Below are 57,671 nucleotides of genomic sequence, written 5' to 3' on the forward strand. Positions count from 1 at the left end.
AGCCGTGGGACGAGGTCCTCGACTGGTCCAACCCGCCGTTCGCGAAGTGGTTCATCGGCGGCGAGCTGAACGTGGCCTACAACTGCGTCGACCGGCACGTCGAGGCCGGTCACGGTGACAAGGTCGCGATCCACTGGGAGGGCGAGCCCGGCGACACCCGCACCATCACGTACGCCGATCTGCTCAAGTCGGTCAGCCAGGCCGCCAACACGCTCACCGAGCTGGGCGTCGGCGCGGGTGACCGGGTCGCGATCTACCTGCCGATGATCCCGGAGGCCGCGGTCGCGATGCTGGCCTGCGCCCGGATCGGCGCCACGCACAGCGTCGTCTTCGGCGGGTTCTCGGTCGACGCGCTCTCCACCCGCATCCAGGACGCCGACGCCAAGCTGGTCATCACGGCCGACGGTGGTTACCGGCGGGGCAAGCCGTCGGCACTCAAGCCGACCGTCGACGAGGCCGTCGCCCAGTGCCCCAGCATCGAGAACGTGCTGGTCGTCCGCCGCACCGGCGAGGACGTGGCCTGGACCGACAAGGACAAGTGGTGGCACGAGACGGTCGAGCAGGCCAGCACCGAGCACAAGGCGCAGCCGTTCGACAGCGAGCACCCGCTGTTCATCCTCTACACGTCGGGCACGACCGGTAAGCCGAAGGGCATTCTGCACACGACGGGCGGCTATCTGGCCCAGACGTCGTACACGCACAACGCCGTCTTCGACCTCAAGCCGGACAGCGACGTCTACTGGTGCACGGCCGACATCGGCTGGGTCACCGGTCACTCGTACATCGTTTACGGTCCGCTCGCCAACGGCGCCACCCAGGTGATGTACGAGGGCACGCCGGACACCCCCGGCCGCGACCGGTTCTGGCAGCTCGTCGACAAGTACAAGGTGTCGATCCTCTACACCGCGCCCACCCTCATCCGCACGATGATGAAGTGGGGCGACGACATCCCGGCCGGTTACGACCTGTCGTCGCTGCGCATCCTCGGCAGCGTCGGCGAGCCGATCAACCCGGAGGCCTGGATCTGGTACCGGAAGAACATCGGCCACGACCGCACCCCGGTGGTGGACACCTGGTGGCAGACCGAGACCGGGGCCGTGATGATCTCGCCGCTTCCGGGCGTGACCGCGGCCAAGCCGGGTTCGGCGATGACCGCGCTGCCCGGCATCTCGGCCGACGTCGTCGACGACACTGCCGAGTCCGTACCCAATGGCGGTGGGGGTTTCCTGGTTCTGCGCGACCCGTGGCCGTCGATGTTGCGCACCATCTGGGGCGACGACAAGCGGTTCATCGACACCTACTGGTCCCGGTTCGGCGCGGGTGCCGGCCAGGGCGATGAGTGGATCTACTTCGCCGGGGACGGCGCCAAGCGCGACGAGGACGGCTCGATCTGGCTGCTCGGCCGGGTCGACGACGTCATGCTCATCTCGGGTCACAACATCTCGACCACCGAGGTCGAGTCGGCGCTGGTGTCGCACCCGTCGGTGGCCGAGTCGGCGGTGGTCGGCGCGACCGACCCGACGACCGGTCAGGCGATCGTCGCGTTCGTGATCCCCCGCGGCAATGTGGACGTTTCCGACGAGAAGGGCGAGGAGCTCACTGCCGAGCTTCGCAACCACGTGGCCAAGAAGCTCGGCCCGATCGCCAAGCCGCGGCAGATCATGCTCGTGGCGGAACTGCCGAAGACCCGCTCCGGCAAGATCATGCGCCGGCTTCTGAAGGACGTCGCCGAGCGCCGTTCACTCGGTGATGTGACCACGCTGCAGGACTCCGCGGTGATGGAACTGATCTCCGCGGGGATGAAGGCGACGAAGAGCGACGACTGACTCACTCTCCACTAAAAAGGGCAAAGGGTCACCGACTCTTTGCCCTTTTTGTCGATCCCCGAAGTATGCCTGGGTCATAACACATAACTGATCTCTATCGATTCTGGTCGCGCTCTTCATACATCGTTGCGTTTGCATACGTTTACCTCTAGCCCCGAACCACGGGGCCGTTTTGAATGCCGGGCAGCACCCCCGCGCCCGGCGATATGACGGAGGTATGCGCGTGGTGCGCAAGGTGGTCTCTGGACTGCTCGGCGCCGCGATCGTCACCAGCGTCGGAGTTCTGCTCCCCGCGGTGGCCCAGGCGGCACCACCAGCTGACACGATCCCGGCGACGAGCTCCGGTGAGAAGTCGGCCCCCATCGACGATCTGCCCAACCCGTTGGAGGAGAAGCGCCGCGCTCTGCGTGAGCAGGCGGTCTCCAGTGTGGTCAGCGGCAAGGCCAAGCCGGTCAGCAAGAACGGCAGCAAGGTCCTCAAGGTCGGTCACACCAAGGGTGGCCCCGGCCGGCACGGCAAGGACCAGTACGTCGAGCTCGACAACGAGCGCACCGACAAGATCTTCACGATCCTGGTCGAGTTCGGCAACGATCGGCACCCCAACTTCCCGGACGTCGACTCGGACCCGAAGACAGCCGGTCCGACCACCTTCGAAGGACCGCTGCACAACTCGATCCCGCAGCCGGACCGCAGCAAGGACAACTCGACGATCTGGCAGGCCGACTACTCGGCCGACTTCTACCGGAACCTGTACTTCGGCACCGGCGCGAGCACCGAGTCGGTCAAGAAGTACTTCGAGTCGCAGTCGTCCGGCCGGTACAGCGTCGACGGCGAGGTCACCGACTGGGTCAAGGTCAAATACAACGAGGCACGGTACGGCCGTGACGTCTGCGGCGGCCACGTCTGCAACAACGTCTGGTCGCTGGTGCAGGACGCCGCCAACAACTGGGTCGCCGACCAGTACGCGAAGGGTCGCACCAAGGCGCAGGTGACCGCCGACCTCAAGCAGTTCGACCAGTACGACAGGTACGACTTCGACGGCGACGGCAACTTCAACGAGCCGGACGGCTACATCGACCACTTCCAGATCGTCCACGCCGGCGGCGACCAGGCCGACGGCGACCCGCAGCAGGGTGAGGACGCCATCTGGAGCCACCGGTGGTACGCCTTCTCGACGCTGCAGGGCACGGCCGGCCCGACCGGCAACCCGCTGGGCGGCACCCAGGTCGGCGACAGCGGTGTCTGGATCGGTGACTACACCATCCAGCCCGAGAACGGTGGCCTCAGCGTCTTCGTGCATGAGTACACCCACGACCTCGGCCTGCCGGACGACTACGACACCAGCGGCCTGGGCGACAACAACAACGAGTACTGGACGCTGATGGCGCAGAGCCGCCTCGGCGCGGCCGGCGACCAGGGCATCGGCACCCACCCGGGTGACCTCGGTGCCTGGAACAAGCTGCAGCTCGGCTGGCTCAACTACACCTCGGTGGACGCGGGCAAGAAGAAGGTCGTCAACCTCGGCCCCGAGGAGTACAACACCAAGAAGACGCAGGCCGTCGTCGTGAACCTGCCGCCCAAGACGGTCACGACCGACCTGGGTGCGCCGTTCGCCGGAAGCAAGCAGTACTTCTCCGGCAACGCCGACAACCTGAACACCACCGCGACCAAGGACGTCGACCTGACCGGTAAGACCACCGGCAGCGTCAGCCTCAAGGGCCGCTACAACATCGAGAAGGACTACGACTACCTGTACTTCGAGGTGTCGGCCGACAAGGGTACGACCTGGACCCCGCTGAACGGCACGGTCGACGGTGTCGCACTGCCGAAGGACGCGAGCGAGGTGCCGGCGCTGACCGGTTCCTCCGCCGGGGCGTGGAAGACCATCAACATCCCGCTGGACGCGTACGCCGGCAAGGCGGTCAAGTTCCGCCTGCACTACATCACCGACGGCGGCGCCTCCACGGGCGGCTTCTTCGGTGACGAGCTCACCGTCACGGCGAACGGCGCGGTCGTCTCGACCGACGGCGCGGAGAGCACCCCGACCTGGGCCCTCGCCGGCTTCACGGTCGTCGGCTCGAGCGTGGCCAACGACTACGACCACTTCTACATCGCGGGCAACCGCAGCTACACCTCGTACGACAAGTACCTGGCGACCGGCCCGTACAACTTCGGCTGGACGTCCACGCGGCCGGACTGGGTGGAGCACTACAACTACCAGACCGGTCTGCTGGTCTCCTACTGGGACACCTCGCAGGCCGACAACAACACCAACGAGCACCCGGGTGAGGGTCGCAACCTCTACGTCGACGCGCACCCGAAGCCGTTCAACAACGTCAACGGCGTCCCGTTCCGGTCGCGGATCCAGGTGTACGACGCTCCGTTCAGCCTGTACCCGACCGACGGCATGCTGCTGCACGTGGACGGCAAGCCCTCGGTGGTCTGGCCGCAGCTCGGCCAGCCGGTCTTCAACGACAAGGCCAAGTACTACTACGACGAGCTGCCGAACCAGGGCGTCAAGCTGCCCAAGGTCGGCGTGAAGATCGGTGTCCTCAGCCAGAGCGGCACCTCGATGACGATCGCGGTTTCCTGATCCAGCGATCACCGCGTCACGGCGCCCGGGGAGATCACTCCCCGGGCGCTGCCCATTTCCGGGAACCGGAGTGTGGGGTTGAACGTCTGACCGGGACGCTTCAGGAGGTAACCATGAACGGCAAACTGGTGGTCGCGGTGACAGTGGCGGTCGTGCTGGGCGGGTGTGCGGGCCCGGACGTACCGCAGAGCGCGGCGTCCGCCGCCGGCCCGACGTCCGCGACGTCCGCGGCGCCGCCGCCGAGCCTGCCGGTCGCTCCGCTGACCAGCGCCCCGCCGAACGGACCGACCGACCAGATCAAGAAGACCGACTGGGTGGTGGGCACGGTGACGGGCGACAGTTCCGGTCCCTGCTACGGCCTGGAGACCGATGACGGTACGCAATATGCCTTGCACAGCACCGCCGGCACCAAACTCGTCAAGGGCCGGCGCATGCGGATAAAGACCGCGCCGATGCTGGTCCGGATGTACTGCGGGCCCGGTACGCACCGAGAAATGGTCGCCGCGGAGCGCCTGTGAATCGCCGGTGGCCCGACGGGACGGGTCCGGCTCGACCCGAACGCCTAGTCTTGCTACATGGTTGACGAGTCGTGTGTCCTGGTGGAGGGTCCCTGGACGCACCGTTTCGTCGGCGCCAACGGCAGCCGTTTCCACGTCGTCGAGGCCGGCACCGGCCCGCTCGTGCTGTTCCTGCACGGATTCCCCGAGTTCTGGTGGGCGTGGCACGACATCATGACGAGGGTCGCCGACGCCGGTTTCCGGGCCGTCGCGATCGACCTGCGCGGCTACGGCGCCAGCGACAAGCCCCCACGCGGCTACGACGGCTACACCATGGCCGCCGACGTGACCGGCCTGATCCGCGCGCTCGGCGAACGCTCCGCGATGATCGTCGGCGCCGGCGCGGGCGGCATGATCGGCTGGGCCGCCGCCGCGTTCCACCCCAAGCTGGTCAGCCGCCTGGTCGTCCTCGGCGCCGCCCACCCGCTGCGCCTGCGCGCGGCCCTCTTCGCCGACCCGCGCGGCCAGCTGTCGGCGTCGACGTCGGTCTTCCGCTTCCAGATCCCCCGCTACGAACACGTGCTCACCCGGGACGACGCGGCCCTGGTCGGCGAGCTGATGACCCACTGGACCAGCCCCACCTGGCGGCAGACCGAGGAATTCGCCGATTACGTGGCGAGGTGCCGGGAAGCGATGCAGATCCCCCAGGCGGCGTTCTGCGCACTGGAGGCGTACCGCTGGGTTGCCCGCAGTGCTCTACGCCTGCAGGGCTACCGCTTCGTGAAGCTGATGCAGCACCCGCTGATCACCCCGACACTGCAACTGCACGGCGCCCTCGACACCGCCACGCTCCCCCGCACCGCCCAGGGTTCCGGCCGTTACGTGATCGCCCCGTACGAGTGGCGGCTCATCCCCGACGCCGGCCACTTCCTCCACCAGGAGGCCCCCGACGTGATCACCGGCGAGATCCTGCGCTGGCTGAAGGCTTCCTAGATGCGCTGCTCATGCAGGTCGGAGACCTCATGGGCGGGAGCCCACGTCTGGTAGACGCCGTAATCGAACTCCTCGAGACCCAGCTGGCGGGCCACCGGGGCGCGACCACCGGTGTATTCCACGCGCAGCCAGTCGTCGGCCTCACCGAGCACGAGGAACGGGGCGCCCCGCCACACACAGGTGGTGCGCACGTAGACCAGCTCGTCGTACTCCTCGGGGGTCAGCACCCGCACGTAACGGCCCGGCTTGATCTCCTCGAAGCCGTCCGCCGGCTGGGTGGTGTAGATGCGCACGTCGTCGCCGTCGGGAACGGCGTCGAACTCGTGGCCCTGCCAGCTCACCACGTAACCGTCGCGAATCACTGCTCACCCACCCGGCGCCACTGCGGACCGTCGTTGTCGAAGATCGCGATCATGTGCTCCGAGCCGTCCGCGTCGATGCGCCACAACTGGGCACCGTGCGGCAGCCGGACACTGTCCACCTTGAACTCGGCGATCACGTCGCGGCCCTCACCGGGCGCGAAACCGTTGCCGCGGAACGGCGGACGCTCGATCACCCAGCCGTCCATGGCCTTCAGCGCCTGCTCGTTCTGCCCGCCGTAGGGGATCCGGTAGAGGCTCGGGCGATAAGCCGGCCACCGCAGGACGTACGCCTCCTTGGCGTCCGGTTGGTACGGCGAACCGTCGTAGGTGAGACCCAGCGCGCCGAACAGTTCGTTCGGCGTGCGCAGGTGCTCGACCTCGGTGGCCCGGTGCACGAAACCGGCAACCCGGTCGTAGCCCCGGTCGAGGTAGTAGTCGACCTGCTCGGCCGGCACCGTCTTCTGCATGACGGTGGCGTGCTGGGCGTCGTCGTTGACCGGCGGGGGCGCGGGAATCGGCTCGCCGTGCTCGTCGTGGTCGGCCGGTTCGGACCCGAGACCGGCCTCGGCGGCCCAACTGGCGAGCGCGATCACCTGCGGGCCGGGATAGCGGGCGCCGACCGGCGTACGCGGATTGACCGCGAACGACCACGACGGATCCGGCCAGTTGCGGATCAGCTCGTAGAACCGGACGCTCACCGTGCGGGTCGGCTCGGCGAAGTGCTCGGCCAACCGGTCCTTGCTGGTGAAGACGACCAGGAACTGCTCGCCCTCGATGTCCTCGGTGCGGAACGCGAATCCCGACTCACCGGGCGCGCTGCCCGGCCGCGAGTGGTTCGCAACCGGCACCAGCACCGTGGCCAGCAGCAGCGTGGACAGGAACCGGTCGGTGCTGCCCGCCTCGGCGGCGTCGTACAGGTCCCGCTCCACGTCGTTGGCCGGCATGAACGGCTCGGCCGACGGCTCGTGGGCGGGCATCGCGCCGGACATGACCGGACGGCCCACCGGCTGCACCGGCGTGGCGCCGCGCACCTCCAGCGGCGGCTGGTCACCACTCCCGAAACGCGCCGGACGATCACTGCCCGGCGATCCCGGGATCACCGGCGGGTTCATCCCCGGCCGCCCCGGTGCAGTCGGAGCGGTGGCGGGTGGCGCCGGCGTGGCCGCCCGCTCGGCGGACGTCTTGAACGCCGGGAACGAAGTCATCGGAGCCGGCTCGGCCGGACCGCCCGCCTGCCGACGCGGCAGGGGCGTGCCGAACCCGGGTGCGGGCTGGTCCGCCACTCCCGGCCGTTGTGCGGCCGCCGCCTGCGGCGAGGCCGGACCTTGCGGGAACCCACCGGCGCCCTGGTCCGCGGGCGGTTGCCGCCGCGGAAGCTCCGGAAGCGCCGGCGCGGGCACAGCGGCACCGGCCCACCGCGGGTCGACGGGCGGCTCCTCCTGCGGACGCGTGGAAATGTGCTCAGGCACCGGCGGCGTGTTCGCCATCGGCGTGCGCACCGGCAGCCCGTTGAGACCCGGCGAGCCCTGCCCACTCCGCAGGTCCTGCCCACCGCGCAGGTCCTGCCCACCGCGCAGGTCTTGCCCACCGCGCAGGTCTTGCCCACCGCGCAGGTCTTGCCCACCGCCGCGAGGGTCCTGGTAATCGCGCGAGTCCGGCATCGCGCCCCGGCCGTCCTGGTAGCCGCCGCGCGAGTCCGGCATCGCGCCGCGAGCATCCTGGTAACCGCCGCGAGCATCCTGCATCGCGCCGCCGGCGTCCTGGTAACCGCCGCGCGCGTCCTGGTAACCGCCGCGCTGGTCCTGCCTCGCGCCGCGCGGGTCCTGCTGACCGCGCGGGTCCTGGCCGCGTGCGTCCTGCTGGCCGCGGCTGGCTTCGCCGAGGCGAGAACCGGGCCAGTTGGCGGAGACGTTGGGCCGCTCGGACGGGATGGACGGCGGTCGGTAAGCCGACGGGACCGCGGACACCGGACCGGCCGACACCGGAGCCGCGGAAACCGGGCTCGACGGCGGCGTGCGCGACGGAAGTCCGCTCGGCATCACGCCACCAGGCGTGCGTACCGGCAGACCGCCCGGTCCGATCTGCGGCTTTTCTGCCTGAGCAGGCGATTGCGACGCGGCTGCCTGTGCGCCATAACCAGCGCCCCCGGCCGGCTGCGAGCCGAACCCGCCCGCGCCCGGCGCCGGCGAGTCGAACCCATCCGCCCCGGACGGCCGTGAGCCGAACCCACCGGCGGCCCCGGACGGTCGTGGCCCGAACCCGGTTGCCCCGGCCGGCTGCGAGTCGAACCCGGCCGCACCGGACGGCTGCGAGCCGAAATCGCCGGCGGGCGGCTGGGCGCCGAAGCCACCAGCAGCGGGCGACTGCGGGCCGAACCCGCCGGCCGAGGAAGGCTGTGGGTTTGACCCGGCGGACCCGGCCGGAGATGCCGTGGGCTGGGCGAAGCGTGAGGCCAGCGAGGTCGACGCGGCCCCGAACTGCGGTGCCGGGGACAGCTCGGCCGGACCGGGCTGCGCTGCCGGTGAGGTCGCGGACGACGACGGCTGCGGGTTGCTACCCGGCAGTGGCGGGGGCTGCTCGTCGGCGGCCGGGAAGTAAGGCATCTGGTTGGCCGCGGCCGCCTGCGCATAGCCGGGCGGGCCGCCGAGCGAAGGGCCGGCCGAGCCGCTGCCGGCCACTGGGGCGGCAACGACCGGCGGGGCGCTGATCGGCTGCGGGTAACCCGACGACTGGGCGCCGGCGGACCGCGAATAACCGGCCGGAGCCGCATTGCCGGCCTGCGAGTAGCCGGCCGCCAAACCGTCGCCGGGCTGCGGATGGCCACTGGGCGGAGCGCTGCCGGGCTGCGGGTAACCGGCGGTCGAACCGCTGCCGGGCTGGGGGTAACCAGGGGCCGAGCTGCTGCCGAGCTGCGGGTAGCCAGGGGCCGAGCTGCTGCCGGGCTGGGGGTAACCGGGGGCCGAACCGCCGAGGGGCTGCGGGTAACCGGCCGCCGAACCGCCGTTGGGCTGCGGATAACCGGCCGCCGAGGCGTCGCCGGGGTGGGGGTAACCGCTGGGCGGGGCGCTGGTCGGCTGGCGGTAGCCCACGGGGGCGGGGCTGCCGGCCGGGGGCGCGCTGTGCGGGGCCGGGGTGTTGGCCGAGGAGACGCCGGACGCGCCGGCGGTGCGCACCGGCAGGCCGGCCGGGCTCGGCGGGACAGCTCCCGGGGCGTGCGCCGCGGCGGCGACCGGCTCGTGGGTGGGGCCGCCGGGCGAGTTCTGCTGGGCGGCCTCGTTGGCGGCCATCGCGGCCGAGTGCAGATCTTGGATGTGCGGGGACGCGGGCGCCTTACCGGGGCCGCGGGTCGGCAGTCTCAGGTCGCCGCGGGACAGCTGGGCGACGAACCAGGCCGGGAGGTAGCCCTCGATCGGCAGGCCGGGGTTGACGGCCAGCCACCACTCGAGGTTGGGCCAGGTGTTGGCCAACTCCGAGTAGGGCACGCGGCGCGCCGAACCGGTGTAGTCGGCGAGGCACGCCTGCAGCGCCTCCGACGAGGTGAAGGCGAGCACATGCGTGCGGCCACCAGTGCTCCAGGTGCCCCAACCCAGCGGCGCGAGCCCGGCGAGGGCATCGGCTGACACGGGCAGCAAGAGGTCAACGCTGGAAAGAATTCGAAAGTACGACTCCTGGTCGTCGGTGCGCAACGCATCCCGCATCGCGACCTCGGCGTCCGTAGCCGGTTCCCACTCGGACACGTCCACCTCTCCCCACCGCGCGACGAGGCCAACTCAACGCGTACAACCTACAAGGTCAGGCGGCGATCACAATGGGCGGCGGTACGCAGACCGATAAGTATTGTTGAACAGCGCCCTTACGTGCATGGGCGGGACCCAAACAGTCGCTTGACGCGATCACTTAGACACCGATCGTAGCCCTAACGTCTGAGTTGGCCAGTACGCGATAGAGGGACACCAAACACGTAAGAACGGACTAAACGGAAAACGGCCGGCGCAGCCGCGAAGCTGGTCCGACCGTTTCGCCGTGGCGCGGGCCGACCGGGCTCACTGGAAGCGCTGGGTCGCCTGCTTCTCGGTGTTGACGTAATCCTCGGCCGACTCGTCGACGGCCTTCTTGATGTTCGTCAGGATCTGCTGCAGGTCCCGCGAGGCGTTCTGCCACTTGGTCTGCCGAGCGTGGTAAGCCTGCTGGGCGTCGCCGCCCCAGGTCGAGGTCAGCCGGGCACCGTCGCGCTCGAGCTGGCTGAGCGAGTTCTGAAGCTTGCTGATCGCCTTCGAGATGTCGCCGCTCGCGTTGTGCAGGGCGGCGAAGTTGACGAGCAGAGTGCCGTCACCGGCCATGGTCTTCTTCCCTTCCGGTCCAGGCGTCAGAGCGGCAGGCTGAAGCTGCCGCCGCTGTTGGTCAGCTTGCTGGCGGCGCTCGTGTCGGTCGAGTCGTAGCCGCGGCCCGAGGCACGGATCGACTCCGCCGTCTCGGCGAGCGCCTGGTTGAGCTGCCGCAGGTCAGCCTCGTATTGCAGCTTGACCCGGTGGAACGCCTGGGCGCCCATGCCCTTCCAGGCGTGGCTGAGCCCTTCCAGCTCGCGCATGAGCTGACTCAGCGTGGTCTGGAGGTCTTGGTTGACCCGTTCGAAGTTCTGCGCGCCCCGCGCCATCTCATGGGCTTGGGCTTCCGTCTGTCCGGCCACCCGGACTTCACCCGCTTCCTGGCTCGTTCGTCGAAGCCCCCGGCATCGACGTGGACCACCACGTTAGCCCTTTGGTCCAAAGTGAAGGGGGCAGGCCGTGGCGGGCCAACTGCTCTCTTTTCCTCAGCACGTCGACGGTAGCGATCCGGTTCAGTTCGCGGCACCCCGGAATCGGAGCCTGTGGATAACTCCGCACCCCCTGCCGCAGCCCGGGAAGCCATACGATGACCGCGCAGGAAGTGGTGGGACACGGGGAAGGGCGGCGTGCGGTGACGGTGGGAGTGGCCGGCGGCCGGGACTACCGCGACCTCACCGGTCCGGCCAAGGCTCCGGTGGGCGCCCGGCCGGTCCGAGGTGGACGGTTGTTCGGCGTGCGCGCGAGCCAGCTGGTCGGCACCCAGGTGGCGGTGGTGGCTCTGTTGGTCGGCGCGGTCAACGGCCCGATCGGGATCGCCGCCGGCGTCGTGGTCGCGCTCGGCGTTCTCACCCTGACCTGGCTGCGCATGCGCGGGCGCTGGGTGTTCCAGTGGATCGGCGTGGCGATGCGCTTCAGCGGCCGGCGGCATGCGGCGGCGACCGGCGCCGCACCGACCGCGCTGCTCGAGTTCGTCGCACCCGGGTCCAGAGTGGATCAGGTGGAGATGGCCGGCGACCCGGCCGCCGTGATCACCGACGGTTCCGGCCTGACCGCCGTGCTCGAGCTGGGCGATCCGGCCGGCCTGCTGGCCGAGGACGCCGCCGAGCTGCCCAACCCCGCCTCGCTGTTGCCGTCGGCCGGCCCCGACCATCCGCCGGTCGTCATCCAACTGCTGCTCAGCGGCGCACCCGCGCCGGCGGTCCGGGCCGGTTCGGGCACCCCGGCCAACTCCTACCGCCAACTCACCGAGGGCCGCCTGCTCGGGCACAGCCGCGCGCTGCTGGCCGTGCGGGTGATGCGCGCCGAGGGCTGGGCCGACGAGGAATTGCTGCGGGCGCTGTCCGGCCTGGTCCGCAAGCTGACCCGGCGCCTGTCGGCGGTGCCGGCCCGGCCGCTCGGCGAGACCGCGGCGCTGCGGGTGATGGCCGAGTTGGCGCACGACAACGGTTCCGGTACGGCCCAGGAGGCGTGGCCGGGGCTGCAGCTCGGCGGGCTCGCGCAGGCCACCTTCCGACTGACCCGCTGGCCCGACCTGAGCGTCGAGACCTCGCGCCGGCTGGTCACCCGCATGCTCACGATGCCGGCGTCGGCCACCACCGTTTCATTGACCGCGGGTCCTCGGCAGTCCGGCGGGCAGACCCCGATCGACCTGACCGTCCGGGTGGCCGCCCCCGAGCCGGGCTCGCTGGGCGTCGCCATGCAGGCGCTGCGCCAGCTGGTCTCAGCCGAGCGCGCCCACGTCCGCAAGCTCGACGGCGAGCACCTGGCCGGCCTGGCCGCCACCCTTCCGCTCGGCGCCGGCGAGCCGGCGACGGTGCCCGGTCTGCCACCCGACGGAGTGCATCCGGCGGAGAGGTACGACGGACTCCACCTCCCGGTCGGCGCGTCCGGCCTGATGCTCGGCCGCAACCGGCACGGCAACCCGGTGGTGGTGCGGCTGTTCCGCCCCGAGCAGACCCGCGCGCTGTTGATCGGCGGCGTCCGCTGCGCTCAGCTGGTCGCGCTGCGGGCGATGGCGGTCGGCGCCCGGGTGGTCGTGCAGACCGCCCGCCCACAGGCCTGGGAGCCGTTCGTGCGGGGCGCCGCGGTGCCCGGCGAGTCGATCGTCGTGGTGCCGCCCGGCCGGCAGATCGAGCTGACCCCCGGTTCGGCCCTGCACCCCCTTCTCCTGGTGGTCGACGTCGGCCCGGTCGGCGCCGACACCGGGCTCGGCCGCGGCTGGCAGGCCACCCTCGTGGTGCGCGACGAGTTCGGGACGGCCGACGTCGACATCGCTTCCCGGGCCGACGTGGTCATGGTCCAGCCGTTGCGGCCGGACGAGGCGACCCAGCTGGCGAGCACGCTCGGTCTCGGCGAGGTCGGCCAGTGGCTGACCCGCATCCGGCCCGACATGGTCGGGGTGGTCAACCGGCGTGCGGTCCGCTGGGCGGCGCTGGCCCAGACCTCGATCGAGAGCCAACTCATCGGCCCCGCCGCGAGATAAAAGCGGGGAAAGATCGCGTGGTGCCATATCGGCACTGGCATGATCGTGGCACCATCGCTGGCCATGGGAATTCTCATCCGGCTGGTGATCACGGCCGTCTCGCTGTGGATCTCGACCCTGGTGATCAGCGGGATCGAGCTGAACACCGACTCGCTCTCCAAGAAGATCATCACGCTGCTGGTCGTCGCGGCGATCTTCGGCATCGTCAACGCGGTGCTCCGCCCGATCATCAAGGTGGTCGGCTGCGGGCTCTACGTGCTGACCCTCGGCCTCATCGCCCTCATCGTCAACGGTCTGCTGTTCATGCTGACCAGCTGGATCGCCGGCAAGCTCGACCTGCCGTTCCACGTGGACGGCTTCTGGCCGAGCGCGGTGCTGGGGGCCCTGCTCGTCGGCGTGGTGAGCTGGCTGCTCAACATGGTGGTGCCGGACGGTTCGGACGACTGAGGCGGACAGCCGCGCCGTTCCGTGAGCTGAGCCATACGCAAGGACCGATTCCCCGGAACGGCCTTACCGTGAGGGCATGAGCGAGGAGCGGCGCGGATATCTCTACGGCCTGCTGGCGTACGTCATGTGGGGTTTCTTCCCGATCTACTTCAAGTTGCTGCGCCCGGCTTCCCCGCTGGAGATCCTCGCGCACCGGGTGATCTGGTCGGCCCTCTTCGTCGCGCTGCTGCTCACCGCGATGCGCAACTGGCGTTTCCTGGCCCGGGTGGTGCGCTCGCCCCGGCTGTTCGGGGGCATCGCCCTGGCCGCGGTGCTGATCGCGATCAACTGGGGCACCTACATCTACGGCGTCAACTCGTCACGGGTCGTCGAGACGGCGCTCGGCTACTTCATCACCCCGCTCGTGCTTGTGCTGCTGGCCGTGACCGTGCAGCGGGAGCGGCTACGCCGCTGGCAGTGGGCGGCGGTGGCGGTGGGCGGCGTCGCGGTCGCGGTGCTGACCATCGACTACGGCCGGTTGCCGTACATCGCCCTGCTGCTGGCCGCCAGTTTCGGCACGTACAGCCTGGTCAAGAAGCGGATGTCGCTGCCGCCCGCGGAGGGTCTGTTCGTCGAGTCGGCGGTGCTGGCACTTCCGGCACTGATCTACGTGGGCTGGCTGACCACCACCGGCGACGCCAAGTTCGGCCACGTGTCGGCACTGCACACGGTGCTGATGATCGTGTCCGGCATCGCCACCGCCGTACCCCTGCTGCTGTTCGCGGCGGCCGCCAACCGGATCTCGATGATCGGCATCGGCATCCTGCAGTACGTGGCGCCGATCCTTCAGCTGGCGTGCGGCCTGCTGATCTTCCACGAGCCGATGCCGCCGGCTCGGCTCGCCGGTTTCGGCCTGGTCTGGGTGGCGCTGATCCTGTTCACCTGGGACGCGCTGCGGCACCAGCGGAAACGAACGACGATCGGCACGACGGCCGCCACCGCCGAACCGATCGCCGCACTTCCACCCCGCTGACCTGGGATCAGAAGGTCAGGGGACGTCGTAGGCAAGCAGCGGCTTGCCGTTGGACTGCACCACCTCGAGGCGGGCGAGATTGCCGGCGGCGAAGTGGGTGGCCCCGTCCATCCGGAACTCGGCGCCCGGCGCACCCGTCCACGAACCGACCTGCTCCTGCTCGTCGTCGCGGCCGTAGGCGACCAGACGCAGGGTGGCCGGCTGGAGGCCCCGGTAGACACACTGCAACTCGACCTTGGTGCCGCCGGTGTTGCCGGCCATCCGCAGCGTGGCGGTGACCGGCGAGCTGCCGTCGACGCGGGTCATCGCGACCGCCGGGCCGGACAGCTGATCGGTGGTGGCGCCACCGCCTTTGGTGAACGCGAGCACGCCGATGCCGATCAGACCGACCAGGATCACGGCTGCCACGGTGCTCAATACCCGTACGCCGAAAGCCTTTCGCCGTTTGCCTCGAGCCGTCGCCGGCGCGGCCAGGTCGCGCAGCGAGGCACCGGGATGGTCGCCGGTCGTCAGGGTCGGGTCGAGCAGCTTCGCGAACTCCTGCGCGTCGAGGCGGGAGAGAAGATCGGGCAGCGCCGAGATGTCGGCAACCGCTTCCCGGCAGAACGAACAGGTCGCCAAGTGACGCTCGTAAGCGGCTCGCTCGGCCGGTGACAGCGCACCTAACACATACGCCCCGTCATCATGCTCATGCTCACAGTGCACCCCGTCACCACCCTCCGCTGAGCTCCCCCTTGCAACCGGTACTACGGGCGGCGGCTACGGGAGGTTCAACGGAGACTTAAACGAGCATGTCAGGCCGTCACGGACTCGCCCGCGGAGAGCGCTTCCGCGACATTACGGGCAGCCGCCGTCAGCTTGGCCCGCACGACCCGGGCCGAGGTGAGCATCTCCGCCGCCGGCAGCGAGCAGGCGAGCACCAGTCGCCGCTCGATGTCACGATCAGCGACCACGAGCACCGCCGCGCACGCGAGGCCCTGCCGGAACTGACCCATCTCGATCTGCATGCCGCGCCGCTCGCCGGCCGCCAGATCGGCCTCGAGCGCCTCGGGCGTGACGAGGGTGGCCGGCGTGAACTGCCGCATGCCGTAATCGCGCAAGTACCGGGCCCGCTGATCGGGGGTGAGCGTGGCCAGCAGCGCCTTGCCGAGAGCGGTGGCATGGCCGCCCTCGTCGAAGCCGGGGGCCATGTCGTCGACGAACGGCGAACGGGCGCCCTCGGCCGACGCGGTCACCGCGATCCGGCCGCCGACAAAACGACCCAGGTAATGGGTGTAGCCGGTGTCCAGGGCGGCACGACGCAACGCCTCGCCGACCGCGGGCGGACCGCGGAACGCCGAGACGAGCTCACGGTACCGATCGGCGATCTCCAAACCGACGATGTACGTGCCGTCCTCTCGACGGATCACGTAACCCTCGTAGGCCAGGGTGCGCACGAGGTGGTACGTCGTCGCGACGGTCAACTCGCACCGTCGCGCGATCTGCTTCACGGTGAGTCCGCGCGGGGCCCGGCCGACCGACTCGAGGACGCGCAACGCGCGTGACACGCTCCGAATCAGATCGGACGGCTCCGCCAGGGGGTCGCGCACAGCTACCTCCGACGCCAGGGACTTACACCATATGAATAATCTTCCGTCGGGGGAATGCCAAAAGCGTGTGGATCTCGATCGATTTACACAAGGTGTGTGGTCATTGGCACTCAACGCGCTCGGATGCATTCTGCCGGCTTAGTCTGCGAGAGATGGCCGCCAGCAAGATCGAATTTGAGCACAACGCATCGACCAGCGTGAACGTCGTCAGACCGCTACGCGCAGCGACCGGTGCCCTCACCACGACGATCGCGGTGTCGGTTCCGGTGTTCCTGGTCGGCGGTCTCGCCGTGCAACTCGGCGACGATCTCAACTTCTCCCCCGCCGGGCTCGGACTGGCCGTCTCCGCCTACTTCGGCGTCAGCGCGCTCGCCTCGATCCCGGCGGGCGCCCTCGTCGAACGCTACGGCGCCGTGCGGATCTCCCGGCTCGGCATCGGACTCGCGGCCGCCTCGATGCTCGGTATCGCACTGTTCGCGAGTGCACTGTGGAGTCTGATCGCGATCCTGGCCCTCGGCGCCGGCGCGAACGCGATGGGACAGCTCGCCAGCAACACCAGTCTGTCCCGGCACGTTCCGCCCGGCCGACAGGGGTTGTCGTTCGGCGTGAAACAGGCCGCGATCCCGGTGAGCACGCTGCTGGCGGGAGCGGCGGTGCCGACTGTCGCTCTGACCCTCGGCTGGCGGTGGGCGTTCGCTCTCGTCGCTTTCCTGGCGCTGATGGCCGTCTTCCTGGTGCCCGGGTCACGGGATTCACCTACCGTTCCCGACAAATCGGAAAAGAGGGCTACCGGCGCGCTCGTAGTCGTCGGTCTCGCCGCCACCCTCGCCGCCGCCTCAGCCAACGCACTCGGCACCTTCCTCGTCGACTCCGCCGTCGCCCGCGGCATCTCCCCCGGCTCGGCCGGCCTGGCGCTCACGCTCGGTAGCGCTGTCTGTGTCACTGCCCGCATCCTCGGCGGCTGGCAGGCCGACCGCCGCCCCGGCCGTCAAGTCGGCGTCATCTCCGGACTGCTCGCCTGCGGAGCCGCCGGGCTGCTCCTGCTCGCGGTGCCCGGACAGGTCGCCCTGGTGGCGGGGGTCGTGCTCGGCTTCGGCTTCGGGTGGGCCTGGCCCGGCCTGATGAACTTCGCCGTGGTCCGGCTGCATCCCCAAGCTCCGGCGGCGGCCACCTCCATCACCCAGACCGGGGTGTACGCCGGAGGTTGCATCGGCCCGCTCGGACTGGGCACGCTCGCCACCGTTGTCGGCTATCCGGCGATGTGGTTGACCGCAGCCGGGGCGATGGTCGGTGCCGCTGCCCTGATGTTGGTGGGCAGCCGCCTCCTCAAGCGGTAGGTGTCGGGTGCTTCAACGGCTGACTGAGATGGTGGCGGGTTCGCGTCGATCTTGGGCTCTTGGCGGGTCCCTTTTCCCTTGCCAACGGGGCCTCGGGACACTCGGAGGGCCCTTTTTCCTTGACGAACGGCACACCCTGACTGGCTGGTCTGACATTCAGTGCGAAACGGTCTGGTGAGTGATGCTCGCGCCGAAGCTCGGGATCGCGCCCGCCGGTCCGTCGCGGTCGCTCGGCGGCTCGCAGTTCCCCGGCGGGACCAGCCGGGCGAAGATCAGCACAAATTCCGTGAAAGGGGTCTCCAGCGGACTCCGAGGCCCCACATTCACGGAAGAAGGGTCCAGATCTTGCGAACGCCGGAGTGATTTGCCGCTTTTGCGAAAAATCGGCCCCAGGGTCGACGATCCAAGGCCAGCGCTGCGGAGCCCGCCCCTCTCGCGGGGACGGGCAGCGGGGGGTGGCTAGCTCAGCTGGTGCGGTCTGCGATGTAGTCGCAGAGCGCCTCCATGGCCCGCTTCGCCTCGCCGGCCGGAAGGGGCGCCAGCTGGGAGCGTGCTTCCTCGGCATAATTGCGGACGGTCTCGCGCGCGCGCTTCATGGCGGCGGACTCGCGCAGCAGCGTCAAAGCTTCGGCGTGCAGGGCGTCGTCGGTGATCGGGCCGGTGGCGAGGATCTCGCGCAGGCGCACCGCCGAGGCGTCGGTGTTGTCGTCGTCGGCCAGCGCGTAGAGCACCGGCAGGGTCGGCACACCCTCACGCAGGTCGGTGCCGGGAGTCTTGCCCGACTGCACCGACTCGGACGAGATGTCGAGCAGGTCGTCGGAAAGCTGGAACGCGATGCCGATCGTCTCGCCATAACCCGCGAGGGCCTCGACCATGACGGGTGCCGCGCCGGAGAACAGGCCGCCGAACCGCGCCGACGTCGCGATCAGCGAGGCCGTCTTTTCCGTGATGACGTGCAGATAGTGCTCGATCGGATCTTTGCCCCGGGCACCCACGGTTTCGGCGATCTGACCGTGCACGAGCCGCGAGAACGTGCGCGCCTGCAGTCGGACGGCCTCAGGGCCGAGCGAGGCGGCGATGTCCGAGGCGCAGGCGAACAGGTAGTCGCCGACCAGGATGGCGACCGAATTGCCCCACCGCGAGTTGGCGCTGGGCGCACCCCGGCGAACGGGCGCCTCGTCCATGACGTCGTCGTGATAAAGCGTCGCAAGGTGGGTCAACTCGACCACGTTTGCCGCGGCGACGATCTCGGGCGCCTCCGGATTGCCGAACTGCGCGCCCAACGCCACGAGCAGCGGGCGGAACCGCTTTCCGCCGGCATCGGCGAGATGCCGCGCGGCCTCGGCCACCAGCGGATCCGCGCTGGCCACGTTGGCCCGAAGCGCCACCTCCACAGCGGCCAGCGTCGCTGTGACCGAGGCATCGACGGCGGGGTCGATGTCAAGGCCAAGCGCCGAAAGCGTCATGTCACCGGTGCTCACCACGCTTTCACGATGCCACATGGGTCCGACAGTTCCGGGGCCAGGGGGCACAAGATCAAAATCTTTATCAAGTACGACCTGCACCAGTTCCGCCGATGCGCACAAGCCGTGTGCTGGGTCACCCGCCGCGTGCGACCCCGGGTGGGCCCGCGACCTACGCTCCAGCCCCTGACCGCGCCGATCCGCGCCAGTCCCGCGCCGCCACATCACCCCAGAACCGACCTGCACGACCGCCTTGGTTCCGCCCCCAGCCCCGCCTGCACACGCCCCCTCGGCCAGCCGCAGAAGCCGCGGGGCCGCGGGACCGCGGGGCCAGGCGATGGGAGCGGCCGAGCAGCCGGGGCGGCCAAGCGGCGGGCGGCCGGCGTGCGGGGCGGCCGGCGGGCGGGGCGGCGGGGCGGCGGGCGGGCGGGCGGGGCGATCAATTACGGGCAGTGTGGTTTGGTCTATTCATGATGGTCGACGAGGGTGGACTGGCTGTGGCGGGGGCGGCCGTGGTGCGCGAGTGGTTTGGGCGGCCGGTGTCGCGGGTGGACAAAGGCGGTGGGGACTTTGCCACGTCGGCTGACATCGCGGCGGAAGAGGCGGTTGTGGCGGTTCTGCGGGCGGAGCGGCCGGGTGACTCGGTGCTGGGTGAAGAGTCCGGACTGACCGGGTCGGGGGAGCGGACCTGGCTGGTCGATCCGCTCTGCGGGACGCTCAACTTCGCGGCCGGCACCACGATGGTTGCGGTGAACGTGGCGTTGCGGTCAGGGCGGGACATTTTGGCCGCGGCGTCGGCTGATCCGTTTGCTGACGAGGTCTTCTGGACCGGTGGGGAGGGGGCGTTCCGGCGGCATGCGGGGGTCGACGAGCCACTTCGGCCCAGTGGGGGTTCGCGCCTCGTCGACCTCAACCTTGACCCGCCGTTCCCGAGTGCGCCCGGATTTCGGGCGGTCGACTTGCTCGCGCATCCAGGATTCGGAGTTTCGTTCAGTCCGCGGGTGCTGTCCACGACCCTGCCGCTGGCGTGGGTGGCGGCCGGGCGGCGGGCGGCCTACCTCTCCGACGGCCACCGGGACTGGACTGTGCACTCGGCGGCGGGCATCACGCTGTGCCGCGCGGCGGGATGCGTCGTGACCGATCTGGCGGGCCAACCGCTGCACAGTGCCTCGAGAGGGCTGCTGGCCGCGGCCGACGCCGAGACGCACGCGGCCCTGCTGGCGTTGATCGGCGAGAGCGGGGAGTTCGGGGCGATCAGTTTCGGGCAGTCGGCGTAAGCCCGACGTTGCGCGAGAGGCGCGGCACGCGCTGGGTCGCGCCCGGCTCGCGGGTGCGCCAGGGGAGGCGTGGTTTGCGGTCGTCGGCCGGGTGGCCCGTACTCGAAGAAGGAGCGAAAGCCGAAGGCCCCGGCCTTGGGCAGCCGGGGCCTTTCGGGAGAACGACAGCTATCTGATGAACTGGGCGGCGTCCTGGCTGAGGTCGATCAGCGGGGCCGGGACCACGCCGAGGAGGAAGGTCGCCAGCACGCCGATGGTCAGCGCGGCCGCGGTCATGAATCCGGGGATCGAGACCGTCGGGGTGGTCTCGCCCGGCTCGTTCAGCCACAGCAGCACGACGACCCGGAGGTACGGGAAGGCGATCAGCATGCTGGAGATGACACCGAAGATCACCAGCCAGGTCTGGCCACCCTCGACGGCTGCCCCGAAGACCGCGAACTTGCTGGTGAAGCCGCTGGTCAGCGGGATGCCGGCGAAGGCCAGCAGGATGAACGAGAAGGCCATCGCGAACAGCGGGCTCTTGCGGCCCAGACCGGCCCAGCGGGACAGGTGGGTCGCCTCGCCGTCGGCGTCGCGCACCAGGGTGATGATCCCGAACGCGGCGAGGACCGAGAAGCCGTACGCCACCAGGTAGAACATCGTGCTGCTCAGGCCCTCCTTGTTGAGCGCCAGGGCACCCACGAGCAGGTAGCCGGCGTTCGCGACGGAGGAGTAGGCGAGCAGGCGCTTCATGTCGGTCTGGGTCACCGCGAGAACGGCGCCGACCAGCATGGTGAGGACCGCGACCGTGCCGAGGACCGGCTGGAAGTCCCAGCGGACGCCCTCGAACGACACGTACAGCACGCGAAGCAGCGCACCGAACGCGGCCACCTTGGTGCAGGCCGCCATCAGAGCGGTGATCGGCGTGGGCGCGCCCTGGTAGACGTCCGGCGTCCACACGTGGAACGGCGCGAGCGCGGCCTTGAACAGCAGACCGATCGCGACCAGCGCCAGACCGCCGTAGAGCAGGATCTCGCTGCGCTGCGGGTTGGCGACCGCGTCGTGCACGGCGCCGAGCGAGATGCCGCCCGCGTAGCCGTAGATGAGGGCCACCCCGAACAGGAAGAACGCCGACGCGTACGAGCCGAGCAGGAAGTACTTGAGCGCGGCCTCCTGGCTGAGCAGGCGACGCCGGCGAGCGAGCGCGCACAGCAGGTACAGCGGCAACGAGAAGACCTCGAGCGCCACGAACATGGTCAGCAGGTCGTTCGCCGAGACGAACAGCAGCATGCCACCCAGCGCGAACAGCGTCAGCGGGTAGACCTCGGTGGCACCGGGCTGGTCACCAGCCTGCCGCACGTCCTTCTGCGAGCCGACGGTGACTGCCGCCTGGGAGACGAACGGCCCGCCCCGCTCCAGCGACCGCTCGCCGATCAGCATCAGCGAGACGGCACCGAGCGCCAGGATGGAGCCCTGCAGGAACAGGGTGGGTCCGTCGACCGCGACCGCGCCGCCGATGGTGATCTTGCGGGTGCCGTGGGCGACGATCACCGCGACGAACGACGCCACGACCGCCAGGAACGACAGGCCGAGCTGGACGCCGTGCCGGGACCGGCGCGGCACCAGAGCCTCCACGAGGATGCCCACACAGGCAGCCCCGAAGAGGATCAGCATCGGCATCAGTGCGCCGTAATCGATGTCGGGAAGTTTGAGGTCTCCCATGGCTAGCGAGCCACCCCTCCGTTAGCAGTGACCGCCGTCGGTCCCGGATCGGTCTTCCCGACGTCCTGCATGGTGGCCTGGACCGCCGGGTTGATCACATCGGTGACCGGCTTCGGGTAGAAGCCGAGCAGCAGCAGCAGAAGGACCAGCGGGGCGACCACGACCTTCTCCCGCAGCGTCATGTCCTTGCGCATGGCCGGCACCTCTTCGAGGGCCGGGTTGAGCGTGCCCTGGGTGGTGCGCTGCACCATCCAGAGGACGTAGGCGGCGGCCAGGATGATGCCCACCGTCGCGATCACGGCGTACGCCTTGTGCACGGTGAACGTGCCGATCAGCACCAGGAACTCGGAGACGAACGGCGCCGTACCGGGCAGGGCCAGCGAGGCCAGACCAGCGAAGAACAGCACCCCGGCGAGGAGCGGCGTGAGCTTGCCCGCGCCGCCGAAGTCGCTGACCAGGCTGGAACCGCGCCGGGCCACGTACATGCCGACGACGATGAACAGCAGGCCGGTGGCCAGACCGTGGTTGACCATGTAGAGCACCGAGCCGGTGCCGGCCTGCGTGGTGAAGGCGAAGATGCCGACCCCGATGAAACCGAAGTGCGCGATCGACGTGTACGACACCAGGCGCTTCAGGTCGTTCTGGCCGATCGCCAGCAGCGCCGCGTAGAGGATGCCGATGACCGCCAGGACCAGCGCGGCCGGCGCGAACCAGCGCGACGCCTCCGGGAACAGCGGGAGGCAGTAGCGCAGGATGCCGAACGTGCCGACCTTGTCCATCACCCCGACGAGCAGCGCGGCGGCACCGGCGGGCGCGGCCCCACCTGCGTCCGGCAGCCAGGTGTGGAACGGGAAGAACGGTGCCTTGATCGCGAAGGCGATGAAGAAGCCGAGGAACAGCCAGCGGGCGGTGTTCTGGTCGATCTCCCCGACCGACTGGAGCAGCCGGGTGAAGTCGAAGGTGTGCCCGCCGAGCACCCACAGCCCGATCACGGAGGCCAGCATGAACAGGCCGCCGACCAGGCTGTAGAGGAAGAACTTGACGGCCGCGTACTGCCGCCGGGCCCCGCCGAACGAGCCGATGATGAAGTACATCGGGATCAGCATGACCTCGAAGAACACGTAGAACAGGAACACGTCGGCGGCCGCGAAGACGCCGATCATCGTGAACTCGAAGGCGAGCAGCAGAGCGAAGTACGTCGGCGCGGACCGCTGCCCGTCGTCGACGTCGTGCCAGGACGCCAGGATCACGACCGGCATGAGCACCGCGATCAGCATCAGCATGACCAGCGCGATGCCGTCGGCCGCGAACGTGAAGCGCGCGTCCCACGAGGGGATCCACTGGTAGGACTCGTGGAACTGGAAGCGGTCCCCGCCGGCCTTGAAGGCGACCCACATGAAGATGCTCAGGGCCAGCACGACGAGCGACCAGGCGAGCGTGACCCGCTTGGCCAGCTCCGCCTTCCGGCGCGGGATGCAGGCCACCACGACCGCGCCCACCAGGGGCAACAGGGTCAGGATGGAGAGAAAGGGAAAGTCGTTCACGCCAACCACCCCAGCTGGATCGCGAGGAAGGCGCCGACCACGAGCACGGCACCGGTGAGCATCGAGAGGGCGTACGAGCGGACGAACCCGGTCTGTAGCCGCCGTATCCGTCCGGAACTGCCGCCGACGCCCGCCGCGATGCCGTTGACGATGCCGTCGATGCCCCGGTTGTCGAGGTACACCAGCGCGCGCGTCAGGTAGATGCCCGGACGCTCGAACACCGCCTCGTTGAAGGCGTCGGTGTACAGGTTGCGCCGCGCGGCGGTGACCACCGCACCGGCCGGCTGCTCCTGCAGGGCGGTGCCCTTGCGGAACAGCGCCCAGGCGAGGCCGGCCCCGGCGACCGAGACCACCAGCACCAGGATCGAGATGACCGCGGGCGGCATGACCGGGTCGTGCTCGCCTTCCCCGGTGACCGGCTCGAGCCACTGCGGGATCGCCGAGTGCCGGCTGAGCAGGAAGCCCGCCACGATCGAGCCGAGCGCGAGGAGCATCAGCGGCACGGTCATGATGAACGGCGACTCGTGCGGGTGCTTGTTCTGCTCGGTGTAGCGCTCCGGTCCGTGGAACGTGAGCACGAACAGCCGGGTCATGTAGAACGCGGTCAGCCCGGCACCGAGCAGTGCCGCCGTGCCGAACAGCCAGGACGTCCAGTCACCGCGGGCGTACGCCGCCTCGATGATCGGGTCCTTGGAGAAGAAGCCGGACAGCGGCGGGATGCCGATGATCGCGAGCCAGCCCATCATGAAGGTGAGCCAGGTCCACCTCATGTGCTTGCTCAGCCCACCGAACCGCCGGATGTCCTCCTCGTCGTGCATGCCGTGCATGACCGAGCCGGCCCCGAGGAACATGTTGGCCTTGAAGAAGCCGTGCGCCACCAGGTGGATGATCGCCAGGGCGTACGCCCCGCCGCCGAGCCCGACGCCGAGGAACATGTAGCCGATCTGGCTGACCGTCGACCAGGCCAGGACCCGCTTGATGCCGTCCTTCGCGGAGCCGATGATGCAGCCCATCAGCAGGGTGAAGGCACCGACGCTGACCACGACCGTCTGCAGCGTGTGGTTGGCCGAGAAGATGTGGTTGGAGCGGGCGATCAGGTAGACACCCGCGGTGACCATGGTCGCGGCGTGGATGAGGGCGGAGACCGGGGTCGGGCCCTCCATCGCGTCCGGCAACCAGGCCTGCAGCGGGAACTGACCGGACTTACCGGCGGCGCCGAGCAGCAGCAGGAGGCCGAGCACCAGCACCGTGGTGCCGGACAGCGCGGTGACGCCGTTGAAGACGTCCGAGTACTGCGTGCTGCCGAGCGTGGCGAACATGATGAAGATGCCGATGGCCAGGCCGGTGTCGCCGACCCGGTTCATCAGGAACGCCTTCTTGCCGGCGGTCGCCGCGGCCGGCCGGCCGTACCAGAAGCTGATCAGCAGGTACGACGCGAGACCCACGCCCTCCCAGCCGAAGTACAGCATCACGTAGTTGTTGCCGAGGACCAGCAGAAGCATGGCCGCGACGAACAGGTTGAAGTAACCGAAGAACCGGCGACGTCCGGGGTCGTGCTCCATGTAGCCGACCGCGTACAGGTGGATCAGCGATCCGACCCCGGTGATCAGCAGGACGAAGACGCCGGACAGCGGGTCGAAGAGCAACCCGAAGTCGACGTGCAGGTTCCCGACCGTGATGAAGTCCCACATGCTCAGCTCGGCCGAGCGGTGTTCCGCGTCGAGCCCGCCGAGCTGGATGAAGAAGACCAGCCCGAGCACGAAGGAGGCCGCCACCGCGAGGACGCCGAGCCAGTGCCCCCACTTGTCGGCGCGCTTGCCGAGGAGCAGGAGAACCGCGGCACTCGCGAGCGGAATGGCCACCAAAAGCCAGATTCCGCTCAACGCTCCCGTCGCGTGGGCATACTCCACTGTCTGTTCCACAGGAAGGCCCCTTTAGTACTTGAGGAGGTTCGCGTCGTCGACGCTCGCGGAGCGTCTAGTACGGAAGATCGACATGATGATGGCCAGACCCACCACGACCTCGGCTGCCGCGACGACCATCACGAAGAACGAGATGATCTGACCGTCGAGGCTGCCGTTGATCCGGCTGAAAGTGACCAGGGCAAGGTTGGCCGCGTTGAGCATGAGCTCGATGCACATGAACAAGACGATCGCGTTGCGGCGGATGAGCACCCCGGAGGCACCGATGGTGAACAGGATCGCCGCAAGGACGAGATAGTAGTCAGGCGTCACTTCGCAGCCCTCATTTTTCGGTGCCCTTCGGAGCGATCTCTTGGGCGGTCAGCTCACGCACGGGCAGGATCGGCGAGATGCTCCGCTCGGACCCGTTGCCGTCCGGCAGCCGGGCCGGCGCGGCCACCGACATGGTGTTGGCGTAGACACCCGGGCCGGCCTTCGCACCCGGGTAGTTGCCCGGACGGAAGCGCTGGGTCATCCGGGTGACCTGGTTGACGACCTCGCTCTTCGCCCGCTCGACGTGGGCCAGCACCATCGCGCCGACGGCCGCCGTGATCAGCAGGGCCGAGGTGACCTCGAACGCGAAGACGTAGCGGGTGAACAGCAGACTCGCCAGGCCCTGCACGTTGCCGCCGTTGGCCGCGTTGGCCTCGTTCAGGCCGACCGTGGGGGTGTCGCCGAGCGCGCGGGCCAGGCCGGTTCCGACCAGGGCGGCGAACCCGACGCCGAGCACGATGGCGGCGATCCGCTGGCCGCGCAGTGTCTCGATGAGCGAGTCGGACGCGTCCCGGCCGACCAACATGATCACGAACAGGAACAGCATCATGATCGCGCCGGTGTAGACGATGATCTGCACCGCACCGAGGAACGGCGCCGCGTTCATCACGTACATGAAGCCCAGGCTGAGCATCGTCGTGACGAGCCACAGCGCCGAGTGCACCGCGTTTCGGGCGATCACCATGCCGAGCGCACCGATGACGGCGACCGTGCCGAGAATCCAGAAACCCACGGCCTCAGCGGTGGAGACGTGGTTCATCGCACGGTCTCCTTCGGCTGGTCGTGCGCGTCCCCGCGGCGGCTGGTGCCGGCCGTCTCCGGCCGGTCGCCGGGCTGGTCGGCGGCATCGTGCGTGCCGGACTCCGACCATGGCGCCCGCTCGGCGCCCTTGGAGGTGCCGGGGTTGGTCAGCGCGCCGATGTAGTAGTCCTTGTCGGTCTCACCCAGACGCATCGGGTGCGGCGGCTGCTCCATGCCCGGCAACAGCGGGGCAAGCAGTTCCTTCTTCGTGAAGATCAGGTCCTGCCGGCTGTCGCGGGCCAGCTCGTACTCGTTGCTCATGGTCAGCGAACGGGTCGGGCAGGCCTCGATGCACAGGCCGCAGAAGATGCAGCGGGCGTAGTTGATCTGGTAGATGCTCGCGTACCGCTCACCGGGCGAGAAGCGCTGCTCGTCGGTGTTGTCGCCACCCTCGACGTAGATCGCGTCGGCCGGGCAGGCCCAGGCACAGAGCTCGCACCCGATGCACTTCTCCAACCCGTCCGGGTGCCGGTTGAGGATGTGCCGGCCGTGGTAGCGCGGCGCCGGCTTCGGCGGCGAGAACGGATAGTCGGTCGTGATGACCTTGCGGAACATGTGCGCGAAGGTCACCCCGAAGCCCTTGAAAGAGCCGGTGAAAGTCCCCACGTCACACCTCCTTGTTTTCGGTGTCGCCGCCGACGGTGGCGGGGGTGCGTTCGGCCACCGCGCGGCGGGCCCGCGGGCTCGGGGGTACCTGCAGGTCCATCGGGGGCACCGGGAAGCTGCCCGGCGGGCGGGCCGCCAGTTGCTCCTCGACGGACAGCTGCCGTGGCTTGCGCTGGCTCGGCCAGAACATGGCCACCAGCAGTACGACGACCACGAGACCGCCGATGCTCAGCCACTTGGACCGCTCGGACATCTCGTTGTTCGCGATCTTGACGTACGACAGGAAGAGGATCCACACCAGGCTGACCGGGATGAGGATCTTCCAGCCGAGCCGCATGAACTGGTCGTAGCGCATCCGGGGCAGCGTCGCCCGCAGCCAGATGAAGCCGAACAGGAAGATCAGGACCTTGACGAAGAACCAGATCATCCCGAACCAGCCGGAGTTGGCGCCGTGCCAGACCGCGGTGATCGGCCACGGCGCACGCCACCCACCGAGGAAGAGGGTGGTACAAAACGCCGACACGGTGATCATGTTGATGTACTCGGCGAGGTAGAACATCGCGAACTTGAACGACGAGTACTCCGTCTGGAAGCCGCCGACCAGCTCCGACTCGGCCTCGGGGAGGTCGAACGGGGCCCGGTTGGTCTCACCCACCGCGGCGATCATGTAGATGACGAAGCTCGGGAAGAGCAGCACCGCGTACCAACTCGGCGTGGTCAACTCCATGCCGAACAGGTGGAACGGGTTGCCTTCGGCCTGTGCCTTGACGATCTGCGAGGTGCTCATCGTGCCGGCGGTCATGAAGACCGCGACGATCGACAGACCCATCGCGACCTCGTACGAGATCATCTGCGCGCTGGACCGCAGACCACCCAGCAGCGGGTAGGTCGAGCCGGACGCCCAGCCGGCCAGCACCACGCCGTAGACGCTCATCGAGGAGCAGGCCAGCAGCACCAGCACCGAGACCGGCACGTCGGTGAGCTGCAGCGCGGTCTTGTGGCCGAACATGCTGACCACCCCGCCGAACGGGATGACCGAGAACGCGGTGAACGCGGTCGTCGCGGAGATCACCGGAGCGATGAAGTAGACCACCTTGTCGGCGGTCTTCGGGATGATCTCCTCTTTGAATGGAAGCTTCAGCCCGTCCGTAAGACTCTGCAGCCAGCCGTTCGGCCCGACCTGGTTGGGGCCCGGGCGGACCGCCATCCGAGCCACGACCTTGCGCTCGTAGTTGATCGTGAAAAGAGTCAGCAGCAGCAGGATCACGAAGACCCCGAGCAGCTTGATCAGCGTGATCCACCAGATGTCGTCCTCGAACGTCTGGAGGCTCGGATCCGTGGCGTGCGCCGCCACCATCATCGAGTTCATGAGTTCGCCCCCTTGGTCCGGTTTTCCGCTTGCAGTGCGGCGGAGCCGCTTCCGGGGGGCTCAGCGAGGATCGGACCCGCTGCCCCGGCCGACAGCCGGACCACCGCGCCCGAAGTGACGCCGAGGCTGCGACGAACGCTGGAGCCCGGCGAGTTGGTGGGAAGCCACACCACCTGCGGGGGCAGGTCGGTGATCGCGGCCGGAAGCGTGACGCCGCCCCGGTCGGTGCTGACGGTGACCGCGTCGCCCTCGGCCACGCCGAGCGACTCGGCCAGGTCCTTGCCGATCCGCACCAGCGACGGCCGGGCCGTGCCCTTGAGCACGTCGTCGCCGTCGAGCAGCGAACCCGAGTCGATCAGGTGGTGCCAGGTGGCGAGGACGGCCTCGGTGGCGCCGCGCGTCGGCAGTGCCCCGGCGGTGACCGTGGGGGCCGCCGGCCGGCTCGCGGTGCTCGGCGGCATGGCACCCAGCTCCCGCCGGATGGTCATCACGTCACCGGTGCCCAGCGTGACTTCCAGCAGGGCGGCGATCGCCTCGAGCACCCGGCCGTCGGTCATCGCCGTGGTCGGCAGCACGGTCGGGAAGGACCGCAGCCGGCCCTCCCAGTCCATGAACGTGCCGGACTTCTCCTGGGCGGGGGCGACCGGCAGCACCACGTCGGCGCGGCGGGTCACCGCGCTGCCGCGGATCTCCAGGCTGACCACGAAGCCCGCGTTGTCGAGGGCCTGCTCGGCCAGTCGCGGGTCGGCCAGGTCACCCGGGTCGACACCGCCGACCAGCAGGCCACCGAGCTCGCCCGCCGCGGCCGCGGCGATGATGCCGTCGGTGTCCCGGCCCGGCGTGCCGGGCAGAACACCGGGCTCGACGCCCCAGGCCGGCGCGAGCTCGGCGCGGGCGGCGGCGTCGGTGACCGGCCGGCCGCCGGGAAGCAGGTTGGGCAGGCAACCGGCGTCGACCGCACCCCGGTCACCGGCCCGGCGCGGGACCCACGCGAGGCGGGCACCGGTGCGGGCGGCGAGCGCGGCCACCGCCGACAGGGCGCCCGGCGAGCTCGCCAGGCGCTCGCCGACGATGAGCAGCGCACCCGGGGCACCGAGAGCGGCGGCGACCGCCGCGTCCTCGGCGAGGATCTTGGCTTCCTCCCCCGGCGCGGTGACCACGAGCGCGGCGCCGATCTTGGTGAAACCCCGTGACAGGTACGGCGCGACCGCGGTGACCTGGAGCTTGCGCTTGTTGGCCGCCTTGCGCAGCCGCAGGAAGAGGATTGGCGACTCCTCCTCCGGCTCGAGCCCGACGATGACCGCGGCCGGCGCGTTCTCCACGTCGTCGTAGGTCACGTCGGAGATGCCACCGGCGACCGACGAGGCGAGGAAGTCGGCCTCCTCGGCGCTCAGCGGACGGGCGCGGAAGTCGATGTCGTTGGTGCCGAGCGCGACCCGGGCGAACTTCGCGTACGCGTACGCGTCCTCGACCGTCAGCCGGCCGCCGGTCAGCACACCAACCCCGCCGGCCGCCTTGGCGGCTTTGAGGCCCTCGGCCGCGGTGACCAACGCCTCGCTCCACGACGCCTCACGCAGCTCGCCGGTCCGCTTGTCGCGGATCAGCGGGTTCATGATCCGGTCGTTCGCGGTGGCGTAGCGGAAGCCCCACCGGCCCTTGTCGCAGTTCCACTCCTCGTTGACCGCCGCGTCGTCGCCGGCCAGGCGCCGCAGCACCTTGCCCCGGCGGTGGTCGGCGCGCATCGAGCAACCCGAGGCGCAGTGCTCGCACGCCGTCGGCGTGGAGACCAGGTCGAACGGGCGGGCGCGGAAGCGGTACTGCTCACCGGTGAGCGCACCGACCGGGCAGATCTGGATCGTGTTACCGGAGAAGTACGAGTTGAAGGCGACGTCGCCCTCGCCCTCGCCGACCTGGCCGTCACCGAAGCCGGTGCCGCCGAAGAAGTCGTCCCGGTAGACGTTGATCTGCTCGCCGGACGAGCGGTCCATCAGGTCGATGAACTTGTCGCCGGCGATCTCCTCGGAGAACCGGGTGCAGCGCTGGCACAGGATGCACCGCTCGCGGTCGAGCAGCACCTGGCTGGAGATGTGGATCGGCTTCTCGTACTCACGCTTGTGCTCGTGGAAGCGTGACTCGGTGCGGCCGTTCGACATCGCCTGGTTCTGCAGCGGGCACTCGCCGCCCTTGTCGCAGGTCGGGCAGTCCAGCGGGTGGTTGGCCAGGAGGAACTCCATGATGCCGTGCTGGGCCTTGTCCGCCACCTCGCTGGTGAGCTGGGTGCGGACGATCATGCCGTCGGCCACCGTCTGCGTGCACGACGCGACCGGCTTGCGCTGACCCTCGACCTCGACCAGGCACTGGCGGCAGGCGCCGGCCGGGGCGAGCAACGGGTGGTCGCAGAACCGCGGGATGGCGATGCCCATCCGCTCGGCGACCCGGATGACCAGCTCACCCTTCTCGGCGGTGACTTCGATACCGTCGATGGTGAGCGTGACCGTATCGGTCTTCTTCGCTACGTCGGTCACCTGTGCCTGCCTTCCGATGGAGACTGCGGGGCTTGCTTCGCTGCGCTCCTCGCTTCCATCAATGCGCTCCAACCAAGGACTTGGCGGAAAGCCGCGGAGCTGTCCGGCCCTCGATGTAGTCCAGGTAGTCCTGCTTGAAGTGGTTCAACGTCGCCATGACCGGGGTGGCCGCGCCGTCGCCCAGGCCGCAGAACGACCGGCCGAAGATGTTGTTCGCGGTGTCCAGCAGCGTGTCGAGGTCGGCGTGGGTGCCCTCGCCGGACAGGATCCGGCGGTACGTCCGGACCATCCAGTAGTTGCCCTCACGGCACGGGGTGCACTTGCCGCACGACTCGTGGTGGTAGAACTCCAGCCACCGCCAGGTCGCGTAGACCGGGCAGTCCTGGTCGCTGAAGATCTGCATGGCCGTGGTGCCGAGCAGCGAGCCCTGCGCCGCGACCCCCTCGAAGTCCATCGGGGTGTCGATGTGTTCGGCGGTGAGCAGCGGCGTCGACGATCCGCCCGGCGTCCAGAACTTCAGGTTGTGGCCGGGCTTCATGCCGCCGGCCAGCTCGATCAGTTCCCGCAGGGTGATGCCGAGACCGCATTCGTACTGGCCCGGGTTCTGGATCCGGCCGGACAGCGAATAGATCATCGGGCCGGTCGACTTCTCCGTGCCCATGCTCTTCCACCAGTCGGCGCCACCGAGCACGATGTACGGCACCGAGGCGATCGTGCCGACGTTGTTGACGACCGTCGGGCTCGCGTAGAGGCCGGCGATGGCCGGGAACGGCGGGCGCAGTCGCGGCTGGCCCCGGAAGCCCTCGAGCGAGTCGAGCAGCGCCGTCTCCTCGCCGCAGATGTACGCGCCGGCGCCACTGTGCACGACCAGGTCCAGGTCGAAGCCCGAGCCCAGGATGTTCGTGCCGAGGTAGCCCTTGGCGTACGCCTGCTTGACCGCGCTGCGCAGCCGGCGGGCGGCGTGCACGGCCTCGCCGCGGATGTAGATGAACGCCTGGTTGGCCCGGATCGCGTACGAGGCGATGATGATGCCCTCGACCAACGAGTGCGGGTCGTAGGTCATCAGCGGCAGGTCCTTGCAGGTGCCCGGCTCGCCCTCGTCGGCGTTGACGACCAGGTAGTGCGGCTTACCGTCGCCCTGCGGGATGAAGCCCCACTTGAGACCGGTCGGGAAGCCCGCGCCGCCGCGACCGCGCAGGCCCGAGTCCTTCACCAGCTGGATCAGGTCGTCGGGGTGCACGTCGAGCGCCTTCTTGAGGGCCGCGTAGCCGTCGAGCCGCTCGTAGACGTCGATCTTCCAAGCGTCCGGCGAGAGCCAGCGCTTGGTCAGGACGGGGGTGAGCTTCTCGAGAACCTCACGCCGTGGCTGCGTCACTTCTCCACCTCGTTACCGCGGCTGTCGGCGACCGGCTTGCCATCCCCGGCCGGTTGGTTCTGAGCGACGCCCGACGCCTCGGCGGGGTTCGTCGGCGTCGGCGCCGTCGCCGTCGCGTCGCCGGTCTTGTCCGGCTCGCCCATCGTGGGGTTGCGCTGCTCAGCGGTGCGGACCTCGGGGTCCTTCGCGTCGCCGGCATGGGTCGGCTTGCCCGCGTTGTCACCGCGCTGAGCGGCGGACTTGACCGCGCCGGCAGCCGACTTGACCGCGTCGGTGGCCTTCTCGGCGATCGTCGCGACCTTGCCCTTGGCGCCCGGCTGGGCCGCCTCCTCGCGCGGAGCGGGCTTCGTCTTGGTGATCGGGGCGTCGAGGTTGAAGTTCGGCACCGCGATCCCGTGCTGGTCAGCCAGGTTCACGCCGCGCAGCGTGGGCACTCCGGCCGGACCGTCGGCGACCGCGCCGTCCCGCTCGTCGGCGAACCCGGCGAGCTGGTGCTGCATCTCCTTGAGCGAGCAGACCCGGGCGCCCCGCGACGGGACCGGCCGCTCACCCTTGCGCAGCTGCTCCACCATGTCGATGGTGGCTTCCGGGGTGGCCTCGTCGACCGCGAAGTCGTAGTTGACCGTGACCACCGGCGCGTAGTCGCAGGCCGCCAGGCACTCGGCGTGCTCCACCGTGATCTGACCGTCGGGGGTGGTGTGGCCGTTGCCGACCCCGAGGTGCTCGATGAGCCGGTCGTAGACCTCCTGGCCACCCATCATGTTGCAGAGCGTGTTGGTGCAGACGCTGACGAGGTATTCGCCGGTGGGCTTCCGCTTGTACATCGTGTAGAACGTGGCGACCGCGCCGACCTGGGCCTTGTTGATGCCCAGCACCTCGGCGCAGAACGCGACCCCGTTCGGGCTGACGTAGCCCTCCTCGGTCTGCACCAGGTGGAGCAGCGGCAGGAGTGCCGATCGGCTGCGGCCCTCGGGGTAGCGCGCGATGATCTCGAGCGCCGGGCCGAGGAGCGTCGCCGCCAAGGGGGCGGCGGCCGGGGAGAACTCAATAGCGGTATCGGACATTTAGCGGTCACACCCACCCATCACGGGGTCGAGGGACGCGCCGCCGGCGATGACGTCGGCCAGCAGCGCGCCTTCGGCCATCGCGGGGATGGCCTGGAGGTTCACGAAGCTCGGGTCCCGCATGTGGACCCGGTAGGGATGGGTGCCGCCGTCCGAGACCACGTGCACACCCAGCTCGCCGCGCGGGTGCTCGATGCCGATGTAGACCTGGCCCGCCGGGACCCGGAAGCCCTCGGTCACGAGCTTGAAGTGGTGGATCAGCGATTCCATCGACGCGCCCATGATCTTGGCGACGTGCTCGAGCGAGTTGCCGAGACCGTCGACGCCCATCGCGAGCTGCGCCGGCCAGGCGATCTTCTTGTCCGAGATGAAGATCGGGCCGGGCCGGAGCCGGTCGAGCGCCTGCTCGACGATCTTCAGCGATTCCCGCATCTCGGCCATGCGCACCTGGTAGCGGCCCCACACGTCGCCGGTGGTGGCGGTGGGCACGTCGAACTCGTAGTTCTCGTAGCCGCTGTACGGCAGCGTCTTGCGCATGTCCCAGGCCAGGCCGGCGGAGCGCAGCACCGGGCCGGTGATGCCGAGCGCGAGGCAGCCGGTGACGTCCAGGACGGCCACGCCCTGGGTCCGCTGCTGCCAGATGACCTGCCCGGAGAGCAGATCCTCATATTCCTTGAGCTTCTTCGGCATGTAGATGAGGAAGTCGCGGATCTTCTTGATCGCCGAGTCGGGGATGTCGTTCGCGACGCCGCCCGGCCGGAAGTACGCGTGGTTCATCCGCAGGCCGGTCGTCTCCTCGAAGATGTCGAGGATGTACTCACGCTCGCGGAAACCGTAGAGCATCATCGAGATCGCGCCGATCTCCATGCCCGCGGTGGCGAGCCACACCAGGTGCGAGGAGATCCGGTTGAGCTCCATGAAGAGCACCCGGATCGTCTGCGCCCGCTCGGTGATGTCGTCGGTGATGCCGAGCAGCTTCTCGACCCCGAGGACGTAACCGGCCTCGTTGAACAGTGGGGCGAGGTAGTCGGCCCGGGTCACGAACGTGGTGCCCTGCGTCCAGTTGCGGTATTCGAGGTTCTTCTCGATGCCGGTGTGCAGGTAACCGATGACGCACCGGGCTTCGGTGACCGTCTCACCCTCGAGTTCGAGCACGAGCCGGAGCACGCCGTGGGTGGACGGGTGCTGCGGACCCATGTTGACGACGATCTTCTCGTTCGACAGCGGGTCGATGGCACCGGTGACGGTGTCCCAGTCGCCGCCGGTGACCGTGAAGACGCGGCCCTCGGTGGTCTCGCGCTCGGTCGCATAGCTTTGGGAAGTGGAACCGGATGAAGTCACTGGTAGATCCTCCGCTGGTCAGGAGGCGGAATCTCGGCGCCCTTGTATTCGACCGGCACACCGCCGAGCGGGTAGTCCTTGAGCTGCGGGTGACCTTCCCAGTCATCCGGCATGAGGATCCGGGTGAGGTTGGGGTGGCCGGTGAAGACGACGCCGAACATGTCGTACGCCTCCCGCTCCTGCCAGTCGGCAGTCGGGTAGATGTGGGTCACGGTCGGCAAGCTGCCCCCGGCCGGCACGGCCGCCTCGAGGCGCACCCGGCGGCGGTAGGTCATCGAGGTCAGCTGGTAGATCACGTGCAGGCGGCGGGCGTCGCTGTCGAGGTAGTCCACGCCGGAGACCGATGAGCACAGCTCGAAGCGCAGCGACTCGTCATCCCGCATGATCTGGGCGACCTCGGCGATCTTCGCCGGCACGATGTGCAGGGTCAGCTCGTCCCGGTCGACGACGACCTTCTCGATCGCGTCGGCGAACCCGGGGTAGGCCTCTTCGAGGGCGTCGGTGACCTCGTCGAAGTAGGACCCGTACGGCTTGGGGGTGCCGACCACCTCGGGCTTGCGCCGGACCAGGCCGCCGAAGCCGGAGACGTCACCGGAGCCCTGGATGCCGAACATGCCCTTCTCGGGGCTGGCCGGCGTCTGGGCCGGGGCGCCGAGGTTGGCGCCGACGGGCTCGTTGGACTCGAGGCTCATTTGCCACCTTCCCGCAGGTGCGGCGCCAGCTTCATCCAGTTCTCGATGCGCAGCTGCTCCTCGCGGCCTTCCTTGACCGCCTGCGTCCACTCGGCCCGGCGGACCTTGTCGACGCGGTAGGAGGAGGGCATCGCGCCGGGGGCGACGACCGGCATCTTGCCCTCGGCCTTGCGGGCCTCGAGCATCTTGCGGCCGTTCGGGCCGAGCGGCTGGTGCAGCACCTTCTCGCGCATCTTGAGGATGGCGTCGATGAGCATCTCCGGTCGCGGCGGGCAGCCGGGCAGATAGACGTCGACCGGGACGATGTGGTCGACACCCTGCACGATCGCGTAGTTGTTGAACATGCCGCCGGACGACGCACAGACGCCCATCGAGATGACCGAGCGCGGTTCGGGCATCTGGTCGTAGATCTGCCGGACGACCGGGGCCATCTTCTGGCTGACCCGGCCCGCGACGATCATGAGGTCGGCCTGTCGCGGCGAGGCCCGGAAGACCTCCATGCCCCAACGGCCCAGGTCGTAGTGCGGGCCGCCGGAGGCCATCATCTCGATGGCGCAACAGGCGAGGCCGAACGTCGCACCCCAGAACGAGGACTTGCGGGCCCAGTTGGAGAGCAACTCGACGGACGACAGCAGGATGCCTGCGGGTAGCTTCTCTTCGATTCCCATGTCAGATCAGTCCCAGTTGAGGCCGCCGCGTCGCCACACATAGGTGTAGGCGATGAAGACGGAGACGATGAACAGGACCATTTCCACGAAGCCGAACACGCCCAGCGAGCCGAACGAGACGGCCCACGGGTAAAGGAAGATGGTCTCGATGTCGAAGACGATGAAGAGCATCGCGGTCAGGTAGAACTTCACCGGGAACCGGCCACCGCCGATCGGCTGGGGCGCGGGCTCGATGCCGCATTCGTACGCCTCGAGCTTGGCGCGGTTGTAGCGCTTCGGCCCGACGATCGGCGCGATCCCCACCGAGAACAGCGCGAAGAGCGCGCCCAGAATCAAGAGCCCCAAGATCGGGACGTACGGGTTGAGATGCATCATCTCTCCTGAAGGACTGTTAGCCGCTTCACACTATTAATCCGATTCGGCGCAGGCGCGACCGGGGTGGCCGAGAAGTGGTTCATACCGCGGGCGCCACCTTGGTCAGGCCGTTGATGACCCGGTCCATGGCGTCGCCGCCGCGGGGGTCGGTCAGGTTGGCCAGCAACTTCAGCACGAACCGCATCAGCGTCGGGTGCGGCATGCCGTGCTTGGTGGCCAGCCGCATGATCTGTGGGTTTCCGATCAACTTCACGAATACCCCACCGAGGCGGTAATAGCCGCCGAAACGCAGGCTCAGTTCGGACGGGTAGGCCCGCAGAGCGCGTTCCCGGTCGGCGCCGGCGGGCCGGGCGAGCGCCTGCACGGCGACCTCCGCGGCCAGCTCACCGGACTCCATGGCGTACGCGATGCCCTCGCCGTTCATCGGGTTGACCATGCCGCCCGAGTCACCGACCAGCATCACGCCGCGGGTGTAGTGCGGAACGCGGTTGAAGCCCATGGGCAGCGCGGCCCCGAGGATCTGGCCGTCGGCGTTGTCGTCGCCGCGCATGCCCCACTCGGCGGGCGTGCCGTCGAGCCAGTCGGTCAGCAGGGTGCGGTAGTTGGTCTTGCCGAACGCGCTCGACGAGTTGAGGATGCCGAGTCCCACGTTCACCCGGCCGTCACCGAGTCCGAAGATCCAGCCGTAGCCGGGGAGCAGGTCGCCGTTGGACGCCCGAAGCTCCAGCCAGGACTCCAGGTAGTCGTCATCGGCGCGCACCGGCGAGTGGTAGTAACGCCGGACCGCCACACCGATGGGGCGGTCGTCGCGCTTGGCCAGGCCCATCGACAGCGGCAGCTTGCCGGAGACCCCGTCGGCGGCGATGACCAGCGGCGCCCGGAACTCGACAGGCTCCTTGTCCGGACCGACCTTGGCCGACACACCGATGGCCCGGCCCTTGCCGTCGAGGACCGGAGCGGTGACGTTCACGCCGGTCCGCAGCACCGCGCCGGCCTCGACCGCGCGGTTGGCGAGCAGGTCGTCGAAGTCGAGCCGGGTGCGCACCAGGCCGTAGTTGGGGAAGCTGGCCAGATCGGGCCAGTCGAGCTCGAGCCGGACCCCACCGCCGATGACGCGCAGACCCTTGTTGTGCAGCCAGCCCGCCTTCTCGGAGGTGTCCACACCCATCCGGACGAGCTGTCGCACCGCCCGCGGGGTCAGTCCGTCTCCACAGACCTTCTCGCGGGGGAATTCGGTCTTCTCCAGCAGCAGCACGCGTAACCCGTGCCGTGCCATGTGGTAGGCCGCCGCGGAGCCGCCGGGCCCCGCACCGACCACAATGACGTCCGCCTCGTCGGCGATCGGTGCTGACGGTTCAGCGGGCCCTGTTATTTCGTGGCTCTGCACGGCACACCTCCGTCTCGTGCGGGCTCGTGAAACAGTTCACAAGCACGCCCAGATCGGAGTCTAAGACGGCTAACGAAACCCGTTCGGGTTAGGCAACCCTAACTGGTCCGCGCCGATGAAATGCCCGATCCGCTATCCGTCAAGGACCCTTCTGCTCCATCTTGCGACCCTTGGTCCAGGTATTCCCGAAACGTACCGCCCATTGCCCGCTCGAGGGCGGCGATCAGCTCATCTACTAGCTCCTGAGCCAACTCGGGGTCCTGGGCGGCCACCATCCGGATGCGGGCGGCCAGTTCCATGCCGCGGCGCTCGCCCGCTTCGCTGTCGTCAATGGCGATGTCGATGTCGGTGTCCTCGAGATGCCCGAAACTCGTCATACCATTCAGCAGATCAGCATTTCCCCTCAGAAGAGGCGAAATGACCGATTCATACCCGGGTGGCGCGATGCAGCGCGACAATCCCCCCGGACAGGTTGCGCCAGCCGACGCGGGACCACGGACCCGAAGAACCTATCCGGGCGGCCAATTCGGCTTGGTCGGGCCAGGCGCGGATCGATTCGGCGAGATAGACGTACGCCTCCGGATTGCTCGACACGGCACGCGCCACGGAGGGCAGTGACCGCATCAGGTATTGCAGATAGACGGTACGGAACGGCCCGTTCAGTGGATGACTGAACTCGCACACCACGAGCCGGCCGCCCGGTCGCGTCACCCGGCCCAGCTCGCGCAGCGCGCCGTCGGTGTCGACCACGTTGCGCAACGCGAAGGAGATCGTCACCGCGTCGAAGGTGGCGTCCGCGAACGGCAGCCGCAAGGCGTCCCCGGCCAGCAGCGGCACGCCCCGGCCGGCGTGCCGGCCGGCCCGCAGCATCCCGGTGGAGAGGTCGGCGCCGACCGCGAACGCCCCCGATCGGCCCAGCTCCTCGGTGGAGACGCCGGTGCCGGCCCCCACGTCGAGGACCCGCTCCCCGGGACGCAACCCGAGCGCGGCCCGGGTCGCCCGGCGCCAGCCCCGGTCCTGGCCGAAGGAGAGCACGGTATTGGTGAGGTCGTACCGCTTGGCCACGCCGTCGAACATCTCGGCGACCTCGTGCGGCTGCTTGTCCAGATCTGCGCGCGTCACCCGGGTAACTCTGCCACCGAGGTAAACAGAAAGGGCGAGATGGTCACCCATCTCGCCCTTGCCTTATGCGTTATATAAACGACCGCCATCGGTCGGGTCCGCGGCCGCCAGTCCGCACCTCTGTTCAGAAGTACTGCTGTGCACAAGTGCGCGCTGGCGTTCCAGGAAGTTCTCAGACTTACGTGAGGAACGTAACCAGCGTGAACAGGGTGGTACAGGGGTTTACGGTCCTCGTTACGAAGCAGCAATGAGGCCCACCCCGCACGACCGAGTCCTACCTGACCGAACGGTCGATCTCGACCCCCACTACTTGGCGTCAACCAGCGGTAGCGTCTTGCGGTCCGGCATCGCGATCGATGAGAAGTGCGAGACCACCCGGTCGTCGGTGGGGTCGTCCGCCTCGGTCCAGTGCACCTTGAGGTGGTTGTACAGCGTGTCGCGCCACGCCGGGACGCGATCGGCCGTACGGATCATCCAGATCAGCTCGTGCAGGTTGGACCGGTGCCGGGCGCCGGCCGAGGAGATCACGTTTTCCTCGAGCATGATCGAGCCGAGGTCGTCGACGCCGAGGTGCAGCGCGAGCTGGCCGACGTCCTTACCGGTGGTCAGCCAGGACGCCTGCAGATGCGCGACGTTGTCGAAGAACAGCCGGGACACCGCGATGAACCGCAGGTATTCCATGTTGCTGGCCTGGGTGCGGCCCTTGAGGTGGTTGTTCTCCGGCTGGTAGGTCCACGGGATGAACGCCCGGAAACCGCCGACTTCGTGCGAGGTTTCGACGGCTTTGTCCGAATAGCCATTGGCCACCGCCAGGTCCTGGCAGTCGCGGATCATCCGGATGTGCTCGATGCGCTCGGCGTTCGTCTCGCCGGTGCCCATCATCATGGTCGCGGTCGAGGACAGGCCGTTGCGGTGCGCGATCGTCATGACCTCGATCCAGCGCTCGCCGCTCTCCTTCAGCGGGGCGATCGCCTTGCGCGGCCGCTGCGGCAGCATCTCGGCGCCGGCGCCGGCGATCGAGTCGAGCCCGGCCGCCTTGATCCGCACGATCGCCTCCTCGATCGACACACCGTCGACCTTGGCCATGTGCAGGATCTCGCTGGGGCCGATCGAGTGGATCGCGAGCTGCGGGTAGGCCTCTTTGACCGCCGAGAACAGCGACTCGTAGTAGGCCACGCCGAACTCGGGGTGGTGGCCGCCCTGGAGCATCACCTGGGTGGCGCCGAGGTCGATCGCCTCGCCGCAGCGCCGCAGGATCTCCTCCATCGGGTGGGCCCAGCCGTCGCGGTGCTTGGGCGCCCGGAAGAAGGCACAGAACTTGCAGGCCGTCACACACACGTTCGTGTAGTTGATGTTGCGGTCGATCAGATAGGTGACGATGCCGTCCGGGAAACGGCGCCGGCGCACCGTGTCGGCGGCCTCGCCCAGCCCGTGGAACGGCGCGTCGGTATAGAGCAGCAGCGCCTCCTCAGGCGTGATCCGCCCACCGTCGGCCGCACGCTGCAGGATGTCGTCGATCTCCCGGTTAGCCGTCACGCTTCGAGATTACGTCCCCGACATGGGGGACGACAGCGGCGAGGGTCACGCCGTGACTAGCTACTCTCGATCCCGTCGTAGGGGGTGGGAGTGCTCGTCGTACATGCCGGCTGGGTGCCGGGCACGGACAGGCCGGGCCGGCTCGCGGTCTGGGCCGAGGACTTCTCGGATCTTGCCGGGGTGGCGGGCCTCGACGGTGAGCCCGAGACCCTCACGCTCAAATTGCCCGGGACCACCCGGGGCCCGGTGCCGCCGGCCGAGCTGGCCACCACCCGAGCCGTCAAGCTCCGCTCCTACCAGGTGCCGGCCCTGCTCGTCCGGGACGGTGAGGCGCTCGCCACGCTCGCGTCGGCGGACGACGCCGGCGACGAGTGGCTGGCCGGACCCTCGCTGCGCTACCTGGGCGTGCTCGCCGGGTTCGCCTGTGACCTGGCCCGGCGCGGCCGCATGCTGCCCCAGCTGGTCGAGGAGGGTGGCGTCCCGGCGGCACGCTGGCGCCCGGTCGTCACCGGCGGCGACGCGGCCGGCTATCGCGACTTCGCCCTCGGCATGCCGCCGGTGGTCCGGGCCACCGGCGCGGGCCTGTCCCGCACCCTGCGCGACGCGCTGAACGTGCTGGTCGACGCCGCGGCGCGGGACCTGATGCCGGAACGCCTGCTCCGCGGTCAGCGACCGGGACCGAAGGCGGAGCTGTCCGACCGCTGGGTCTCGGCCCTCACCTCGGCCGACCCCTCGTTGCCGGCCGCCGAGCCGGCCGCGGTCCGCGAGCTGGGCGCCGCCCTCGGCGACTGGATGCGCGCGGCCAACGAAGCCAACGGGCCGGTAAAGGTCAGTTTCCGGCTGACCGAGCCGATGCCCGGCGAGGACGACTGGGGGCTCGAGTTCGCGCTTCAGTCGGCCGAGGACTCGACGCTCTACCTGCCGGCCGCCGAGGTGTGGGCGGGTGGCCGCTTCCCGGGGATGCCGGCCCGGCCGGACGAGACGCTGCTGGCCGGGCTGGGCCGGGCGGTCCGGCTGTTCCCGCTGCTGCACGTGGCGCTCGGTGATCAGCAGCCGGCGGCGATGACGCTGGACACCGGCGAGGCGCACGACTTCCTCCGGCAGGCGGCGCCGCTGATGCAGGCGGCCGGCTTCGGGGTGCAGCTGCCGTCCTGGGCGGGCCGCAAGTCGGTGGGGCTGAAGCTGACCACCCGGACCAAGGGCAAATCGTCGGCCAAGGCCCTGGCCGACAGCGGCTTCGGCCTCGCGGAGATCGTCTCGTTCCGGCTCGACCTGGTGATCGGGGAGAGCACGGTCACCGCCGAGGAGCTCGCCGAACTGGCCCGGCTCAAGGTGCCGCTGGTGCGGGTCCGCGGTCAGTGGGTGGAGCTCGACGACCGGCAGCTCAAGGCCGCCCTCAAGGCGGTCGGCCGGCGCCGGGACGGTGAGCTGACCGCGGGCGAAGTGCTGCGGCAGGTCATCGACGGCGGCGAGGAGGACCTGCCGCTGGTCGAGGTGGACGCCGACGGGATGCTCGGCGACCTGCTCTCCGGGCAGGCGGCCGAGCGGCTCGACCCGCTCGGCACGCCGCCGGGATTCCAGGGCACGCTGCGCCCCTACCAGGAGCGCGGGCTGTCCTGGCTGCACTTCCTGGGGCGGCTCGGGCTGGGCGGGATCCTCGCCGACGACATGGGCCTGGGCAAGACCGCCCAGACGCTCTCCCTGCTGGTGCAGGAGCGGCGGGACGGTACCCCCAAGCCGACCCTGCTGATCTGCCCGATGTCGCTGGTCAGCAACTGGCAGAAGGAGGCCGCCCGATTCGCTCCGCAGATTCGCACCTACGTCCACCACGGCGGGGAGCGCCGACGCGGGGATCTCGACCAGGACGTCGACCTGGTGGTCACCACCTACGGCACGGCCGTGCGGGACCTCGGCATGTTGCGGAGCGGCGACTGGGAGCGGGTCGTCTGCGACGAGGCTCAGGCGATCAAGAACAGTGGCACCCGGCAGGCCCAGGCGGTGCGCGCCATCCCCGCCCGTACCCGAATCGCCTTGACCGGCACGCCGGTGGAAAACCACCTGGCCGAACTCTGGTCCATCATGGATTTCGTCAATCCGGGCCTGCTGGGCCCGGCGAAGCACTTCCGCAAGCGCTTTCAGGAGCCGATCGAGGTACGCCAGGACGAGCTCGCCGCCGAGGCATTGAAACGTGCGACCGGGCCGTTCGTGCTCCGCCGCCTCAAAACCGACAAGTCGATCATCTCGGATCTCCCGGAGAAGAACGAGATGAAGGTGTGGTGCACGCTCACGCCCGAGCAGGCCACGCTCTACCAGGCGGTCGTCGAGGACATGATGGACACGATCGAGAACACCGAGGGCATTCAGCGCCGCGGCAACGTGCTGGCCGCGATGACCAAGCTCAAGCAGGTCTGCAACCATCCGGTGCACCTGATCAAGGACGGTTCGCGGCTGCCCGGCCGCTCCGGCAAGCTGGCCCGGCTCGAGGAACTGGCCGCCGAGATCGTCGAGGACGGCGACAAGGCACTGATCTTCACCCAGTACGCCGAGTGGGGCACGCTCCTGCAGCCCTATCTGGCTGCTCATCTGGATCGGCCGGTGCTCTGGCTCCACGGTGGACTGTCGAAGGTCAAGCGGGACGCGCTGGTCGAGGAGTTCCAGACCAGCGACGAGCCGATGCTCTTCCTGCTGTCGCTCAAGGCGGCCGGCACCGGGCTCAACCTCACCGCCGCGAACCACGTGATCCACTTCGACCGGTGGTGGAATCCGGCTGTCGAGAACCAGGCGACCGACCGGGCGTTCCGCATCGGGCAGTCGCGCGACGTGCAGGTCCGCAAGTTCATCTGCACCGGCACCCTGGAGGAGAAGATCGACGCGATGATCGAGCGGAAGAAGGCGCTCGCGTCGTCGGTGGTCGGCACCGGTGAGGACTGGATCACCGATCTCGGCACCGAACAGTTGCGTGAGCTGTTCGAACTCGATATGGCCGGAGTCCGCTGATGCCGTTCGACCGGGACGGAAGGTTCTACGAGGCCGGCCGGGCCATCGGGGTCGAGAACGGCCTGGCTGTGCGGGCCAAGCGCGGCAAGATCGGGGAACGCTGGTGGTCGCGGCGCTTCGTCGACGTGCTGGAACAGGTCTGTGACGGCGGGCGGCTCACCCGCGGCCGGGCTTACGCCCGCAAGGGCCAGGTCCTGGATTTCCAACTGACGGCCGGGAAGGTGACGGCCCGGGTGCAGGGTTCACGCCCGAAGCCGTACGCGGTGACGATCACGATCGCCGCGTTCGGCGAGACACAGTGGACTTCCCTGACCTCGGCTCTCGGCAGTCGAGCGCTGTACCGGGCCGCGCTGCTCGCCGGCGAGATGCCACAAGAGATCGTCGACCTCTTCGCCGAGCACAATCTGCCCCTCTTTCCCGACAATTTGGACATCGATTGCAACTGTCCGGATTGGGGAGTCCCTTGTAAACACGGGTCGGCTGTCCTTTATGTACTCGCCGAAGCCTTCGACGACGACCCGTTCCTGGTGTTGGCGTGGCGCGGACGCGATCGGGAGGCCCTGCTCAGTGCGTTGCGAGGCACGCCGGAGCCGGTCGAGGCGGTCGATCCGCTGGCGGTCGAGGAGGTTCCGCTCGAGGACCGGCTCGCCGACTACTACTCCCCCGCCATTTCGCTGGGTCGCCTGCGGGAACGGCCGGCGCGGGTGACCGCCCCGCCCGAGTTGCTGTTGCGCGCGCTCGACGCCCCGCCCGTGCGGGTGCGGCACATCCCACTGAACGACCTGCTCAAGTCGGCCTACCGGACGCTGGCGGAGTCGTCGTCCACGGTGGACGACGACTCCTAGGCGACGATCAGCCCTGGCGCCACTTCTGGTTCGCGGTGCCGGCGCAGTCCCACAGCTGGAGCTTCGCGCCGTCGTTCGCGTTCTGATCGACGATGTCGACACACCTGTTGGCCTGCGGGTTGACCAGGTCACCGGCGGCGCTCAGGACGAACTGCTGCGCCCCGGTGCCGTTGCAGGTCCACAGCTGCACGGCGGCGCCGTTCGCGGTGGCGCCGTTCGCCACGTCGGCGCACTTGCCGCTCGGGCTGAGCAGGGTGCCGTTGCTGAACGACCACTTCTGCGCGTTGGTGCCGTTGCAGGTCCACATCTGCAGCCGCGCGCCGTCGACGAAGCTGGAGTTCGGCACGTCGATGCACTTGCTGTTGAGGTTGCTGATCAGCGCCGACCCGGTGGACGGCGGCGGGGTGGTGCCGCCACCGCTGAACGGCGAGAGCACGATGCCGGCCGACCGGGGGTCACCGTCGTTGACAAGCGATTCGAAGTTCGCGACGTCGTCGAAGGCGAACGCGTACGCCTTGCCGTCGGCCATGTTCGCGTGGATCACCTTGGCGTACACGTTGGTCGGGTTGTTCTGGTAGAACTGCGCCGCGTTGGTGCTCGGCTGGGTGTCGACGGTGCCGAGCGTGCCGCGGTTGAGGGCGGCGCAGAGCGTCCGCGAGATCGGCCCGACGACCTGGTCGTTCGGGGCCGGCAGATCGCCGTCGCAGCCCCAGACGCTGGCCGAGGACGGCTTGTTGAAGGACGCCACCTGCGCGCCCGACGAGTTGGTGAAGCGCATGACGTTGCCCGAGGTGCGCCCGATGTACCTGGTGTTGGGCTGGTCGCCGAACGGCACCACGGTCAAGTTCTTCCCGGTGTACGCGTTCCAGGCGCTCGAGATGTACGAGTCGAGGTAGTTGCTCGCCAGCAGCCCGGAGCCGGCCGCCTTACCCGGGGAGAGCACCCGCAGCACGGTCCCGTCGGAACGGGTGTAGACGGTGTTCGCCCAGCCGGCCGTGCCCTTCAGCGTGTTGATCACGTTGGTCCGGCCGTTCGCGACCAGGTCGCCGGTGCGCTTGGTGACCCCGTTGCTGCCGGTGACCGTGACCGCGTGCGGCACCGCGAACATGTCGACCTGCGAGCTGTTCAGCCACAGGCCGGCATCGTTGTAGGTGAACTCGCTCCAGTCGAACAGGATGTTGTAGTTGGCGTCGCCGGACGCCCACGGCGCGGGCTGGACGAGCCCGTCCGGGGTCAGGAAGAACTTGAGCTTCTCGCCGAACGAGAAGTAGACGCGACCGGAGAAGCCGCGCGGGAAGTTGATGGTGGTGCTGCCGCCGTTGCCGGCGCCCGGGATGGAGACGTCGGGCGCGGGCGAGGGCGGAAGCTGCCCGCCGCTCCACGCGGTGAACGCGCCGGCCTGGTTGACGTAGCCGAGCCGGCCGGAGGAGAGCTGCACGCCGATGACGTACAGGTAGACCGCGTCGCCGCGGCCGGTGCTGTTGGAAACGGTGACCGGCAGGAGGTTGGGACCCACGGCTTGGGCCGCGGGCGGGGAGACGGCCACGGCGACGGGGATCGTCATGGCCAGGGCGGCGAGAGCGCGGAGAACGGTACGCACGGGGAACACCTCTTTCCGTACGGAAGGGGAGAGCGCTCTCACAGGGTGAATATTGTTAACAAGGTGTGTCAATAGACAGGTACGGATGTCCGGTGTCCCCGGGCAAACGATGCGACAAACGGGCATAGGCTCGGATCATGACTGAGATGAGCTATCGGAGACTCGGCACCTCGGGCCTCGTCGTATCGGTCGTCGGCATCGGCTGCAACAACTTCGGCCGCAAGCTCGACGAGGACGGGACCAGGGAAGTCGTCGACGCCGCCATCGACGCCGGGATCACCCTGTTCGACACCGCCGACATCTACGGCACCCCGCACGGAGCCAGCGAGGAATGCCTCGGCGCCGCCCTCAAGGGCAAGCGCGACGACGTGATCGTGGCGACCAAGTTCGGCATGGACATGGAAGGCCTCAACGGCAACGACTTCGACGCCCGCGGCTCCCGGCGCTACATCGTGCGCGCGGTCGAAGCCTCGCTGCGCCGCCTCCAGACCGACTACATCGACCTCTACCAGATGCACCAGCCGGACGAGTCGACCCCGATCGAGGAGACCCTGGCCGCCCTCGACGACCTCGTACGCGCCGGCAAGGTGCGCTACCTCGGCAACTCGAACTTCGCCGGCTGGCAGATCGCCGACGCCGACTGGACCGCCCGCGCCGCCGGCCACACCCCGTTCATCAGCGCCCAGAACCGCTACAGCCTGCTCCAGCGCTACGTCGAGGACGAGGTCGTGCCGGCCTGCGACCAGTTCGGCCTCGGCCTGCTGCCCTTCTTCCCGCTCGACTCCGGCCTGCTGACCGGCAAATACACCCGCGGCGAGCGCGCCCCGGTCGGCACCCGGCTGTCCCAGGACCGCTACCAGCGAGTGCTGGCCGACGCCGACTGGGACACCATCGACAAACTGGTCGCCTTCGGCGCGGAGCGCGGCCACACTTTGCTCGACGTAGCCATCGCCGGCCTGGCCGCCCGCCCCGCCGTCACCAGCGTCATCGCCGGCGCCACCACCCCCGAGCAGGTCCACGCCAACGCCGCCGCCGGCAGCTGGCAGCTGACCGCCGAAGACGCCGCCGCCCTGGACGCCGCCCTGAACAGCGAAGCCGCCTAACCCTCACTAGCCGGCGACCTCGTCAGTAAGCGACGAAACACGGGGTGGGACGAGTCGTCCCACCCCGTACGCAAGGTGGTTATGCCTTGGTGATGATGCGCCGGCGGCGGGCCGTCGTGAAGAAGATGGCGCCGACGATCAGCAGGAGCGCGCCGCCTGCCGCGACCCAGCCGGCCGGTGCGCCGGTGAGCGGGAGACCGCCGCCGCCGCCCTCGCCGCCGGCGGTCGGGTTGATGCCGAACTCGGCGCGGTCGTTGCTCAGGTTGTTGTCCTGGACGCCGCCGTCGACGATCACGTAGCCGGGGGTGAACTTGGTCCCGGCAAGGGTGCCGGTGAAGGAGAACAGCGCGGTCCTGTCGACGCCGAGACCGCTTGGGACCAGGCAGAACCAGGTGTTGTCGGTCGGCGTGGACGGGTCCCGCGGCAGCCACAGCTGGCATGCGGAGTCGTACTTCGTGATGTTGACGCCGGTCGGGAACTTGATCTCGACGTACTGCGCCCACTTGGCGTTCGCCGGGATCACCGCGGTCGGGCCGAGGTTGCGGACGCCGACCTTGACGGTGGAGCTGTCGCCGACGGCGCCGGTGAAGGTGGCACCGATCGCGGCCGAGTCGGCGGTGGAGGCGGCCACCTTGATGCCGAACACGGCGGTGTTGTCGGCGTCGTTGAGGTCGTCCGGGACGTCGGTGTAGTCGCCCTCGTCGCCGGCTTCCTTGAGCGACAGCTCCGGGCCGGACTTCTTGGCCAGCGAAGCGGCCGCTGACTTGTTCACACCGACGGCCACGGCCGCGGCCGTATAGGTGAACGGGCCACCGGCTGTGGAGGCGAGCTTGACCTGCAGCGGCGTCGCCGACGGGACGGTGAACTCGGCACCGGCCGCGAAGGTCCCCTCGAAGAGGCAGACGACGGTGTTGACGCCCTCCTCCGATTCGGCCACACAGTTGCGGTATTTGCTCAGCGTCTGGACCTGCTCCTCGCCGATCAGGACCACCCCGAGGGCGTCGACCGACTCGGAGCCCGCGTTGCGTACCGTGACCGGCACGTCGGCGGTCTGACCACGGTTGAGCTTCATGTCGTCGATGTCGGCGACCTCGAGGTCGACGCCACCCTTGGCGCGCACGACCACCATCGGCTGCACGGCACCGGCCACGTTCGCCGCCCCGGTCGCCAGCAGCGCCAGCGACGAGGTGAGGTCGGTGCCGGTCGCAGCGTCGGGCTTGAGCTTGAAGGTGAACTTGCGGGACGCGCCCGGCGCGAGGTCACCGATCGCACAGGCGGTGTCGACCTTGCCGGTGCAGCCGTCGGGCAGGATCAGACCGGCGGCCGGGTCGACCTTGCCGAAGCCGAACGCCACCTTCTTGGCGGTGGTGTCGGAGATGTTGACCACGGTCGCGGTGACCGACTTGGTTTTGCCCTCGATGACCGCGACCTGGTACGGCGCCACGATCTGCAGCGTGGGCGCCTGCTCCGGGGCGGCCACCGCGGGGGTGGCCAGACCGGTCAGGGCCGCCAGCTCGATCGCGGCGGGTATGGCGAAGTGACGTAGACGCATGTGGTGGTCCCCCGTTCGCTGATGAGCCAGCGGAGCCTAGGGCGCACATGCATGACGATCAAACTTCGGCGAAGATCGGGCCGTCTTGGGGCAATGCGGGAACTTCGCCGCGAGCCGCGGCACGCCTGGCGAACTCCCGCAAGCCGGCGATCTGCCGGTCGCCCAGGGAGAAATCGAGGGCGCGGAAGTACGTGGCGAGCGTGCCGGCGTCGAACGGCTCCCAGCGCGCGGCCGCCGCGGCCACCTCGTCCAGCTCGTCCAGGCACAGGTCGCGGGAGCGCTGGAACGCCTCGTGCACATCCTTGACCGCACCCGGATGCGCGGCCGCGTAGTCCTTGCGGACCGCCCAGACCGCGAACACCATCGGCAGCCCGGTCCATTCGCGCCAGGCCTGCCCGAGGTCGATGACGGTCAGGCCGCGCTTCGGTGCCTCGTACATGGCGCGCAGGGCCGGGTCGCCGATGAGCACGCCGGCGTCGGCCTCCATCAGCATCTGGGTGAGCTCGGGCGGACAGCGGAAGTATTCCGGCTCGGCCTTGTACCGCTCAGCCAGCAGCATCTGCGCCAGCAGCACGCCGGTGCGCGACGTCGAGCCGAGTGCCACCGGCCGGCCGTCGAGCTCCTCGAGCGGCCGGGTCGAGATCAGGTTCACCGAGAGCACCGGCCCGTCGCTGCCGACCGCGAGGTTGGGCAGGAGCAGCAGTTCGTCGGCGTGCCGCAGGTATTCCACGAGCGTGATCGGGCCGATGTCGAGGTCACCGGCGACCAGCTGCTCGCTGAGCTTCTCGGGGGTGTCCTTGCGCAGGTCGACGTCGAGCAGCGCGCCCGAGCGCATCAGGCCCCAGTAGATCGGGAGGCAGTTGAGGAACTGAATGTGCCCGACCCGGGGCCGACCTGCGCTGTCGTTCATGACTTCGACGCTATCCCCTGATGGTGGCAAGTTGCCGGGCCGCGGGGGTTCGGGGTGGTTCAGATCGCACCCGGCGCCGCACCACCGGCACCGCGATCAGGGCGGCCAGCAGGCCGAGGCCGCCGGTGCCGGCGACCAGGTAGCGCGGGTCGAACTGCTCGACCAGGGGGCCGGCCAGGACCAGGCCGACCAGGCCTGCGGCCTGCACGCTGGAGGTCACCGCGGCGAAGGCGCGGCCGTGGGCGGCGACGGGAACGCGGCCGGCGACGATGACCATGACGAAGACGTTGACGGCGGCGTTGAACGCACCGCCCAGGAACCACAGCGGAAACAGCGTCCAGACGGTGCCGGCGAGGGCACCGGCCAGCAGCGGGGCGCAGGAGCCGGCCAGGACGAGCAGCATCGCCGGCACCGTGATGCGGGCCCGCGGGATGCGGCCGAAGACCACGCTGCCGATCAGCATGCCGGCCGCCCAGGTCGCGGTGACCAGGCCGTACATCGTGGTCGAGGCGTGCAGGGTGTCGCGGATGAAGAAGACGTCCACGACGTTCATGCCGTTGACGCCGGCGACGGTGGCGGCCATCGCCACGATCATGACGGTGAGCACGCGGTCGTCGCGTACCCGGAAGTCGGTCTGCTTGGCCTCGGGGCCGGCTTCCGGGTGGCGCCGTGTCTTGATGAGCAGACCGGCGGCCACCAGCGCGAGGTAGCTCACGGCGTTGAGCAGCAGGGGCACCTGCGGACCGGTCCGGCCGACCAGGATGCCCGCCAGCGCGGGCGCGACCAGGGCCCCGAGCACCCCGGCGGTCTGGTTGAGGCCGCTCGCCTTGGCCAGGTCGTCCGCGCGCACCATGCCCGGGAGCAGCGCGGCGAGCGTCGGACCGGTCACCGCGAGGCCACTGGCGAGCAATGCGGTCAGGGCGATGATCGCCACCGGGTGGTGGGCGAACGCGAGCGCGAAACCGATCAGGGACTGGACCAGGCCGGTGACGACCAGGACGGTGCGGCTGTCCGCCCGGTCGGCGATGCGCCCCCCGATCGGCGCGAACAGGGCCAGCGGCAGCGTGGCCGCCACCAGCAGCCCGGAAACAGCCAGCCCGCCGTGCCCGGACTGCTGCAGGACCAGGGCCAGGGTCGTCGCGGCCAGGAACTCGCCGCCCATCGCGAAGGCCCGGGCGCCGGCCGCGAGGTAGACGTCGGGCCAGCGCGAGCGATCAGATGTGAAAGACATACTTCGAAAATAATCCTTCATATCTGATCGCACAAGACCCTCGCTCGTACCGTCGTCGAACTCAGCCCTCGGGGAACATGGCGAGATTGAGGGCCACCCGCCGCGCGCCCTCAGGGGCCTTCTCCTGCCGATCGCGCATCCGGTACGGATCGACCAGCTCCGAGATCCTGCCCGCCAACTCCGCCAGCTCATCGGCCGTGAGCAGCAGCCGGGCGCCCATGATGGTGCCGCTGTGCCGCCACGGCTCGGGCTCCTCGTCCCGGCGCGCGAACCACTCCCGGACCCGCTCCAGATCGCGGGTCAGATAGAGATCAGCCAACGTGGCCGCCGCGTCCTGCGCGGCCGGCCCACCGTCCTCCGGGTCGATCCGAAGCCCACCGGCGGCGCCCTGCCAGAGCCGCTCCCGGCCGTCACCCCGGCTGGGCGCCTCCTCCACGAGGCCATATTTGCGCAGCTCACGCAGGTGATAGCTGGTGGCGCTGGGGGAAAGCCCGACGATCTCCGCACACTCGGTGGCGGTGACCGCCTTGCCGGTGTCGTTCAGGTATTCCACGATCTCGATCCGGGCCGGATGCGACAACGCCCGCATCACCCGCGGATCACTGATCCGAACCCCACGCTCCGCCATGCCCCTATTCTTCAACCCCACCCGCCGGGGCGGAAATTCGGTGGACAGGGCGTACGCAGGGCGTAACGTGGTGGGCCGCTTCGACGGCCGTGGTGAGCATGCACCGCAGCGGACGTCCTCCGCGCCGACGGCCGGTGAAGGCCTCGGAAACGCGAGCGCACCCGCACAGCCAATGAGGTTGAAAAGTGCCTGCCTTCGATCTGGACGCCGAACTCGCCGCCGAACGACAACACCTGACCGAATCCCGCGCCGCCCTCGCCCGGATGCGCGGCCGCGCCGAGGCTCTCTACTTCACCGGCGACCAGGTCGCCGGCGACGCGTACACCGCTGAGCAACTCGGGCGGCACATGGCCCGGCGGGTGCTGGAGCTCGCCGACGACCCGACCACGCCACTGTTCTTCGGACGGCTCGAGTTCGAGGAGGCGAAATATCACGTCGGGCGGCGGCACGTCACCGACGACTCCGGTGAGCCGATGGTGCTGGACTGGCGCGCGCCGCTGTCCCGCTCGTTCTATCGGGCCAGCGTGCGTGACCCGCAGGGGGTCTCGACCCGGCGCCGGTTCGGGTTCGTCAAGGGGGTGCTCACCAGCTTCGAGGACGAGCACCTCGATCGCGGCGAGGAGCTGGGCACGAGCAGCCGCATCCTGACCGCGGAGATCGAGCGGCCGCGCGTCGGGCCGATGCGCGACATCGTCGCGACGATCCAGCCCGAGCAGGACGAGCTGGTGCGGGCCGATCTGGCCGACTCGATCTGCGTGCAGGGTGCGCCGGGCACCGGTAAGACGGCGGTCGGCCTGCACCGGGCCGCCTTCCTTCTCTATCTGCACCGCGAGCGGCTGCGGCGGTCGGGCGTGCTGATCGTCGGGCCGAACACCGCGTTCCTCGGCTACATCTCGGCGGTGCTGCCGGCGCTCGGCGAGGTCGAGGTCAAGCAGGCCACCGTCGACGATCTGGTGGCCCGGCTGCCGGTCAGAGCGACAGACCCCGAGAAATCAACAAACATCAAGCATGACGTACGGATGTCCGAAGTGCTCCGCAAAGCGCTGTGGCGGAAGATCGCCAAGCCGAGCCAACCGATAACGGTGTCGGACGGTTCCTACCGATGGCGCATCGACACCGAGCCGCTGCGGCGGATCGTCGACGAGGCCCGTCGCGAAGGACTGCCCTACGGCGTCGGTCGCGACCGGGTGCTGGCCCGGGTGGTCGGCCTGCTGCAGCGCCAGTCGGAGTACCGCACCGGTAACTCCCCGGGTGAGCCCTGGCTGCGCAGGATGGCAAAGGTCGCGCCGGTCAAAGAGTTCCTCGAGACGGTCTGGCCGGCCGTGACCCCCGAGGCACTGGTCATGGAGGTGCTGCTCGACCCCGCCGACGACCTGCTCACCGCCGAGGAGCAGGAGGCGATCCGCTGGAGCAAGGCGCCCAAGACGGTGAAGTCGGCGAAGTTCAGTGCGGCCGACCTGGTGCTGATCGACGAGGCGGCCGGCCTGCTGGAGCGGGAGACGAGCTTCGGTCACGTGGTGGTGGACGAGGCGCAGGATCTCTCGCCGATGCAGGCGCGGGCGATCGCCCGGCGCAGTGAGCACGGCTCGCTGACCCTGCTCGGCGACCTGGCCCAGGGCACCGCGCCGTGGGCGGCCGCGGACTGGCGGGACACCCTGGCCCACCTGGGCAAGCCGGACGCGTCGGTGGTGCCGCTGACCATCGGCTTCCGGGTACCGGCCGCGGTGGTCGAGCTGGCCAACCGGCTGCTGCCGGCACTGCGGGTGGACGTCCCCGAGGCGGTGTCGCTGCGGCGCGACGGCGATCTGTCCATCGTGCCGGTCGCGGAGCACGCCGACCTCGACGCCGAGACGCTTGTCGAGGTGACGGCGGCGCTCGAGCACGAGGGCTCGGTCGCCTTGATCGCGGCGGACACCGCGGTGGACCGGCTGCGTGCGCACCTGACGGCGGCCGGGATCGAGAGCGCGACACCGGACGACGTCGACACCGAGGCGCGGGTCTTCGTGGTGCCGGCGTCGGTGGCCAAGGGCTTGGAGTACGACCATGTCGTCGTCCACGAGCCGGCCGACATCGTCGCCGCGGAGCAGCGTGGGCTGAATCGCCTCTACGTGGTGCTGACCCGTGCGGTGTCGCGCCTGTCCGTCGTACACCAGAAGCCTCTGCCGGAAGCCCTCACGACCGCAGCGGCTTGACCCACCGCGACCATTCCGCCTGGCGGCGATAGCCGCCGGCGGACCACGCACCGTGCGCGTCCGCGTTGTCGTCGAGCACCATCGCGTCGGCGCGGATGCCGCCGAGCGCCCGGAACCGCCGCTCGGCCGCGTCGATCAGGGCACGACCGATGCCTTCCCGGCGCCGGGAGGGCGCGACCGCCAGCCGGTAGAGATGGCAGCGCCAGCCGTCCCACCCGGCGATGACGGTGCCGACGATCTCCTCGCCGTCGACCGCGACGATCAGCGCGTCGGGGTCCCGTTGATGCAGCGCGTCGACGGCGGCCGGGGAATCGACCGGCCGGTTGTCGTTCTCGGCGGCCACGGCCCAGAAGTCCAGGATGGACCCCAGTTCGTGGGCCGCCGCTCTCCGCAGGATCATGCGGCCGAGTCTACGTTTCCGAGGTCTCCAACTTTATGGCACAAACCTCTTTGACTTTGTGCGGTAAAGTTCTTTGCATGGAACCCAGCGAGGATGACATCAGCCCCGCCGAAGCACTCGCCCTCATCGAGCGGGAGCGGGCCAACCTCGTCCGCGACATCCGCCCCGACCCCCGCTTGATGTATTGGCCGTGGGGTTTCGCCTGGCTGATCTGCTTCAGCCTGTTCTTCCTGCGCTACGGCCCGGGCGGCCGGATCTACGTCGACCTGCCCGAGTGGCTGCCGCTCGTCGCGATGCTCGTCCTGTTCGTCGTGGCCGGCCTCGTCACCGGCGTGGCCGGCAGCAAGCCGATGCGCCGCACGAGCGGGCCGGGCGCCTGGTCCGGGCGGGCCTACGCGCTGTCCTGGTCGCTCGCCTTCGCCAGCCTGTCGGTGCTGTTCAGCCGGATCGGCGGTCATCTGCCCGAGCAGCAGACGGGCCTGCTCTGGGCGGGCGGCATGGTCGCGCTCACCGGCGCCCTGCACATGGCCGGCAGCGCCATCTGGCAGGACCGCGAGCTGTTCGCGCTCGGCGCCTGGACCAGCGTGATCAACGTCGCCGGCATCATCGCCGGCCCCGGCTGGCACTCGCTGATCGTCGCGATCCTCGGCGGCGGCGGGATGATCCTGGCCGGCGCGCTGGGCTGGCGGCAGCTTCGATGACCGAGAGCCCCGACCTCGACCCGGTCATCCACGCCCAGGCCCGGCTGCGGGTGGTCTCCGCCCTCTCGGTCCTCAACGAGCACGACAAGATCACCTTCCCGGTCCTGCAGGACTCGCTGCGGATGACCGCCGGCAACCTCTCGGTGCACCTGCGCAAGCTCGAGGACGCCGGATATGTCGAGGTCACCAAGACCCATCAGGGCCGCACCCCGGCCACCCTGATCCGCCTCACCCGCCGTGGCCGGCTCGCCTTCGAGGAATACACGGCGGCACTTCGAGCCCTTCTCGAACCGGGAGCGTCCACATGATCCTCGCGCGAGCCATCGACGTCAGCCGCCGTTACGGCGACACCCTCGCCCTCGACGGCGTCAGCCTCGATATCACGGCCGGCCAGATCGTCGGCGTGCTCGGCCCCAACGGCGCCGGCAAGTCCACCCTGATCAGCCTGCTCACCGGCATCCGCAAGCCGTCCTCGGGACGGGTCGAGCTGCTCGGCCAGGACCCCCGGCAACCGGCCGGGCGGCGGCACCTCGGGGTCACCCCGCAGGAGACCGGCCTGCCGGCCACGCTGCGCGTCGCGGAGGTCGTCGACTTCGTCCGGGCGCACTATCCCGACCCGCTGCCCCAGGCCGAGTTGCTCGGCCGGTTCGGGTTGGCCGATCTCGCCCGCCGGCAGACCGGAGGCCTGTCCGGCGGCCAGAAACGACGCGTCGCCGTGGCCCTCGCCTTCGCCGGCCGGCCGAAGATCGTATTCCTCGACGAGCCGACCACGGGGCTCGACATCGAGGCGCGACGGTCCCTGTGGGACGGCATCCGCGAGTTCCATGCCGACGGCGGCACGGTGGTGCTGACCAGCCATTACCTCGAAGAGGTGGAGGCGCTGGCCCGGCGCGCGGTAGTGATCGGGGGTGGCCGGGTGCTCGCCGACGACACCGTCGACGCGGTGCGCGGCCTGGTTGCCGTGCGCCGGGTGAGCCTCACCTCGCCCGTACCCCTGCCTGAGCTTGACGGATTGACCGCGACCGACCGCGAGGGCGACCGGTGGCACCTGCTCAGCCCGGACGCCGATCGGCTGGTTCGCGACCTGGTCGCGGCCGGCGTGCCGTTCACCGACCTGGAAGTCCGTCCCGCCTCCCTGGAGGAGGCGTTCCTGCGCCTGTTGGAAAGAGAGGTGCCATGTCCGGCCTGATCCGCACGCACACCCGGTTCCAGCTGCTCGAGACGTCACGCACACCGATCGCGATAATCGGCAGCGCGATCTGGCCGGCCGCGTCGATGCTCGCGTTCGTCGTCCCCTACGCGGGCGACGACCCGCATTTCGCCAACGCCACGACCGCGTCGATGCTGACCTTCGCGGTGATGAGCACCAACCTTTTCCAGTACGGCGTGGGCGTGGCCGACGACCGGGTGCAGCCCTGGGACCCGTACGTGCGGACCCTCGCCGCCGGGGCCCTGCCCCGCTTCGCCGGTCGGCTGCTGGCCGGCCTCGCGCTGATGGCCGTCGCCCTGCTCCCGGTCGTGCTGATCTCGGCGTTCCTGACCGCGGCCTCGCTCAGCCCGGCCCGCTTCCTGCTCGCGGCTCTCGCCATCACGTTCATCGCGGTGCCGTTCATCCTGATGGGCCTCGCGATCGGCTACTCGATGCCGCCGAAGGCCGCGGTCGTGGTCGCGCAGGTCCTGTTCCTGCCGCTGGCGTTCGGCGGCGGGCTGATGAGCGCACCCGGCTGGGCGCCCGGCTTCGTCGAGACCGTCGGACCCTACCTGCCGACCGGCGGAGCGGTGCGTCTTATGTGGGCGGCCGTCGGGGAAGCCCCGATCCGTCCGGTTTCCGTTGTGTCGCTGATCACTTGGACCGCCGCCCTAGCTGGGGTGGCCTGGTGGGCCTATCGGCGCGACGAGGGTCGCCGGTTCAGCTAGAACATTGACACTTAAAGTTGCTTAAAGGTCCGCGGTGCCACGATTTCCCGATGAACACCGCATCGACGCCCGGCTTTCCCACCTGGGTTGACTTGGGAACCGCCGATCTCGCGGGTGCGACTCGCTTCTACGCCGGGCTGTTCGGCTGGACCGCCGACGTGGCCGGCGAGGAATTCGGCGGATACACCACCTTCCTGCTCAACGGCCGCCCCGTGGCGGGGGCCGGACCCCTTTACGGCGAGGGCCAGCCCACGGCCTGGAGCACGTACATCGCCACCGCCAACGCCGACGCGATCGCCGAGCGGGTGCTCGCGGCCGGCGGCAAAGTCCTGGTCCCCCCGTTCGACGTGCTCGACCAGGGGCGGATGGCGGCCTTCCTCGACCCGTCCGGTGCCCCGTTCAGCGTCTGGCAGGCCGGCACCATGCGCGGAGCCTCGATCTTCGACGTGCCCGGCACGCTCACCTGGAACGAACTGAACACCCGCGACCTGGACGGGTCGGCGGGGTTCTACGGCGCGGTGTTCGGGTGGGTGTTCCGGCACAGCACGATGGGCTCGCAGCGCTACCTGGTGGCGAAACTGAACGAGATCCCGATCTGCGGCATCCAGCCGATGGCCGCCCCGGACTGGCCTGTCGACATGCCGGCCCACTGGATGATCTATTTCGCCGTGCAGGACTGCGACCGGTCGGCGGCCCACGCCCACGCGCTGGGCGGCCAGGTGTTGCGGCCGCCCACGAACCTGTCGATCGGGCGGTACGCGGTGCTCGAAGACCCCCAGGGCGGAATGTTCGCGATCCTCGCTCCGCAGCACTAGCCCCGGGTCGGCACGACAAGTGGGCCGTGCTCGCCCTCGACGACCCGCACCCGCACCCGGTAGTGCTCAGCCAGAATCCGCTCGGTCAGCACCGTGGCCGGCGGGCCGGACGCCACCACCCGGCCCGCCGACAACAGCACCATGCGGTCGGCATATTCGCCGGCGGTCGTCAGGTCGTGCATGGTGGCGAGCACGGTAAGCCCCCGTTCGGCCCGCAGTCGGTCGACGAGTTCGAGC

50 protein-coding genes (2 of these 50 only partly in view) are annotated in these 57,671 nt (G+C 69.4%); 18 read left to right on the forward strand and 32 right to left on the reverse strand.

Annotated elements, in window-relative coordinates; translation table 11 throughout:
• The 4 genes from acs to Afe05nite_RS28875 all read left to right on the forward strand — a co-directional run.
• On the forward strand, window positions 1-1,826 hold the 3' portion of the coding sequence (gene acs, locus Afe05nite_RS28860; RefSeq protein WP_203820378.1) for an acetate--CoA ligase. Its footprint begins 163 nt before the window's first position; only the last 1,826 of its 1,989 coding nucleotides appear in the window; its start codon lies off the left edge, out of view; the stop codon is at window positions 1,824-1,826.
• Window positions 1,827-2,052: 226 nt separating this feature from the next.
• A complete protein-coding gene (locus Afe05nite_RS28865) occupies window positions 2,053-4,419 on the forward strand; it encodes an immune inhibitor A domain-containing protein (protein ID WP_239118277.1) in 2,367 nt (788 codons plus the stop codon).
• 113 nt (window positions 4,420-4,532) lie between these two features.
• Window positions 4,533-4,937 carry a hypothetical protein gene (locus tag Afe05nite_RS28870; protein WP_203820380.1) on the forward strand — a complete coding sequence of 135 codons (405 nt, stop codon included), beginning with the start codon at window positions 4,533-4,535 and terminating at the stop codon, window positions 4,935-4,937.
• Window positions 4,938-4,994: 57 nt separating this feature from the next.
• Window positions 4,995-5,909, forward strand: coding sequence for an alpha/beta fold hydrolase (locus Afe05nite_RS28875; RefSeq protein WP_203820381.1), 915 nt, complete (start codon window positions 4,995-4,997; stop codon window positions 5,907-5,909).
• Here the strand turns inward: Afe05nite_RS28875 and Afe05nite_RS28880 are convergent.
• From Afe05nite_RS28880 to Afe05nite_RS28900, 4 genes are all read right to left on the reverse strand, one after another.
• Window positions 5,906-6,271, reverse strand: coding sequence for a UCP033725 family protein (locus Afe05nite_RS28880; protein ID WP_203820382.1), 366 nt, complete (start codon window positions 6,269-6,271; stop codon window positions 5,906-5,908). The two genes, Afe05nite_RS28875 and Afe05nite_RS28880, sit on opposite strands and share 4 nt — an antisense overlap.
• The gene (locus Afe05nite_RS44090) at window positions 6,268-10,008 is read right to left on the reverse strand and encodes an SseB family protein (RefSeq protein ID WP_239118264.1); all 3,741 of its coding nucleotides are present in this window, start codon (window positions 10,006-10,008) and stop codon (window positions 6,268-6,270) included. The genes Afe05nite_RS28880 and Afe05nite_RS44090 overlap by 4 nt, the downstream gene beginning before the upstream one ends.
• Before the next feature lie 306 nt (window positions 10,009-10,314).
• A complete protein-coding gene (locus tag Afe05nite_RS28895; protein ID WP_203820383.1) occupies window positions 10,315-10,611 on the reverse strand; it encodes a WXG100 family type VII secretion target in 297 nt (98 codons plus the stop codon).
• Window positions 10,612-10,637: 26 nt separating this feature from the next.
• Entirely contained in the window at window positions 10,638-10,958 is a 321-nt protein-coding gene (locus Afe05nite_RS28900; RefSeq protein WP_203820384.1) for a WXG100 family type VII secretion target, read from the reverse strand.
• A gap of 224 nt (window positions 10,959-11,182) precedes the next feature.
• Between Afe05nite_RS28900 and eccE the strand changes: the two genes are divergently transcribed.
• The 3 genes from eccE (at window position 11,183) to rarD (ending at window position 14,537) form a co-directional block, all read left to right on the forward strand.
• Window positions 11,183-13,078 (forward strand): type VII secretion protein EccE, encoded by a 1,896-nt coding sequence (eccE, locus tag Afe05nite_RS28905; RefSeq protein ID WP_239118265.1) that lies wholly within the window; start codon window positions 11,183-11,185, stop codon window positions 13,076-13,078.
• 63 nt (window positions 13,079-13,141) lie between these two features.
• The gene (locus Afe05nite_RS28910) at window positions 13,142-13,525 is read left to right on the forward strand and encodes a phage holin family protein (RefSeq protein WP_203820489.1); all 384 of its coding nucleotides are present in this window, start codon (window positions 13,142-13,144) and stop codon (window positions 13,523-13,525) included.
• Between the two features lie 76 nt (window positions 13,526-13,601).
• Window positions 13,602-14,537, forward strand: a complete 936-nt coding sequence (gene rarD, locus Afe05nite_RS28915; protein WP_203820385.1) for an EamA family transporter RarD — start codon at window positions 13,602-13,604, stop codon at window positions 14,535-14,537.
• A gap of 15 nt (window positions 14,538-14,552) precedes the next feature.
• Here the strand turns inward: rarD and Afe05nite_RS28920 are convergent, their stop codons facing one another.
• Together Afe05nite_RS28920 and Afe05nite_RS28925 are read right to left on the reverse strand one after the other, a co-directional pair.
• Entirely contained in the window at window positions 14,553-15,242 is a 690-nt protein-coding gene (locus tag Afe05nite_RS28920) for an anti-sigma factor (protein WP_203820386.1), read from the reverse strand.
• An 89-nt stretch (window positions 15,243-15,331) separates the two neighbouring features.
• Complete coding sequence (locus Afe05nite_RS28925) at window positions 15,332-16,126, reverse strand: IclR family transcriptional regulator (protein ID WP_203820387.1); 795 nt, start codon at window positions 16,124-16,126, stop codon at window positions 15,332-15,334.
• A 152-nt stretch (window positions 16,127-16,278) separates the two neighbouring features.
• Between Afe05nite_RS28925 and Afe05nite_RS28930 the strand changes: the two genes are divergently transcribed.
• Window positions 16,279-17,463, forward strand: a complete 1,185-nt coding sequence (locus Afe05nite_RS28930; protein WP_203820388.1) for an MFS transporter — start codon at window positions 16,279-16,281, stop codon at window positions 17,461-17,463.
• 464 nt (window positions 17,464-17,927) lie between these two features.
• On the opposite strand, the gene Afe05nite_RS28935 is transcribed toward Afe05nite_RS28930, so the two are convergent.
• On the reverse strand, window positions 17,928-18,929 hold the full coding sequence (locus Afe05nite_RS28935; RefSeq protein WP_203820490.1) for a polyprenyl synthetase family protein: 1,002 nt from the start codon (window positions 18,927-18,929) through the stop codon (window positions 17,928-17,930).
• A 467-nt stretch (window positions 18,930-19,396) separates the two neighbouring features.
• On the opposite strand from Afe05nite_RS28935, the gene Afe05nite_RS28940 reads away from it, so the two are divergent.
• On the forward strand, window positions 19,397-20,203 hold the full coding sequence (locus Afe05nite_RS28940; RefSeq protein WP_203820389.1) for an inositol monophosphatase family protein: 807 nt from the start codon (window positions 19,397-19,399) through the stop codon (window positions 20,201-20,203).
• A gap of 168 nt (window positions 20,204-20,371) precedes the next feature.
• On the opposite strand, the gene nuoN is transcribed toward Afe05nite_RS28940, so the two are convergent.
• The 18 genes from nuoN to mqnC form a co-directional block, all read right to left on the reverse strand.
• Window positions 20,372-21,904, reverse strand: a complete 1,533-nt coding sequence (nuoN, locus tag Afe05nite_RS28945) for an NADH-quinone oxidoreductase subunit NuoN (RefSeq protein ID WP_203820390.1) — start codon at window positions 21,902-21,904, stop codon at window positions 20,372-20,374.
• Window positions 21,905-21,906: 2 nt separating this feature from the next.
• Window positions 21,907-23,448, reverse strand: coding sequence for an NADH-quinone oxidoreductase subunit M (locus Afe05nite_RS28950; protein WP_203820391.1), 1,542 nt, complete (start codon window positions 23,446-23,448; stop codon window positions 21,907-21,909).
• Window positions 23,445-25,370, reverse strand: coding sequence for an NADH-quinone oxidoreductase subunit L (gene nuoL / locus Afe05nite_RS28955; RefSeq protein ID WP_203820392.1), 1,926 nt, complete (start codon window positions 25,368-25,370; stop codon window positions 23,445-23,447). Before nuoL ends, Afe05nite_RS28950 begins: the two co-directional genes overlap by 4 nt.
• A 12-nt stretch (window positions 25,371-25,382) precedes the next feature.
• Window positions 25,383-25,682, reverse strand: a complete 300-nt coding sequence (nuoK, locus tag Afe05nite_RS28960; RefSeq protein WP_203820393.1) for an NADH-quinone oxidoreductase subunit NuoK — start codon at window positions 25,680-25,682, stop codon at window positions 25,383-25,385.
• Window positions 25,683-25,692: 10 nt separating this feature from the next.
• The gene (locus tag Afe05nite_RS28965; RefSeq protein WP_203820394.1) at window positions 25,693-26,442 is read right to left on the reverse strand and encodes an NADH-quinone oxidoreductase subunit J; all 750 of its coding nucleotides are present in this window, start codon (window positions 26,440-26,442) and stop codon (window positions 25,693-25,695) included.
• A complete protein-coding gene (gene nuoI / locus Afe05nite_RS28970) occupies window positions 26,439-27,089 on the reverse strand; it encodes an NADH-quinone oxidoreductase subunit NuoI (RefSeq protein WP_203820395.1) in 651 nt (216 codons plus the stop codon). The genes Afe05nite_RS28965 and nuoI overlap by 4 nt, the downstream gene beginning before the upstream one ends.
• Window position 27,090: 1 nt before the next feature.
• On the reverse strand, window positions 27,091-28,449 hold the full coding sequence (gene nuoH, locus Afe05nite_RS28975; RefSeq protein ID WP_438869089.1) for an NADH-quinone oxidoreductase subunit NuoH: 1,359 nt from the start codon (window positions 28,447-28,449) through the stop codon (window positions 27,091-27,093).
• Window positions 28,450-28,454: 5 nt separating this feature from the next.
• Window positions 28,455-30,983 (reverse strand): NADH-quinone oxidoreductase subunit G, encoded by a 2,529-nt coding sequence (locus tag Afe05nite_RS28980; RefSeq protein WP_203820396.1) that lies wholly within the window; start codon window positions 30,981-30,983, stop codon window positions 28,455-28,457.
• Window positions 30,984-31,041: 58 nt separating this feature from the next.
• Entirely contained in the window at window positions 31,042-32,358 is a 1,317-nt protein-coding gene (nuoF, locus tag Afe05nite_RS28985; protein WP_203820397.1) for an NADH-quinone oxidoreductase subunit NuoF, read from the reverse strand.
• Complete coding sequence (nuoE, locus tag Afe05nite_RS28990) at window positions 32,355-33,422, reverse strand: NADH-quinone oxidoreductase subunit NuoE (protein WP_203820398.1); 1,068 nt, start codon at window positions 33,420-33,422, stop codon at window positions 32,355-32,357. The genes nuoF and nuoE overlap by 4 nt, the downstream gene beginning before the upstream one ends.
• On the reverse strand, window positions 33,423-34,763 hold the full coding sequence (locus Afe05nite_RS28995; protein WP_203820399.1) for an NADH-quinone oxidoreductase subunit D: 1,341 nt from the start codon (window positions 34,761-34,763) through the stop codon (window positions 33,423-33,425).
• Window positions 34,760-35,455 carry an NADH-quinone oxidoreductase subunit C gene (locus Afe05nite_RS29000; protein ID WP_203820400.1) on the reverse strand — a complete coding sequence of 232 codons (696 nt, stop codon included), beginning with the start codon at window positions 35,453-35,455 and terminating at the stop codon, window positions 34,760-34,762. The genes Afe05nite_RS28995 and Afe05nite_RS29000 overlap by 4 nt, the downstream gene beginning before the upstream one ends.
• Complete coding sequence (locus tag Afe05nite_RS29005; protein ID WP_203820401.1) at window positions 35,452-36,123, reverse strand: NuoB/complex I 20 kDa subunit family protein; 672 nt, start codon at window positions 36,121-36,123, stop codon at window positions 35,452-35,454. Before Afe05nite_RS29005 ends, Afe05nite_RS29000 begins: the two co-directional genes overlap by 4 nt.
• A gap of 6 nt (window positions 36,124-36,129) precedes the next feature.
• Window positions 36,130-36,495, reverse strand: coding sequence for an NADH-quinone oxidoreductase subunit A (locus tag Afe05nite_RS29010; protein ID WP_203820402.1), 366 nt, complete (start codon window positions 36,493-36,495; stop codon window positions 36,130-36,132).
• A gap of 82 nt (window positions 36,496-36,577) precedes the next feature.
• Complete coding sequence (locus Afe05nite_RS29015; protein WP_239118267.1) at window positions 36,578-37,885, reverse strand: geranylgeranyl reductase family protein; 1,308 nt, start codon at window positions 37,883-37,885, stop codon at window positions 36,578-36,580.
• Between the two features lie 98 nt (window positions 37,886-37,983).
• Window positions 37,984-38,262 (reverse strand): hypothetical protein, encoded by a 279-nt coding sequence (locus tag Afe05nite_RS29020; RefSeq protein WP_203820403.1) that lies wholly within the window; start codon window positions 38,260-38,262, stop codon window positions 37,984-37,986.
• A gap of 49 nt (window positions 38,263-38,311) precedes the next feature.
• Window positions 38,312-39,058 carry a demethylmenaquinone methyltransferase gene (locus Afe05nite_RS29025; protein ID WP_203820404.1) on the reverse strand — a complete coding sequence of 249 codons (747 nt, stop codon included), beginning with the start codon at window positions 39,056-39,058 and terminating at the stop codon, window positions 38,312-38,314.
• Between the two features lie 255 nt (window positions 39,059-39,313).
• Window positions 39,314-40,543, reverse strand: a complete 1,230-nt coding sequence (mqnC, locus tag Afe05nite_RS29030) for a cyclic dehypoxanthinyl futalosine synthase (RefSeq protein WP_203820405.1) — start codon at window positions 40,541-40,543, stop codon at window positions 39,314-39,316.
• A gap of 90 nt (window positions 40,544-40,633) precedes the next feature.
• Between mqnC and Afe05nite_RS29035 the strand changes: the two genes are divergently transcribed.
• Window positions 40,634-43,540 (forward strand): DEAD/DEAH box helicase, encoded by a 2,907-nt coding sequence (locus tag Afe05nite_RS29035; protein ID WP_203820406.1) that lies wholly within the window; start codon window positions 40,634-40,636, stop codon window positions 43,538-43,540.
• On the forward strand, window positions 43,540-44,385 hold the full coding sequence (locus Afe05nite_RS29040; protein ID WP_203820407.1) for an SWIM zinc finger family protein: 846 nt from the start codon (window positions 43,540-43,542) through the stop codon (window positions 44,383-44,385). The genes Afe05nite_RS29035 and Afe05nite_RS29040 overlap by 1 nt, the downstream gene beginning before the upstream one ends.
• Before the next feature lie 7 nt (window positions 44,386-44,392).
• Here Afe05nite_RS29040 and Afe05nite_RS29045 read toward each other — a convergent pair whose 3' ends face one another.
• Window positions 44,393-45,985: a beta-1,3-glucanase family protein gene (locus tag Afe05nite_RS29045; protein WP_438869056.1), complete on the reverse strand. Its 1,593-nt coding sequence runs from the start codon at window positions 45,983-45,985 to the stop codon at window positions 44,393-44,395.
• Window positions 45,986-46,131: 146 nt separating this feature from the next.
• Here Afe05nite_RS29045 and Afe05nite_RS29050 point away from each other — a divergent pair, with 146 nt between their 5' ends.
• Complete coding sequence (locus Afe05nite_RS29050; protein WP_203820494.1) at window positions 46,132-47,088, forward strand: aldo/keto reductase; 957 nt, start codon at window positions 46,132-46,134, stop codon at window positions 47,086-47,088.
• 79 nt (window positions 47,089-47,167) lie between these two features.
• On the opposite strand, the gene Afe05nite_RS29055 is transcribed toward Afe05nite_RS29050, so the two are convergent.
• The 4 genes from Afe05nite_RS29055 to Afe05nite_RS29070 all read right to left on the reverse strand — a co-directional run bounded on the left by Afe05nite_RS29055 (window position 47,168) and on the right by Afe05nite_RS29070 (window position 51,409).
• On the reverse strand, window positions 47,168-48,640 hold the full coding sequence (locus Afe05nite_RS29055) for a COG1361 family protein (RefSeq protein WP_203820408.1): 1,473 nt from the start codon (window positions 48,638-48,640) through the stop codon (window positions 47,168-47,170).
• A 58-nt stretch (window positions 48,641-48,698) separates the two neighbouring features.
• Window positions 48,699-49,550 (reverse strand): menaquinone biosynthetic enzyme MqnA/MqnD family protein, encoded by an 852-nt coding sequence (locus Afe05nite_RS29060; RefSeq protein WP_203820409.1) that lies wholly within the window; start codon window positions 49,548-49,550, stop codon window positions 48,699-48,701.
• 10 nt (window positions 49,551-49,560) lie between these two features.
• Window positions 49,561-50,781 carry an MFS transporter gene (locus tag Afe05nite_RS29065; protein ID WP_203820410.1) on the reverse strand — a complete coding sequence of 407 codons (1,221 nt, stop codon included), beginning with the start codon at window positions 50,779-50,781 and terminating at the stop codon, window positions 49,561-49,563.
• Window positions 50,782-50,842: 61 nt separating this feature from the next.
• Complete coding sequence (locus tag Afe05nite_RS29070; RefSeq protein ID WP_203820411.1) at window positions 50,843-51,409, reverse strand: ArsR/SmtB family transcription factor; 567 nt, start codon at window positions 51,407-51,409, stop codon at window positions 50,843-50,845.
• A gap of 185 nt (window positions 51,410-51,594) precedes the next feature.
• On the opposite strand from Afe05nite_RS29070, the gene Afe05nite_RS29075 reads away from it, so the two are divergent.
• Entirely contained in the window at window positions 51,595-53,601 is a 2,007-nt protein-coding gene (locus tag Afe05nite_RS29075) for a HelD family protein (protein WP_203820412.1), read from the forward strand.
• Here the strand turns inward: Afe05nite_RS29075 and Afe05nite_RS29080 are convergent.
• Complete coding sequence (locus Afe05nite_RS29080; protein ID WP_203820413.1) at window positions 53,582-54,001, reverse strand: GNAT family N-acetyltransferase; 420 nt, start codon at window positions 53,999-54,001, stop codon at window positions 53,582-53,584. The two genes, Afe05nite_RS29075 and Afe05nite_RS29080, sit on opposite strands and share 20 nt — an antisense overlap.
• 77 nt (window positions 54,002-54,078) lie before the next feature.
• Between Afe05nite_RS29080 and Afe05nite_RS29085 the strand changes: the two genes are divergently transcribed.
• From Afe05nite_RS29085 to Afe05nite_RS29105, 5 genes are read left to right on the forward strand one after another with little or no spacing between them, the layout of a single operon-like run.
• The gene (locus Afe05nite_RS29085; RefSeq protein ID WP_203820414.1) at window positions 54,079-54,702 is read left to right on the forward strand and encodes a transporter; all 624 of its coding nucleotides are present in this window, start codon (window positions 54,079-54,081) and stop codon (window positions 54,700-54,702) included.
• Entirely contained in the window at window positions 54,699-55,010 is a 312-nt protein-coding gene (locus Afe05nite_RS29090; protein ID WP_203820415.1) for a winged helix-turn-helix domain-containing protein, read from the forward strand. Before Afe05nite_RS29085 ends, Afe05nite_RS29090 begins: the two co-directional genes overlap by 4 nt.
• Entirely contained in the window at window positions 55,007-55,891 is an 885-nt protein-coding gene (locus tag Afe05nite_RS29095) for an ABC transporter ATP-binding protein (protein ID WP_203820416.1), read from the forward strand. The genes Afe05nite_RS29090 and Afe05nite_RS29095 overlap by 4 nt, the downstream gene beginning before the upstream one ends.
• Window positions 55,879-56,619, forward strand: a complete 741-nt coding sequence (locus Afe05nite_RS29100; RefSeq protein WP_203820417.1) for an ABC transporter permease — start codon at window positions 55,879-55,881, stop codon at window positions 56,617-56,619. Before Afe05nite_RS29095 ends, Afe05nite_RS29100 begins: the two co-directional genes overlap by 13 nt.
• Window positions 56,620-56,669: 50 nt before the next feature.
• Window positions 56,670-57,434, forward strand: coding sequence for a VOC family protein (locus Afe05nite_RS29105; protein ID WP_203820418.1), 765 nt, complete (start codon window positions 56,670-56,672; stop codon window positions 57,432-57,434).
• Here Afe05nite_RS29105 and Afe05nite_RS29110 read toward each other — a convergent pair.
• On the reverse strand, window positions 57,431-57,671 hold the 3' portion of the coding sequence (locus tag Afe05nite_RS29110; RefSeq protein WP_239118278.1) for an ABC transporter ATP-binding protein. 479 nt of this gene lie beyond the right edge of the window; the window shows 241 of its 720 coding nt (coding positions 480-720); the start codon falls outside the window, past its right edge; its stop codon occupies window positions 57,431-57,433. The two genes, Afe05nite_RS29105 and Afe05nite_RS29110, sit on opposite strands and share 4 nt — an antisense overlap.

This window comes from Paractinoplanes ferrugineus (genome assembly GCF_016862195.1).
Classification (GTDB): domain Bacteria; phylum Actinomycetota; class Actinomycetes; order Mycobacteriales; family Micromonosporaceae; genus Actinoplanes; species Actinoplanes ferrugineus.

Excerpts from the sequence above, each read along its gene's own strand:
- Afe05nite_RS29025 (WP_203820404.1), bottom strand. The coding sequence starts at position 39,058 with ATGGGTGACCATCTCGCCCTTTCTGTTTACCTCGGTGGCAGAGTTACC.
- Afe05nite_RS28940 (WP_203820389.1), top strand. The coding sequence starts at position 19,397 with ATGATGGTCGACGAGGGTGGACTGGCTGTGGCGGGGGCGGCCGTGGTG.
- Afe05nite_RS29050 (WP_203820494.1), top strand. The coding sequence starts at position 46,132 with ATGAGCTATCGGAGACTCGGCACCTCGGGCCTCGTCGTATCGGTCGTC.
- Afe05nite_RS29000 (WP_203820400.1), bottom strand. The coding sequence starts at position 35,455 with ATGAGCCTCGAGTCCAACGAGCCCGTCGGCGCCAACCTCGGCGCCCCG.
- nuoN (WP_203820390.1), bottom strand. The coding sequence starts at position 21,904 with ATGGGAGACCTCAAACTTCCCGACATCGATTACGGCGCACTGATGCCG.
- eccE (WP_239118265.1), top strand. The coding sequence starts at position 11,183 with ATGACCGCGCAGGAAGTGGTGGGACACGGGGAAGGGCGGCGTGCGGTG.
- Afe05nite_RS28875 (WP_203820381.1), top strand. The coding sequence starts at position 4,995 with ATGGTTGACGAGTCGTGTGTCCTGGTGGAGGGTCCCTGGACGCACCGT.
- nuoH (WP_438869089.1), bottom strand. The coding sequence starts at position 28,449 with ATGATGGTGGCGGCGCACGCCACGGATCCGAGCCTCCAGACGTTCGAG.
- Afe05nite_RS29005 (WP_203820401.1), bottom strand. The coding sequence starts at position 36,123 with ATGGGAATCGAAGAGAAGCTACCCGCAGGCATCCTGCTGTCGTCCGTC.
- Afe05nite_RS29010 (WP_203820402.1), bottom strand. The coding sequence starts at position 36,495 with ATGCATCTCAACCCGTACGTCCCGATCTTGGGGCTCTTGATTCTGGGC.
- rarD (WP_203820385.1), top strand. The coding sequence starts at position 13,602 with ATGAGCGAGGAGCGGCGCGGATATCTCTACGGCCTGCTGGCGTACGTC.
- Afe05nite_RS29100 (WP_203820417.1), top strand. The coding sequence starts at position 55,879 with ATGTCCGGCCTGATCCGCACGCACACCCGGTTCCAGCTGCTCGAGACG.
- Afe05nite_RS28935 (WP_203820490.1), bottom strand. The coding sequence starts at position 18,929 with ATGACGCTTTCGGCGCTTGGCCTTGACATCGACCCCGCCGTCGATGCC.
- Afe05nite_RS29020 (WP_203820403.1), bottom strand. The coding sequence starts at position 38,262 with ATGACGAGTTTCGGGCATCTCGAGGACACCGACATCGACATCGCCATT.
- Afe05nite_RS29070 (WP_203820411.1), bottom strand. The coding sequence starts at position 51,409 with ATGGCGGAGCGTGGGGTTCGGATCAGTGATCCGCGGGTGATGCGGGCG.
- Afe05nite_RS29085 (WP_203820414.1), top strand. The coding sequence starts at position 54,079 with ATGGAACCCAGCGAGGATGACATCAGCCCCGCCGAAGCACTCGCCCTC.
- Afe05nite_RS28870 (WP_203820380.1), top strand. The coding sequence starts at position 4,533 with ATGAACGGCAAACTGGTGGTCGCGGTGACAGTGGCGGTCGTGCTGGGC.
- Afe05nite_RS29095 (WP_203820416.1), top strand. The coding sequence starts at position 55,007 with ATGATCCTCGCGCGAGCCATCGACGTCAGCCGCCGTTACGGCGACACC.
- Afe05nite_RS29080 (WP_203820413.1), bottom strand. The coding sequence starts at position 54,001 with ATGATCCTGCGGAGAGCGGCGGCCCACGAACTGGGGTCCATCCTGGAC.
- Afe05nite_RS28930 (WP_203820388.1), top strand. The coding sequence starts at position 16,279 with ATGGCCGCCAGCAAGATCGAATTTGAGCACAACGCATCGACCAGCGTG.
- Afe05nite_RS28910 (WP_203820489.1), top strand. The coding sequence starts at position 13,142 with ATGGGAATTCTCATCCGGCTGGTGATCACGGCCGTCTCGCTGTGGATC.
- Afe05nite_RS29055 (WP_203820408.1), bottom strand. The coding sequence starts at position 48,640 with ATGCGTCTACGTCACTTCGCCATACCCGCCGCGATCGAGCTGGCGGCC.
- Afe05nite_RS29040 (WP_203820407.1), top strand. The coding sequence starts at position 43,540 with ATGCCGTTCGACCGGGACGGAAGGTTCTACGAGGCCGGCCGGGCCATC.
- Afe05nite_RS29065 (WP_203820410.1), bottom strand. The coding sequence starts at position 50,781 with ATGTCTTTCACATCTGATCGCTCGCGCTGGCCCGACGTCTACCTCGCG.
- Afe05nite_RS28895 (WP_203820383.1), bottom strand. The coding sequence starts at position 10,611 with ATGGCCGGTGACGGCACTCTGCTCGTCAACTTCGCCGCCCTGCACAAC.
- Afe05nite_RS29060 (WP_203820409.1), bottom strand. The coding sequence starts at position 49,550 with ATGAACGACAGCGCAGGTCGGCCCCGGGTCGGGCACATTCAGTTCCTC.
- Afe05nite_RS29105 (WP_203820418.1), top strand. The coding sequence starts at position 56,670 with ATGAACACCGCATCGACGCCCGGCTTTCCCACCTGGGTTGACTTGGGA.
- Afe05nite_RS29090 (WP_203820415.1), top strand. The coding sequence starts at position 54,699 with ATGACCGAGAGCCCCGACCTCGACCCGGTCATCCACGCCCAGGCCCGG.
- nuoE (WP_203820398.1), bottom strand. The coding sequence starts at position 33,422 with ATGTCCGATACCGCTATTGAGTTCTCCCCGGCCGCCGCCCCCTTGGCG.
- Afe05nite_RS28965 (WP_203820394.1), bottom strand. The coding sequence starts at position 26,442 with ATGAACCACGTCTCCACCGCTGAGGCCGTGGGTTTCTGGATTCTCGGC.